The 56,712-nt window shown below is 66.5% G+C and carries 52 protein-coding genes, 1 tRNA gene and 2 riboswitches; of the genes, 32 read left to right on the forward strand and 21 right to left on the reverse strand.

Going from position 1 to position 56,712, the window contains the following annotated elements:
- Positions 1-559: DnaJ family domain-containing protein (locus RCJ92_RS04125; RefSeq protein ID WP_446753838.1), on the reverse strand; the 559-nt coding region annotated here is incomplete at its 3' end.
- A 90-nt stretch (positions 560-649) separates the two neighbouring features.
- Here RCJ92_RS04125 and RCJ92_RS04130 point away from each other — a divergent pair.
- The 9 genes from RCJ92_RS04130 to RCJ92_RS04170 all read left to right on the forward strand — a co-directional run bounded on the left by RCJ92_RS04130 (position 650) and on the right by RCJ92_RS04170 (position 10,776).
- Complete coding sequence (locus RCJ92_RS04130; RefSeq protein WP_175419414.1) at positions 650-1,645, forward strand: SDR family NAD(P)-dependent oxidoreductase; 996 nt, start codon at positions 650-652, stop codon at positions 1,643-1,645.
- Positions 1,646-1,877: 232 nt separating this feature from the next.
- Complete coding sequence (locus RCJ92_RS04135; RefSeq protein WP_054821492.1) at positions 1,878-2,162, forward strand: HU family DNA-binding protein; 285 nt, start codon at positions 1,878-1,880, stop codon at positions 2,160-2,162.
- 184 nt (positions 2,163-2,346) lie between these two features.
- Positions 2,347-2,952: a hypothetical protein gene (locus tag RCJ92_RS04140; protein WP_138926706.1), complete on the forward strand. Its 606-nt coding sequence runs from the start codon at positions 2,347-2,349 to the stop codon at positions 2,950-2,952.
- A gap of 65 nt (positions 2,953-3,017) precedes the next feature.
- Positions 3,018-3,653, forward strand: coding sequence for a copper resistance CopC family protein (locus tag RCJ92_RS04145; RefSeq protein WP_175419413.1), 636 nt, complete (start codon positions 3,018-3,020; stop codon positions 3,651-3,653).
- Positions 3,654-3,877: 224 nt separating this feature from the next.
- Positions 3,878-4,468, forward strand: coding sequence for a copper chaperone PCu(A)C (locus tag RCJ92_RS04150; protein WP_138926704.1), 591 nt, complete (start codon positions 3,878-3,880; stop codon positions 4,466-4,468).
- Complete coding sequence (locus tag RCJ92_RS04155; protein WP_446753839.1) at positions 4,469-5,707, forward strand: Dyp-type peroxidase; 1,239 nt, start codon at positions 4,469-4,471, stop codon at positions 5,705-5,707.
- A 120-nt stretch (positions 5,708-5,827) separates the two neighbouring features.
- Positions 5,828-7,963, forward strand: a complete 2,136-nt coding sequence (locus RCJ92_RS04160; protein ID WP_446753840.1) for a cytochrome c oxidase assembly protein — start codon at positions 5,828-5,830, stop codon at positions 7,961-7,963.
- Positions 7,953-8,732: a hypothetical protein gene (locus tag RCJ92_RS04165; RefSeq protein WP_396277105.1), complete on the forward strand. Its 780-nt coding sequence runs from the start codon at positions 7,953-7,955 to the stop codon at positions 8,730-8,732. The genes RCJ92_RS04160 and RCJ92_RS04165 overlap by 11 nt, the downstream gene beginning before the upstream one ends.
- A 127-nt stretch (positions 8,733-8,859) precedes the next feature.
- On the forward strand, positions 8,860-10,776 hold the full coding sequence (locus tag RCJ92_RS04170; protein WP_446753841.1) for an NHL domain-containing thioredoxin family protein: 1,917 nt from the start codon (positions 8,860-8,862) through the stop codon (positions 10,774-10,776).
- A gap of 95 nt (positions 10,777-10,871) precedes the next feature.
- On the opposite strand, the gene RCJ92_RS04175 is transcribed toward RCJ92_RS04170, so the two are convergent.
- Entirely contained in the window at positions 10,872-11,411 is a 540-nt protein-coding gene (locus RCJ92_RS04175) for a YdeI/OmpD-associated family protein (protein ID WP_446753842.1), read from the reverse strand.
- A 193-nt stretch (positions 11,412-11,604) separates the two neighbouring features.
- Here RCJ92_RS04175 and RCJ92_RS04180 point away from each other — a divergent pair, with 193 nt between their 5' ends.
- Positions 11,605-12,891 (forward strand): MFS transporter, encoded by a 1,287-nt coding sequence (locus RCJ92_RS04180; protein WP_246049562.1) that lies wholly within the window; start codon positions 11,605-11,607, stop codon positions 12,889-12,891.
- A 24-nt stretch (positions 12,892-12,915) separates the two neighbouring features.
- Here the strand turns inward: RCJ92_RS04180 and RCJ92_RS04185 are convergent, their stop codons facing one another.
- The 7 genes from RCJ92_RS04185 to RCJ92_RS04215 form a co-directional block, all read right to left on the reverse strand.
- Positions 12,916-13,908, reverse strand: coding sequence for a hypothetical protein (locus RCJ92_RS04185; protein ID WP_446753843.1), 993 nt, complete (start codon positions 13,906-13,908; stop codon positions 12,916-12,918).
- Positions 13,909-14,046: 138 nt separating this feature from the next.
- The gene (locus tag RCJ92_RS04190) at positions 14,047-14,817 is read right to left on the reverse strand and encodes an amino acid ABC transporter ATP-binding protein (protein WP_138176701.1); all 771 of its coding nucleotides are present in this window, start codon (positions 14,815-14,817) and stop codon (positions 14,047-14,049) included.
- Entirely contained in the window at positions 14,807-15,469 is a 663-nt protein-coding gene (locus RCJ92_RS04195; protein WP_054820790.1) for an amino acid ABC transporter permease, read from the reverse strand. The genes RCJ92_RS04190 and RCJ92_RS04195 overlap by 11 nt, the downstream gene beginning before the upstream one ends.
- Positions 15,470-15,623: 154 nt before the next feature.
- Positions 15,624-16,424, reverse strand: a complete 801-nt coding sequence (locus RCJ92_RS04200) for an amino acid ABC transporter substrate-binding protein (protein ID WP_138176707.1) — start codon at positions 16,422-16,424, stop codon at positions 15,624-15,626.
- Between the two features lie 213 nt (positions 16,425-16,637).
- Entirely contained in the window at positions 16,638-17,567 is a 930-nt protein-coding gene (locus tag RCJ92_RS04205; protein WP_138926696.1) for an AEC family transporter, read from the reverse strand.
- Positions 17,568-17,718: 151 nt separating this feature from the next.
- A tRNA-Gly gene (locus RCJ92_RS04210) sits at positions 17,719-17,789 on the reverse strand.
- Between the two features lie 211 nt (positions 17,790-18,000).
- A complete protein-coding gene (locus RCJ92_RS04215; protein WP_171021217.1) occupies positions 18,001-18,486 on the reverse strand; it encodes an SseB family protein in 486 nt (161 codons plus the stop codon).
- A gap of 111 nt (positions 18,487-18,597) precedes the next feature.
- On the opposite strand from RCJ92_RS04215, the gene RCJ92_RS04220 reads away from it, so the two are divergent.
- A complete protein-coding gene (locus RCJ92_RS04220) occupies positions 18,598-20,304 on the forward strand; it encodes a fumarate hydratase (protein WP_446753844.1) in 1,707 nt (568 codons plus the stop codon).
- Positions 20,305-20,392: 88 nt separating this feature from the next.
- Here the strand turns inward: RCJ92_RS04220 and RCJ92_RS04225 are convergent, their stop codons facing one another.
- Positions 20,393-21,280: a M15 family metallopeptidase gene (locus RCJ92_RS04225; RefSeq protein WP_446753845.1), complete on the reverse strand. Its 888-nt coding sequence runs from the start codon at positions 21,278-21,280 to the stop codon at positions 20,393-20,395.
- 165 nt (positions 21,281-21,445) lie between these two features.
- Between RCJ92_RS04225 and dcd the strand changes: the two genes are divergently transcribed.
- Positions 21,446-22,027, forward strand: coding sequence for a dCTP deaminase (gene dcd, locus RCJ92_RS04230; protein WP_138176723.1), 582 nt, complete (start codon positions 21,446-21,448; stop codon positions 22,025-22,027).
- Positions 22,028-22,063: 36 nt separating this feature from the next.
- Here the strand turns inward: dcd and RCJ92_RS04235 are convergent, their stop codons facing one another.
- Entirely contained in the window at positions 22,064-23,392 is a 1,329-nt protein-coding gene (locus RCJ92_RS04235) for an MFS transporter (protein WP_446753846.1), read from the reverse strand.
- A gap of 212 nt (positions 23,393-23,604) precedes the next feature.
- On the opposite strand from RCJ92_RS04235, the gene RCJ92_RS04240 reads away from it, so the two are divergent.
- The 6 genes from RCJ92_RS04240 to mnhG are packed head-to-tail and all read left to right on the forward strand — an operon-like array spanning position 23,605 to position 29,917.
- Positions 23,605-26,577, forward strand: coding sequence for a Na+/H+ antiporter subunit A (locus RCJ92_RS04240; protein WP_446753847.1), 2,973 nt, complete (start codon positions 23,605-23,607; stop codon positions 26,575-26,577).
- A complete protein-coding gene (locus RCJ92_RS04245; RefSeq protein ID WP_054821137.1) occupies positions 26,574-27,023 on the forward strand; it encodes a Na(+)/H(+) antiporter subunit C in 450 nt (149 codons plus the stop codon). Before RCJ92_RS04240 ends, RCJ92_RS04245 begins: the two co-directional genes overlap by 4 nt.
- Positions 27,024-28,631 carry a Na+/H+ antiporter subunit D gene (locus tag RCJ92_RS04250; protein ID WP_138176732.1) on the forward strand — a complete coding sequence of 536 codons (1,608 nt, stop codon included), beginning with the start codon at positions 27,024-27,026 and terminating at the stop codon, positions 28,629-28,631.
- 13 nt (positions 28,632-28,644) lie between these two features.
- Positions 28,645-29,295: a Na+/H+ antiporter subunit E gene (locus RCJ92_RS04255; protein ID WP_138176736.1), complete on the forward strand. Its 651-nt coding sequence runs from the start codon at positions 28,645-28,647 to the stop codon at positions 29,293-29,295.
- The gene (locus RCJ92_RS04260; RefSeq protein ID WP_138176739.1) at positions 29,292-29,558 is read left to right on the forward strand and encodes a monovalent cation/H+ antiporter complex subunit F; all 267 of its coding nucleotides are present in this window, start codon (positions 29,292-29,294) and stop codon (positions 29,556-29,558) included. The genes RCJ92_RS04255 and RCJ92_RS04260 overlap by 4 nt, the downstream gene beginning before the upstream one ends.
- Positions 29,558-29,917 carry a monovalent cation/H(+) antiporter subunit G gene (mnhG, locus tag RCJ92_RS04265; RefSeq protein WP_446753848.1) on the forward strand — a complete coding sequence of 120 codons (360 nt, stop codon included), beginning with the start codon at positions 29,558-29,560 and terminating at the stop codon, positions 29,915-29,917. The genes RCJ92_RS04260 and mnhG overlap by 1 nt, the downstream gene beginning before the upstream one ends.
- Before the next feature lie 90 nt (positions 29,918-30,007).
- Here the strand turns inward: mnhG and RCJ92_RS04270 are convergent, their stop codons facing one another.
- Positions 30,008-30,250 carry a DUF4235 domain-containing protein gene (locus RCJ92_RS04270; RefSeq protein ID WP_349291713.1) on the reverse strand — a complete coding sequence of 81 codons (243 nt, stop codon included), beginning with the start codon at positions 30,248-30,250 and terminating at the stop codon, positions 30,008-30,010.
- Positions 30,251-30,377: 127 nt separating this feature from the next.
- Positions 30,378-30,533, forward strand: a riboswitch (TPP riboswitch).
- A gap of 66 nt (positions 30,534-30,599) precedes the next feature.
- On the opposite strand from RCJ92_RS04270, the gene RCJ92_RS04275 reads away from it, so the two are divergent.
- The 3 genes from RCJ92_RS04275 (at position 30,600) to RCJ92_RS04285 (ending at position 34,504) form a co-directional block, all read left to right on the forward strand.
- The gene (locus RCJ92_RS04275; RefSeq protein ID WP_138926690.1) at positions 30,600-31,220 is read left to right on the forward strand and encodes an ECF transporter S component; all 621 of its coding nucleotides are present in this window, start codon (positions 30,600-30,602) and stop codon (positions 31,218-31,220) included.
- 106 nt (positions 31,221-31,326) lie between these two features.
- A riboswitch (TPP riboswitch) is annotated at positions 31,327-31,481 on the forward strand.
- A gap of 63 nt (positions 31,482-31,544) precedes the next feature.
- Entirely contained in the window at positions 31,545-32,168 is a 624-nt protein-coding gene (locus tag RCJ92_RS04280; protein WP_446753849.1) for an ECF transporter S component, read from the forward strand.
- Positions 32,165-34,504: an ATP-binding cassette domain-containing protein gene (locus RCJ92_RS04285; RefSeq protein ID WP_446753850.1), complete on the forward strand. Its 2,340-nt coding sequence runs from the start codon at positions 32,165-32,167 to the stop codon at positions 34,502-34,504. The genes RCJ92_RS04280 and RCJ92_RS04285 overlap by 4 nt, the downstream gene beginning before the upstream one ends.
- A gap of 58 nt (positions 34,505-34,562) precedes the next feature.
- Here RCJ92_RS04285 and RCJ92_RS04290 read toward each other — a convergent pair whose 3' ends face one another.
- Positions 34,563-35,438, reverse strand: a complete 876-nt coding sequence (locus RCJ92_RS04290) for an aminodeoxychorismate lyase (protein ID WP_343831988.1) — start codon at positions 35,436-35,438, stop codon at positions 34,563-34,565.
- 160 nt (positions 35,439-35,598) lie between these two features.
- Here RCJ92_RS04290 and cls point away from each other — a divergent pair, with 160 nt between their 5' ends.
- Entirely contained in the window at positions 35,599-37,092 is a 1,494-nt protein-coding gene (gene cls / locus RCJ92_RS04295) for a cardiolipin synthase (RefSeq protein WP_138177564.1), read from the forward strand.
- 14 nt (positions 37,093-37,106) lie between these two features.
- Here the strand turns inward: cls and RCJ92_RS04300 are convergent, their stop codons facing one another.
- The 4 genes from RCJ92_RS04300 to RCJ92_RS04315 all read right to left on the reverse strand — a co-directional run bounded on the left by RCJ92_RS04300 (position 37,107) and on the right by RCJ92_RS04315 (position 40,844).
- Positions 37,107-39,140 (reverse strand): chorismate-binding protein, encoded by a 2,034-nt coding sequence (locus RCJ92_RS04300; protein WP_446753851.1) that lies wholly within the window; start codon positions 39,138-39,140, stop codon positions 37,107-37,109.
- Positions 39,127-39,636: a low molecular weight protein-tyrosine-phosphatase gene (locus RCJ92_RS04305; RefSeq protein WP_138176758.1), complete on the reverse strand. Its 510-nt coding sequence runs from the start codon at positions 39,634-39,636 to the stop codon at positions 39,127-39,129. Before RCJ92_RS04305 ends, RCJ92_RS04300 begins: the two co-directional genes overlap by 14 nt.
- Positions 39,637-39,715: 79 nt before the next feature.
- On the reverse strand, positions 39,716-40,333 hold the full coding sequence (locus RCJ92_RS04310; protein ID WP_054821587.1) for a LysE family transporter: 618 nt from the start codon (positions 40,331-40,333) through the stop codon (positions 39,716-39,718).
- 25 nt (positions 40,334-40,358) lie between these two features.
- Positions 40,359-40,844 carry a MarR family winged helix-turn-helix transcriptional regulator gene (locus RCJ92_RS04315; RefSeq protein WP_138176764.1) on the reverse strand — a complete coding sequence of 162 codons (486 nt, stop codon included), beginning with the start codon at positions 40,842-40,844 and terminating at the stop codon, positions 40,359-40,361.
- 111 nt (positions 40,845-40,955) lie between these two features.
- Here RCJ92_RS04315 and RCJ92_RS04320 point away from each other — a divergent pair, with 111 nt between their 5' ends.
- The gene (locus RCJ92_RS04320; RefSeq protein WP_446753852.1) at positions 40,956-43,076 is read left to right on the forward strand and encodes an MMPL family transporter; all 2,121 of its coding nucleotides are present in this window, start codon (positions 40,956-40,958) and stop codon (positions 43,074-43,076) included.
- A 337-nt stretch (positions 43,077-43,413) separates the two neighbouring features.
- A complete protein-coding gene (locus RCJ92_RS04325) occupies positions 43,414-44,877 on the forward strand; it encodes a DEAD/DEAH box helicase (RefSeq protein WP_138926683.1) in 1,464 nt (487 codons plus the stop codon).
- Positions 44,878-45,029: 152 nt separating this feature from the next.
- On the opposite strand, the gene RCJ92_RS04330 is transcribed toward RCJ92_RS04325, so the two are convergent.
- The gene (locus RCJ92_RS04330; protein WP_446753853.1) at positions 45,030-45,251 is read right to left on the reverse strand and encodes a hypothetical protein; all 222 of its coding nucleotides are present in this window, start codon (positions 45,249-45,251) and stop codon (positions 45,030-45,032) included.
- Positions 45,252-45,612: 361 nt separating this feature from the next.
- Between RCJ92_RS04330 and dnaK the strand changes: the two genes are divergently transcribed.
- The 4 genes from dnaK to RCJ92_RS04350 all read left to right on the forward strand — a co-directional run bounded on the left by dnaK (position 45,613) and on the right by RCJ92_RS04350 (position 49,663).
- Positions 45,613-47,463, forward strand: coding sequence for a molecular chaperone DnaK (gene dnaK, locus RCJ92_RS04335; RefSeq protein WP_138176776.1), 1,851 nt, complete (start codon positions 45,613-45,615; stop codon positions 47,461-47,463).
- A 13-nt stretch (positions 47,464-47,476) separates the two neighbouring features.
- Positions 47,477-48,052: a nucleotide exchange factor GrpE gene (locus RCJ92_RS04340; protein ID WP_138176779.1), complete on the forward strand. Its 576-nt coding sequence runs from the start codon at positions 47,477-47,479 to the stop codon at positions 48,050-48,052.
- Positions 48,053-48,140: 88 nt separating this feature from the next.
- Complete coding sequence (locus RCJ92_RS04345; protein WP_446753854.1) at positions 48,141-49,136, forward strand: DnaJ C-terminal domain-containing protein; 996 nt, start codon at positions 48,141-48,143, stop codon at positions 49,134-49,136.
- A gap of 98 nt (positions 49,137-49,234) precedes the next feature.
- Complete coding sequence (locus RCJ92_RS04350) at positions 49,235-49,663, forward strand: heat shock protein transcriptional repressor HspR (protein WP_446753855.1); 429 nt, start codon at positions 49,235-49,237, stop codon at positions 49,661-49,663.
- Here RCJ92_RS04350 and RCJ92_RS04355 read toward each other — a convergent pair.
- Complete coding sequence (locus RCJ92_RS04355; RefSeq protein ID WP_446753856.1) at positions 49,660-50,265, reverse strand: GNAT family N-acetyltransferase; 606 nt, start codon at positions 50,263-50,265, stop codon at positions 49,660-49,662. The genes RCJ92_RS04350 and RCJ92_RS04355 overlap by 4 nt on opposite strands.
- A 91-nt stretch (positions 50,266-50,356) precedes the next feature.
- The gene (trmB, locus tag RCJ92_RS04360) at positions 50,357-51,211 is read right to left on the reverse strand and encodes a tRNA (guanosine(46)-N7)-methyltransferase TrmB (RefSeq protein ID WP_138926677.1); all 855 of its coding nucleotides are present in this window, start codon (positions 51,209-51,211) and stop codon (positions 50,357-50,359) included.
- A gap of 137 nt (positions 51,212-51,348) precedes the next feature.
- On the opposite strand from trmB, the gene RCJ92_RS04365 reads away from it, so the two are divergent.
- Entirely contained in the window at positions 51,349-51,756 is a 408-nt protein-coding gene (locus tag RCJ92_RS04365; RefSeq protein ID WP_421014115.1) for a YccF domain-containing protein, read from the forward strand.
- Positions 51,757-51,984: 228 nt separating this feature from the next.
- Positions 51,985-54,570: an ATP-dependent chaperone ClpB gene (gene clpB, locus RCJ92_RS04370; protein WP_138176794.1), complete on the forward strand. Its 2,586-nt coding sequence runs from the start codon at positions 51,985-51,987 to the stop codon at positions 54,568-54,570.
- Positions 54,571-54,660: 90 nt separating this feature from the next.
- On the opposite strand, the gene RCJ92_RS04375 is transcribed toward clpB, so the two are convergent.
- Positions 54,661-55,245 (reverse strand): septum formation family protein, encoded by a 585-nt coding sequence (locus RCJ92_RS04375; RefSeq protein ID WP_138176797.1) that lies wholly within the window; start codon positions 55,243-55,245, stop codon positions 54,661-54,663.
- 211 nt (positions 55,246-55,456) lie between these two features.
- Between RCJ92_RS04375 and RCJ92_RS04380 the strand changes: the two genes are divergently transcribed.
- Both RCJ92_RS04380 and RCJ92_RS04385 read left to right on the forward strand, forming a co-directional pair.
- Entirely contained in the window at positions 55,457-55,684 is a 228-nt protein-coding gene (locus RCJ92_RS04380) for a DUF3073 family protein (RefSeq protein WP_054821086.1), read from the forward strand.
- Between the two features lie 164 nt (positions 55,685-55,848).
- Positions 55,849-56,712 (forward strand): Sir2 family NAD-dependent protein deacetylase (locus tag RCJ92_RS04385; RefSeq protein ID WP_446753857.1); only part of this gene is annotated, 864 nt, incomplete at its 3' end.

A 56,712-nucleotide genomic window follows, 5' to 3' on the forward strand; every position in this document is an offset into this window, starting at 1 on the left:
GCTGTGGCTTGCGGGCGGCACGACGATCCCGCCACCGGGCCACTTCTTCCTCCACGTCGCGCAACGCCGTAATCACCGGCGGACCACCCTGCAGCTGACGGCGGGCCTCAATAACGCGGCGGTTGAAATCCTTCAGATGCTCCCGCACTCCGGCCTCGCCGGGCAGCTGGTCCAGTACCTGCTCCAGGTGCTGATCCTCAACCCGCAACGTCAGGGCCGGAGGACCCAGCCCGCTGATCTGTTCGCGCTTCATCAGGCCCTTGAGCCACCAGTCCGGGTCGCTGTCGCCGGTGACATGGTCAATCCTTTGACCTGCCAGCGCCAGGTTGTCGAATTCCCCGCGAGACATGGCTTCCTCGATCGCCGAATTGGCCACCTGCCACGCCTCATCCTCGGCGTGATACTGCAGGGGAGTGCGGGGCTTGGCCTGCGGGTCGCTGCGTCCTGCCCGCCGGGCATATTCGTCCTCGGGCAACGCCTCCTCGCTGGAGCGCTGCATCTGATAGCGGGCGGCATTTAGCGACGCGTCTTCGCCGGGGCGTTTGGACTCGTTGCTCATGAATCCATCGTGTCACCGTGCCGGTCGCTGCGGCAATAGTCGCCGTCCGCCTCCCAGTGTCGTGCCATGGCCCGTAGTAGCCTGAAAGCCATGACCAGAAAGTATCGACACGGAGCGGTAGGCCTGCTGGGGCACGGGGAACCAGCGGATACCGTCCATGCCAACCGGGAACGCTGGAACGGCTGGGGGCAGGGCAAGACTGCCCTGGTAACCGGCGGCAACGCCGGGCTTGGCTTCTTCACCGCACTGGGTCTGGCGGCCAGCGGGGCACAGGTCATCATCGCCAGCCGCTCGATGCAGCGCAGTCGCTTGGCCCGGGAGCTGATTGAACAGCTCGTCCCGGGCAGCCGGATACGGCAGCATGAACTGGACACCAGCAGCTACGCCTCCGTTGACCGGCTTGGCCGCGACCTGGCCTCGGAGGAACTTGACATCATCGTCGCCAACGCCGGCCTGATCCACACCCCACGGCAACGCCAGGTGGGCGTCGACGGGCACGAACTGACCCTGGCCACCAACTTCCTGGGCCATGCCCGGCTCATCGGCTCCCTGGCGGAGCAGTTCCGCCAGCGGCAGCTGCGACTAATTGGCCTGGGATCCATGTCCACCCGGATGTTGCCGGCCGACCCGCAGAACCTGGAACTGCACCACAGGTACAGCGCCTACCGCGCCTATACCCAGTCCAAGGCGGCCCTGCAGTGCTTCACCATGGCCCTGGACCACCGCCTGAAGCAACTGTCCTGGCCGGCCCGGTCGTTGGCCGTGCACCCGGGATACTCCATATCCGGTCTGAGCATCGCGGTGCCGGGGATCAACGAACCGACCCCGGCCCGGCGCTGGCGCGATCAGCTGCAGTCGGGCTTTGCCCAGGGCAAGCACCAGGGGGCGGTGCCGATCATCGAGGCAGCCCTGAACCCGGGGATCGCCGCCACCGAACGCGGGGCGTATTTTGGCCCGGCACTGCTCTCCAAGGGGCGGGTGCGCATGGTCAAACCGTCCCGGTTGACCCGCAGCAAGAAACTCCTGGATCCGGTGTGGGAGCTTTATCGGCGAGCCAATGACGGGGCCGATCCCTTCGGCCTCTAGCAACAGATGGCCCAGTCTTCACTCAGAGCCGGATCGGCGCACCTCAAAATGTGGTGAACTAGTCAAGCCGAGCGTGAAATTCCGCCAATCTCCAAAAAAATCCGCAGATTTCCGGTGATTTCGGGCGTTTCGCCCATAATCATTTGATAGGTTCTGTTTCTAGAAGACCGCGCGACCGCGTGGCGTCCAAGGCTCGTTGGGCCAAGGAAGACTAGTCCAGGAGGACCATACATTGGCTATGAACCGTAGCGAACTTGTTGCTGCTGTTGCAGCAAAGACCGATAACTCCCAGGTTGCCGTCAACGGTGTGCTGGATGCCGTGTTCGACGTCTTCGTCGAGCAGATCTCCAAGGGCGAGAAGGTATCGATCCCGGGCTGGCTGGCCGTTGAGCGCACCGACCGCGCCGCCCGGACCGGCCGCAACCCGCAGACCGGCGAAGCCATCCAGATCCCGGCCGGCCACTCGGTGAAGCTGACCGCTGGTTCGAAGCTGAAGGCCGCCGTAGCCAAGAAGTAGTCTTCTTTCAGACTTTCAACGGTGTCCGGGCTCACCCGGGCGAACTGTTGCCAGAGGCCGGAATCCATCATGGATTCCGGCCTCTGCTGCATGGTGCAGGGGCCGATTCGATCCCTGCTTCTACCTGACGTAGAATTACCCACAATGGGCACGTCCAGCTCGAACCGGTAGGGGTAGCACAGTCATGAGCACAGCAGCACCACGCGTCATGCGCGGATGGCTTGCTGCCGCTGTGTGCACCTGGATGGCGTTTGCCGCCCACGCCCACGCCGTCCCCACCGTCGCATCCCTGGTGGTCATGGTCCTGATCACCTGCGTCTCCGCGGTGGTGGCCATGGCGATGCTGGGGCGCAAGAACAGCCTGTTGAGTTTGAGCCTGCTCGTCTTCGGAAGCCAGGGACTCTACCACCTGGCACTGTCGGTCATGACGCACCACGGCTCCAGCCTGGTTGCCGCCACCGGCACCGGCGTGCACGCCAACCACGTCATGTCGCTGGGCGTGAACCCGCAAGCTGTCCAGGCCGAGTCGCTGGACATGCTCGCCGCCCACATGGGCGCCGCCGTGCTGACCATCTTCACCCTGCGCCAGGGCGAACGACTGGCCCGGGCCGTGCTGGAGATATTGAGCCTTTCCTTCGTGCGCCGACTGCTGCTGCTGTTGCGCACCGCCCCGGCTCCCTGGCCCCGCGTCACCACGAACACTCGTGAAGTGCCGGTGCTCTCCGGCCGGCACGACCACCGGCTGCCGCTGCTGCGCGGACCGCCTTCCGCCGTATTGACCTTCGCCTGAACCCCGAACTCAATACCTGCCTTGTCCCAGGGGAACACCTGCGGACAGGGATGGAAGGAAAACCCATGAAAACCCTGGCCATCTCCCGCCAGACGACCTACGCCGCACGCCTCTTCGCGGCCCTGCTGATCGCCGTGCTGGCGATCTTCACCGCCGGCACCGCGGCCAACGCCCACGATCAGCTGACCGGCTCCACCCCGAAGAACGAATCGACGATCAGTGAATCGCCAGAACAGATCAAGCTTAACTTCTCCGGCGAACTGCAGCACGTGGAGGGCGCAGACATGACCGTGGTGGTCATCTCGAACGCCGAGGGCCAAAAGTTCGACAACGAATTGCAGGTCAAGGGCCGGGATGTCATCGCCACCCCGAACCAGCCGCTGCCCAACGGTGAATACACCGTGACCTACCGCGTGGTTTCCTCCGACGGTCACCCCATCGACGGAACCGTGGGCTTCACCCTCGAAGGCCAGGCGGCCGGCAGCGACGCGACCGAAACCGCAGCGGCCCCGAGCACCGAGGCCAGCGACGAACCCGGCGCCCAGGATGCTGCCACCCAGTCACCGGAGGAACCGGCCACCGCGCCGCAGGAGGCCGCCGCCGGTATCAGCCCGATCGTGTGGATCATCGTCGGCGTAGCGATTTTCGGTGTCGCCGTGGCGGTGCTGGTGAACTTCGCCCGCCGCAACAACATGAAGTAGCCCCTCCACCAAATTTCCGGCGCGGAATCGCGCCACCTCCCGAACCTACCGCCACGCCGCCGCAGCCCAGCAGTTGCCGCGCGCCGCTGCCGCGCACCCCAACGCATTTCTCCGGGTTGACGCGCCCATCCGGCGCGCCCTCCCGGTCCACCTGCGAGGCGCGCCCAGCCCTACCCTGCGCACCCCTGGTGAGCACGCGCGGCGGGCAAGAAAGCGAACAAATCATGATGTCAGAGAAGATCTCGACCAAGTCCCTTGCCGCCCTCGGCCTGGGGGCGGCCCTGCTGCTCACCGGCTGCGCCCCAGCCGACGGCACCACACAGGAGCCAACGGCCCAGAACAGCCACCACGAACAGCACGCCAGCCGGCAGGCCGACGCATTGACCGTCACCGACCCGTGGGCGAAGGCCGCCGAAAAGGGAATGAGCGCCGCGTTCGGCACCCTGCGCAATGACTCCGACCAGCCGGTGGAGCTGGAGGCAGTGGTGGACCAGGAACACGGCAACACCCTGCAGATCCATGAAATGGCCGGCCAGGGCACCGATGCCGTCATGCAGCAGATCGAGGGGGCGCTGCAGATTCCTGCCGGACAGAGCGTGGAACTGGCCCCGGGCGGCAACCACATCATGTTCATGGACCTGAAGCAGCCGTTGGTGCCCGCCGAGGTGGCCACCCTGCGCCTGGAATTCGCCGACGGCTCCAGCAAGGACGTGCAGTTCCCCATCCGCAACTACGACGGCGCGAACGAAAGCTACCACTCGCAGCACTCCCAGGACACCGAGGGCACCCACGAGGAGCACGGGGGAGGGCACTAAATGAGCGGAGTTCCGGCATCGACCCGCCGTGCTGAACCTTCGCGGCGCACCTTGCTGACCGGCTCCGCCGTGGCGGCGCTGGGCGGGCTGGTCAGTGGGTTCGGGGTTGGCCAGCTCACCGCCGAGCAGGCCGCCGCCAGCCCGGCGGGGCCCGAACCGGCACTGGCCCGATACCTTTCCCCGTACGGGCGCCACCAGCCCGGGATCCTGGAAAATCCGCAGGCCCACGCCGTGTTCCTGGGTATCGACATGGTGCTGGAGGGGTTGGAGCCCGCCGCGAAGCGCGAACGGCTGCGCTCGATTCTGCGGATGATCACCGATGACGCGGTTCGGCTCATGGCCGGCCAGGGGGTGCTGGCCGACACTGAACCGGAGATGGCGCAGCTGCCGGCGAACCTGAGCCTGACCGTGGGCCTGAGCCGTGCCGCGATTGGGCTGATCGGCCCCGACCTAGCCCCCGCCAGCCTGGGACCGCTGCCCAAGTTCAAGATCGACCGGCTGCGTGAAGAGTACGGCCAGTCGGACCTGGTGATCCAGCTGTGCGCGGAGGACCCCACGGTGCTGGCGCACGCGGTGCGTTCGGTGCGCAAGAACCTGCGCTCGATCACCCGGGTGAAATACGAGCAGCACGGGTTCACCCATGCCGCCAGCTCCCAACCGGCCGGTTCACCGTTCCGCAACCTGTTTGGGCAGGTGGACGGGATCGCGAACCCGAAGGATGACACCCGCCGGCTGGCGGTGTTCGGCCATGAGCCGTCCGACGCCTGGTTCCCGGATGCCACCACCCTGGTGCTGCGCCGGATCCAGATGGATCTGGACACCTGGGATGAGGTGGACCGCCCCGCCCGGGACTTCGCGCTCGGGCGCCGGCAGAGCGACGGCGCCCCGCTGTCCGGGCAGCACCCGCAGGACCCGGTGGACCTGCAGGCGGTCACCGAACTGGGGCTGCCGGCGATCGCCGGGCACGCCCATGTGGCCCGGGCGATGCCCGCCAGCGGGGATGAGGTGCTGTGGCGCCGCGGCTACAGCTACCAGGAGGGCGGGAGTGCCGGCCTGCTGTTCGCCAGCTACCAGGTGGATGTGGCCCGCAGCTTCATCCCGGTCCAAACCCGGCTGGCCGAACTGGACGCCCTGAACGAATGGACCACCCCCATCGGCTCGGCCGTGTACGGGGTGCTGCCGGGCATCAGCCAGGGCATGTACCTGGGCCAGCAGCTGTTCCAGGCCGCAGGGCACTAGCGCCGTCCGAAGGGGCCCGGGCGTGGGGCCCGGCCCCTTCGGAAGCGCACATGTGAGATGCGCCAACCAGCCGCCGGAAGCTTAACGGCGGTTGGCACGCAATGAGATGATGGAGAGGCTATGGCGACACAATCACGCGAACCCCGGCAGGCTGAGCTGGGCATGCCTGTCCCGAAACTGACCCGTTTCATCATCCCCGGTGTGCTGGGCATGGTGGTGGCTTTCCTGCTGGCCGTGCTGGTCGGCGGCATCACCGCCCCCCGGCTGCTGGCTGATCCGGGCGGGTTCGTGCCCTGGGCGCTGCCGATCAGCCGGATCATCCACCACACCGCGATGTCCGTGGCCATCGCCGCACTGATCTTCGCCTCCTGCATCATCCCGCGCAGCACCAAGTCGCGCCGGCCCACCGCGGAGAACCCGGTGACCGACGCCGGCACGGAGCACCCCTCCTTCACCCGCGCCATGAACCTGGCCGCAGGGGCCGGGGTGGTGTGGACGCTGGCCGCCGGCAGCGTGCTGATCCTGACCTTCTGGGACCTGGCCGGGGTGCCGATCAACTTTGAACCGAACTACACCGCCGCGATCCTGGACTACATCCTGCAGATCGCCACCGGGCGGGCCTGGGCGTGGATGATCGTGATCTCCGCGATCGTCACCTCCCTGGCCCTGGCCGTGCGTTCCCAGGTGGGGGTGGGTCTGGTGGCCGGGTTTTCCCTGCTGGGCATCGTGCCGCTGGCCTTCATCGGCCACGCCGCCGGCGGGGATGACCACTACGCCGCGGTCAACGGCATCGGGCTGCACCTGCTGGCCGTGGTGCTGTGGTTCGGCGGGCTGGTGGTGCTTGGGCTGCTGACCCCCACCCTGACCGGCCCGGCCCCGGGACGCTACCAGGACCGGCCGCTGCTGCTGGGCGTGGTGCTGCGCCGCTATTCGACCCTGGCCGCCGGCGCGATCGTGCTGTTGGCCGGTTCCGGGCTGGTCTCCGCCCTGATCCGCATCACCGACTGGGACCAGTGGCTGAGCCCCTACGGCACCCTGGTGATCACCAAGATCGTGCTGACCCTCATCCTGGGGGCGCTGGGCCTGGCGCACCGCAACTGGATCATTCCCCGGCTGCTGGCCGGGAAGGTCAGTGCCGTGGCCACGGCCTGGCGGGTAATCGCCGTGGAGGTGGCGCTGATGGGCGCCACCATGTCGGTGGCCACCGTGCTCTCCCGCACCGCACCGCCCACCCCGGATGACCCGCCGACCGAGCCTACCCCGGCCCGGCTGCTGACCGGCTATGAGCTGCCCGAACCGCTGCAGACCTCCAGCTGGTTCACCGTGTGGCGCCCGGACTGGCTGTGGGTGGCGGCGTGCGTGTTCCTGCTGGTGTTCTACCTGTGGGCGTTCATCACCCTGCGCCGGCGCGGGGACAAGCCGAGCGTGCTGCGCCTGATCAGCTGGATTGTGGGCCTGGTGGCCCTGTTCTATGTCACCAGCGGCGCCCTGACCGTCTACGGCAAAATCCAGTTCTCGGTGCACATGGTCGATCACATGTCATTGACCATGATCGTGCCGATCTTCCTGGTGCTCGGCGCCCCGGTCACCCTGGCGCTGAAGGTGCTGCCCACCCGCACCGACGGGACCCGCGGGGCCCGCGAATGGATCCTGTGGCTGGTGCATTCACCGTATTCGAAGGTCATCACCCACCCGATCTTCGCCGCCGTGAACTTCGCCGGGTCCATCGTGATCTTCTACTTCACCCCGATCCTGGAACCGGCCATGCGCTACCACGCCGGGCATGAGCTGATGAACGTGCACTTCCTGCTCACCGGCTACCTGTTCGTGCTCAGCCACATTGAGGCCGACCCGATCCCGTTCCGCTTCAACTACCCGTTCCGCCTGCTGCTGCTGCTGGCCACCGTGGCCTTCCACGCGTTCTTCGCCGTGGCGCTGATGAGCACCGACACGCTGCTGGCCGCCGACTGGTTCGGCAACATGGGCCGCACCTGGGGCGGCAGCGCCCTGGAGGACCAGGTGGTCGGTGCCGGGGCGATGTGGGCGATCGGCGAGGTGCCGACCTTGGTGATCGCCATCGCCGTGATGATCACCTGGGCGCGCAGCGATGACCGGGAGAAGAAGCGCGTGGACCGCCAGGCGGACCGTGACGGGGACGCGGACCTGGCCGCCTACAACGAAATGTTCGCCCGGCTGAAGCAGATGGACAGGAAAATGGAGCAGCAAGTTGAGCACAGGGAGCACCGTGGCAGCTAAACGATTCAGGGCCGGCGCTGGACTGCTGGTGGCCGGGCTGCTGCTGGCGGGCTGCTCGGCAGAACCACAGGCCGAGCAGATGCCGCAGGATGATATCCATGTCTCCGCCACCGCCAACCCGAAGCCCAGCGGCAAGCCGCTGCCCAGCCCCGAACCGGGCAGCAGCGAGCAAACCGGGCAGGTCTCCACCGTGGAGCTGGCCACCCAGGTCGGTGCCGTCTTCGCCGCCCAACTGGGTTTTGACCAGTCCCAGCGGATCGGCCAGGAGCAGCTGAAGGAACTGGCCACCCCGCCCACCGACACCCTGAAGGATGTGGTGGTGCTGCCCTCCCAGTGCGAGCAGCCGCTGGAGGCGCTGAACTGGTCCCCGGCGCAGCTGGGCACCGAGGTGGCGCGCACCGACTTCACCAACCAGGCCGGGAACATCGCCGGCTCGGTGGAGGTGGCCAAGGTCGCGGACCGGGCCCCGGTGGAGGAGCACTTCAAGACCGTGCTGACCATGCGCACCGACTGCTCCAGCGTGAAGCTGAACCGCAGCGAGTACACCGAGACGCTGAAGTTCAGCAACCCGCAGGTCGGCGAGGTGGAGTCCCAGCTGGCCTACACCCGGCGCGGCAACGCGGACACCGCCCAGGACACCCTGGTGCTGGTGCAGACCAAGGGCCAGTACGTGGCCATGGTCTCCTTCATCTCCGGCCAATCGCTGGCCGATGAACAGTTCGGCCAGGTCGCCAAGCAGATCATGGACAGCGTGCTGGGCCAGCTGTAACACCGCCGGCCCGGCCCCGGCTTCGCACAGCGTCATGCGCACTGCCGCCGGGGCGGGCCACGACTACCATGGACGTATCCCGGTCGGCCATCGGCCACCGGTGTCCCCAACCTAAGGAGCCCTTGGCATGAGCCCTGATACTTCTTCCGTCCGCACCGCCTACAAGGTCCGCGGCTCCGAACTGGTGGGCCGCAACTGGTTGAACACCGGCGGGCGGCAGCTGGACCTGGAGGCCCTGCGCGGCAAGATTGTCCTGCTTGATTTCTGGACCTTCTGCTGCATCAACTGCCTGCACGTGCTCGACGAGCTGCGCCCGCTGGAGGAAGAGTACCGGGACGTGCTGGTGACCGTGGGCGTGCATTCGCCAAAGTTTGAACACGAGGCGGACCCGGACGCGCTGGCCGCCGCCGTGGAACGCTACGAGATTGAGCACCCGGTGCTCGATGACCCGGAACTGCAGACCTGGCAGGCCTACGCGGCCCGCGCCTGGCCCACCCTAGTGGTGCTGGATCCCGAGGGCTACATCGTCGCCCACCTCTCCGGGGAGGGGCACGCGGCCGGGCTGCGCTCCCTGGTCGCCGAACTGGTTGCCGAGCACGAGGCGAAGGGCACCTTGCACCGTGGGGACGGGCCGTACGTGGCCCCGCCGGCCCGCGAGGGGGACCTGCGCTTCCCGGGCAAGGTCATGCCGCTGCCCAACGGGAACTTCCTGGTCGGCGACTCCGGCCACCACCGCCTGGTGGAGCTGGGGCCGGACCTGTCCAGCGTGGTGCGCACCATCGGCTCCGGGGTGCGCGGCTACGCGGACGGGGACGCGGACAACGCCCAGTTCAACGAACTGCAGGGGTTGGGCCTGCTGCCGGCCGAACTGGCCGAGGAGGTCGGCTACGACGTGGTCGTGGCGGACACCGTGAACCACCGGCTGCGCTCGGTCAACCTGGGCACCGGCAAGGTCGGCACCCTGGCCGGCAACGGCGTGCAGCGCCTGCTGGATGCCGAAACGGCCCGGAGCACCGAACAGCCCACCGAACTGGGCACGGATGCATTGAACATTTCCCTCTCCTCGCCCTGGGACGTGGTCTACCACCCGGCGGGCAAGGTAATCGTGGCGATGGCCGGCACCCACCAGATCTTCTCCTTCGACCCGCGCACCAGCGCGGTCAGCGTCTTTGCCGGCACCGGCCTGGAGGGGCTGGCCGACGGTGCGGCCCATGAGTCCTGGTTCGCCCAGTCCTCCGGGCTGAGCATCGACGCGCAGGGCACCGTGTGGGTGGCGGACTCCGAAACCAGTGCGCTGCGCAGCATCACCACCGATGAGCGTGGCCAGGCCCTTCAGGTTTCCACCGCCATCGGCACCGGCCTGTTCGACTTCGGGTTCCGTGACGGGCCGGCCGAACAAGCCCGCCTGCAGCACCCGCTGGGCGTGGCGAACCTGCCCGATGGTTCGGTGGCGGTGGCCGACTCCTACAACGGGGCGGTGCGCCGCTACGATCCGGTGACCCAAACCGTCTCCACCCTGGCCAAGGGGCTGAAGGAACCGGCGGACGTGCTGCTGGATGACTCGGTGGACGGGGACCCGGTGCTGCTGATCGTGGAAACCAACGCTCACCAGCTGGTGCGCATCCCGGTCCCGGCAGAGGCCCTGTCCGTGGACAAGGGCGCCAGCCAGACCCAGCGTCCGCGTACCAAGGTGCGTTCCGGGCAGCACCGGATCACCGTGCGCTTCGCCGCCCCGAGCGGGCAGAAGCTCGATGACCGTTGGGGGGACCCGACCCAGCTGAAGATCTCCGCCAGCCCGGAGGAGCTGCTGTTGGAGGGGGCCGGCACCTCGGTGGGCCTGGAACGCACCCTGAGCCTGAACCCGGACGTGCCCGAGGGGGTCCTGCACATCACCGCCCGCGCCGCCGCCTGTGACGGGGAGCCGGGTGGGGAAATTCCGGACCACGCCGCCTGCCACCTGTACCAGCAGGATTGGGGCATCCCGGTGCTGCTGGATGCCGAAGGGGACCAGCAGCTGGAGCTGGACCTGCGCGGGGTGAACTAACCCGCGTACGGGAAGGGCCGTACGAAGAGCAAGGCAGCGGGCCGCCCGCCGGAGAGGATCCGGTGGGCGGCCCGCTGCTTTGCTTCGATGGCCGACTACGCCTCGATGAGCTTGCCGCTCTTGGCGACCTCCGGGTCGGTGCAGGAGGACAGGTCGAAGCAGCAGGGGCGGCGCTTGCCGTCCCGCAGCTTGGAGATGCTCACTTCCACGCGGCGCTGGCGGGTTGACGGGTTCTTGGTGGCCCCCACCCAGCGCACCCATTCCCAGCGGGCCATCGGGGTCAGGCTCTCCCAGGTCCCCTCCAGGTCCTGGGCCTCCTCCAGCGCCTCGGCCAGGTCCTGCGGCACGCTGGTCTCGGGCCACTGCTCGGCCAGGGTGGCCCGCAGCGTCAGCTGCTCGCTCGGGCCGCTGGCCAATGCCGCGGTGGCGTCCTGGTCCAGCGCCAGCCAGTGCCCGCGCCGGCCATCGGGTTCCAACACCACCGTGGGGGTGCTGTCCGCGGACTGCAGGCGCACGGCAACCTGGCCGCGGCTGGGCAGCAGCCCGCTGGAGTCGGCATCAAATTCAAGGATCAGCCGCTCGCCAATCAGGCGCGTGGTGCCGCTGAGTTCCAGGGTTTCTTCTGCGCTGGCCATTGCCATGTTCCTTCCGGTGTGTGCGTGGGTTAATTCTAGGCACTGAAGCCCCCGGGGTGTGAAGCCCAGGCGCAGCGGGAAGGAGGCGGGGTGAAAGTTTCATGACCGCACCGTTTCGGGTCCCGGCAACGTGGCTAGACTACAAAGGGTGAGGAGGAACGCCGGCACCCGACTGGGCCGGCTATGAGAACACGTGGCTACGAAGATGTTCCGGGCACTGTCGATCCGCAACTACCGGCTGTGGGTGATTGGCGCGCTGGTATCGAACATTGGCACGTGGATGCAGCGGGTCGCACAGGACTGGCTGGTGCTCACCGAGCTGACGGACAACGACGGCACGGCCACCGGCATCGTCACCGGCCTGCAGTTCCTGCCGGTGCTGCTGCTGGCCCCCTACGCCGGACTGATCGCCGACCGCTACGAAAAACGCAAGGTGCTGCTGTGCACCCAAAGCTTCATGGGATTGTGCGCCCTGGTGCTGGGCACCCTGGTGCTGCTCGATGTGGCCCAGCTGTGGCACGTGTACGTGCTGGCGACCGCGCTGGGCGTCGGCTCCGCATTTGACGCCCCGGCCCGCCAGGCGTTCGTCTCGGAGATCGTGCCAGGTACCCACCTGACCAACGCGGTGGCGCTGAACAGTGCGAACTTCAACCTGGCCCGGCTGGCCGGCCCCGGTGTGGCCGGCCTGGTAATCGCCGCGTTCGGCACCGGCCCGGCGTTTTTGATCAACGGGTTCTCATTCATTGCGGTGCTGTTCTCGCTGACGAACCTGGACCGCAGCCAAATCCACGCGGCGAAGCGGGTGGTGCGGGCCAAGGGCCAGGTGAAGGAGGGGTTCGCCTATGTGCGTGGACGCCGGGACCTGCTGCTGATCTTTGGGTTGGCGTTCGTGGTGGGCACCTTTGGGCTGAACTTCCAACTGACCAACGCCATGATGGCGGCCCAGGTGTTCGGGGTCGGGGCGGGGGAGTACGGCATGCTGGGAACCATTATGGCCGTGGGCACCTTCGCCGGAGCCCTGCTGGCGGCCCGGCGCTCCCGGCCGCGGTGGCGCTACATCATCCTGGGCGCCACGTTCTTCGGGGCCAGCGCACTGTTGTCCGCGCTGATGCCGACCTACACGCTCTTTGCGCTCTCCCTGGTCCCCATCGGCTTGTTTGCACTCACGTTCCTGAACAGCTGCAACACGATGGTGCAGACCTCGGTTCCAGGCCAATACCGGGCCCGGGTCCTGGCGCTGTACCTGATGGTGGTCCAGGGCGGCACCCCGATTGGGGCTCCGTTGGTCGGTTGGCTGGCCACCCTGTTCGGGCCGCGCATGGCGGTCGGGCTGGGCGCGGGCGCCTCCCTGGTCTCCGGGATCATTGCCCTGATCCTGTGGCAGAAGTTCCGTGCCGATGCGATCCCGCTGCGCCGGCAGGTGCAGCTGCTGCGGCTGCGCCACCAGGAAGAACCCACGGGACGTGAGGGCGAGGGCTAGAGCCGGCAGCCTGGCTGCGACCGGCTAGTGGGCCGGCTGTTCCACGGCGGCCACCGGGCGCACATTGACCTCGGTGGTGCTGGTGTCCAGGTTCGCGTTGAACCCGAACGCGTCCTTGACCACCTTCGGCTTCAGTTCACCGGTGCGCAGATCCTGTTCGGTCAGCTGCAGCTCGGTCTTTACCGTCAGCGGTCCCAGCACCCAGGCCCCGTCATAGTAGGAAACCTTCGGCTTGGGGTAGTCGGTGATCTGCCATTTGATGGTCTTGGCATCCACCCGAGCGGTCGTGTGATACGCGAACGGGCAGTTCGTGGGCATCAGCACCTTCTGGGTGGCGCACCCATCCAGGTACTTCTTCAGCTGCTTGCTGATGTTCTGGGTGAAATGGCTGGTCGGCTCGGTGCGCAGGGCGATCTCCACCGGCTTCTGCACCGGGGAGGTGATCAGCTTGCCGCGGGTGTCGGCCTTGAAGTTCTTGGTTTCAAACCCGGCGTCCAGCACGGCGGGGAAGAACACCGGAAGCTCGGTGCGGCCCTTTTGCAGCGGGATCTTCTGGTCGTTGACCTCGATCTCGTTGACGGTGTTCGCCTTGATCTGCACGGTCGGCAGGGTGACTTCCTCGAACTTCCAGGTGTCGAAGAACATCCAGGACTTCCCGTCATGGTGCAGCGCATAGGTCGATTCGCTGGGCACCCCGTGGGCCTTGTAGTGGGCGGTGACCGTCACCCTGCCGGGCACATCCTGATCCTGCTGGGCCGCATCCGCCTCGAATTCGGTGATGCCGGACTGGGTGCGGGAAAGCACCTCGCCATCCAGGGCCACCGCGTCCCCCTGGGGCACCTTGGCCCCCAGCAGACCCAGCGCCTCGGCGCCCTTGCCTTCCTCCAACAGCTGATGCAGGTGCTTGACCTGTGCTGCCGGGGAACAGATCGTTCGATTGCAAACTATGATCGCCGCGGCGAACAGGAGCACAAGGGCAAGTACTACGAGGGCCCAGCGCAGAGCGACTCGGGTCACAGGATTAGGTGCGTTCATCTCCCCATAAGGGTATCGGCTGCGCTGGTGAGTTCTTAAATTACCGCGCCGTACGGCGTTGCCCTCCAGGGTACCGCCAGCACCTGTCGCCGCCAGTTGTTCCGGTTCGCGCACCAGCGCTTAGAAGGGGTTCAGCAGCCGGTGCACGAACGCCTTGGTGCGTTCCTGGGACGGCTCACGCAGCACCTGCGCGGCGGGGCCGCGTTCGATGACGTGCCCCTCGTCCATGAACACCACCGTGTCGGCCACGTCCCGGGCGAAGGCGAGTTCATGGGTGACCAGCACCATGGACCAGCCCTCGGCTGCCAGCTCCTTGATGACCGTGAGCACGTCCCCGACCAGTTCCGGATCCAGGGCGCTGGTCGGCTCATCGAAGAGCAGCAGGTCCGGCTGCAGCATCAAGGCGCGCACGATCCCCACCCGCTGTTGCTGGCCGCCGGAAAGCGATGAGGGATAGGCGCTGGCCTTGGCGGCCAGCCCCACCCGCTGCAGCAGCGCGTTGGCCTGCTCCAGCACCTCGGCCTTGGGCCGGCGCTGCACCTCCAGCGGCCCCACGGTGACATTCTGCAGCACCGTCAGGTGCGGGAAGAGGTGGTGGCCCTGGAACACCATCGCCGAACGGTCCCGCAGCACCGAGGCCTGCTTCTTGCGCAGCTGCGGGGTAAAGGTGACCTGAGGGCCGCCCGCGAAGGCGACGGTCCCCGAATCGGCGGCCTCCAGCCCGTTCAGGCAGCGCAGCGCCGTGGTCTTTCCGGAGCCCGATGGGCCAATCAGTGCCAGCACTTCACCCTCGTGCACCGTGAAGTCGATGCCGCGCAGCACCTGGTTGTCGCCGAAGGCCTTGTGCAACCCGGTAACCGTGAGCAGCGGGGCTGCGGTGTTAGGCAACATATTTTTCAAGCCTTCCTTCCAGGCGGGTTTGCAGGGTGGAGAGAACCAGGCAGATCACCCAGTACAGGGCGGCCGCGGTCAGGTACAGGGTCATGAATTCAAGGCTGCTCGCGGCGATTTCCTGGGCCCGGCGGAACATTTCGGTGACCAGGATCAGCGAGGCCAGCGAGGAGTCCTTGACCAGGGAGATGAATGTGTTGGACAGCGGCGGGACCGCCACCCGGGTCGCCTGGGGCAGGATCAGCCGGTAAAGAGTGCGGGTGCGGGACATGCCGATCGTGTAGCCGGCTTCCCACTGCCCGGAGGGGACCGAGAGGATCGCGGCGCGGATGATCTCCGCGGCATAGCCGGCCACGTTCAGCGTGAACGCGATGATCGCGCTGGGCCACGGGTCAATGGTGATTCCCACCGAGGGCATGCCGAAGAAGATCACGAACAGCTGCACCAGCAGCGGGGTGCCGCGGATCACCGATATGTAGATCCGGGCAATCGCAGAGACGAAGCGGTTCGCGCTGATGCGCATTAACGCGATCACCAGCGCCAGAATCAGTCCCAGTGCGAAGCTGGCCAGCGACAGGGGAATGGTTCCGGTCAGTGCCCCCTTGGCCAGGGGCCACAGTGAATCCAAAACCAGTTGCCATGTCTGGTCCATCGGTCCTCTTTCTCCTTGCGGTTTAAGCCAACTTGCCCCGAGGAAATCTCCTTGGGGCAAGTGTACGCATAGGCCGAACCCCACGGTGGGGGATGCCTCGCCATTCGTTCAGTGCACGGGCCGTGTGCGGGCCGGGCCCGCACACGGCAAAAGGCTACTTGGTGACGTCGCTGCCGAAGTACTTGTCGGACAGTTCAGCCAGGGTTCCGTCCTGGCGCAGCTCATCGAGCGCCTTGTTGATCGCCTCATGCAGCTCGGTGTCGTCCTTGCGCATCGCCACGGCAACCTCGGACTTGTCATCGGATTCAGCTGCGATCTTGATCGCGTCATCCGGCTGGTTCTTCTGCGAATCCAGGTAGGTGAGCTTGTCGTTGATCGTGGCGTCCACCCGGCCCTGCTTCAGCAGGGTGACGGCCTGCGCCCAGCCCTCCACGGCCTGTACGTTCGCGCCGGCGTCCTTGGCGGTCTCATACCAGTTGCTGGTCAGTGACTGGGCGGTGCTCTTGCCCTTGAGGGATTCGAAGGAGGTGATCTCGGTGTTGTCCGACTTGGTCACGATGACCCCGTTGGAGACGGTGTAGGGGGTGGACAGCAAGTACTTCTCTTCGCGCTGCTCGTTCACGCTCACCTGATTGGCGATGACGTCAAAGCGCTTTGCATCCAGGCCCGCGAAGATGCCATCCCACTGGGTTTCCTCGAATTCGACCTCGACCCCCAGCTTCTCGCCGACGGCCTCGATCACCTCGACGTCGTAGCCGGTCAGCTCGTTGCCCTCATGGTAGGAGAAGGGGCGGTAGGTGCCTTCGGTGCCCACGGTCAGGGTCCCGGATTCCTGCACCTGCTGGTAGGTGGAGCCGCTGGCCTCAGCGCCGCCCGAATCGTTCGAGGAGCCGCAGGCGCTGAGCGACAAGGCCAGAACGGTTGCGGTGGACAGTGCGGTGAAAATCCGTTTCATGAGAACCCCTCGGTTTGGTTGCGGCGGGTGATGGCCTGAACGTCACAACGTCCCGGTCGTATCCGAGTATTCCCTGCCCCGCCGTCCGGCGGGGAGTTTCCGGGGAGGGGGTGTCACAAAAATTCACACTCTTGACACAGCCCACACCGCGCAGGGCCGACCGGCGGCATAGGGCGGGCGCAGCGTGAGATGGCCGCCGTGATGAGGCAGGGGCTACACGCCCAGCAGCAGCGCCAGCAGCATCATGATCGGGATGGCGCAGATGGTGGTGATCAGCACGGTGTCCTTGGCGATCACCACGCCCCGTTCATAGCGCGAGGCGGTGACGAAGATGTTCTGCGCGGTGGGCAGCCCGGCCATGATGACCGCCGCCACAATCATTTCCGTGGGCAGGCGGAACACGAAGGCCGCCAGCAGCCAGGCGATCAGCGGATGGATGACCAGTTTGGCCAGCGAACCAATCAGCACGTCCGCCCGTCGCCCGGTGCCCGGGTCCAGGGGCTTGGAACCGACCAGCGAGATTCCGAAGGCCAGCAGCATCGCCGGGATCGAGGCCCCGGAAATCAGTTCAATGGGCGCCAGCACCAGTTCGGGCAGCTGCACGCCGGTCAGTGCGACCACCAGGCCCGCCAGGGAGCCGATGATCATGGGGTTCTTCGCGGTGGCCGAGGCCAACGCCCAGAAGGTGGTGCGGTGCTTGATGGTGGTTGCATCCAGCATGGCCAGGTTCACCGGCTGGTACAACGCCAGCTGGAAGAGGATCACCGGGGCGGCGTGGGCCATGTCGCCCAGCACGTACAGGGCGATCGGCAGGCCCAGGTTCGCTGAGTTCACGGTGGAGGCGCTCATGGCCGCGACGATGCGTTCGGCGGCCGGGCGCTGCAGCCACTTGAAGGTGGCCAGGTGATAGATCCCGGCGGTGAGGAACGCCGAAATGGTGGCGATCCACAGCAGTGGTCCGAGCACCTGGGTTGGTTCGGAATCGGCGATGGCCAGAAACAGCAGGGCGGGGCTGGCCACGAAGAAGGTCAATCGGTTCAGCACCCACCGGCCTTGGTCGCCCAGCACCCCGGTGCGTCCGACCGCGTAGCCGACCAGGATGACCACCCAGATGATGGAGAAGCCGGACAGCACTCCGGTCATGACGGCCTCCTGGATCATTGTGCTGCTCGGATGGGGCACCGGCTGGGACGGCGGCTGGGAGTCGATCCCGCGCCAGCGGGGCCCGGCTCCCTGATGGGTGCCCAGACGCCAAACGCCGGGACCCTGCTGGGTCCCGGCGTTTGGTCTTGCGAGCGGGCGACGGGAATCGAACCCGCGTATCGAGCTTGGGAAGCTAGCGCTCTACCATTGAGCTACGCCCGCAAAGCTCCGAGCGGCCTATTGGCGGCCCGGGCGTATCCCAGCATAGCGCAATCAGCGCCCCGGTTTTCAAGCCAATGACGCCAAGATGACCTGTGGCATGCGCCAATGGCCACAGGTGCGGCGCTCGAACCGCGGAAATCCGCGGCCAACCGCTTGTCCGGGGTGTGACCATGATTACATCCCCGCGCGGGTGCCGGCGGCGCGCCGACGGCTAGTGGCTGCCTCGGCCCTTGCCCAGTTCCTGACGCAACACCGCCACACCCTCGGCCGGAATCTCAAAACTGAGATCGTCACCGGGATTGATGACAATCCCGGTGCCCTCCAGGGCGCGCACAATGGTGGCCCCCTGCACCTTCACACCGTAGGGTGCCTGGTCAATGTAGGTGCCCGGGATGCGCTCCAGTGAACTGAACACCGCGACCATCGGCGCCCCGGCGGGATTGGTCAGCAACATGGGCTGCGCGTTGGGGTTTTCGCCGGTGACTTCCTCGCGGGAAAGGAAATACACCTCGGCGGCCATGAAGGCGCCCACCACTGAGCCGGAGAGCTCGGGCTTGTTCAGGCCCGCGGCGATCATGTTCTCGAAGTGGGTTTTGGGCCGGGCCCGCTCCTGGTCCATCGGGGTTTCGATGATCATGTCCGGCAGCTGTTCGGGCTGCCCGGACTGGGAGGTTGCCTCTGGGTTTTCGTTGCTCATGCCCTCAAGCATGTCGCCCTTGGCTCACCCGCGCAAACACCAAATCCGCATTTTGCGGCCGAGAGCCTAAAATGGCTCTCGAGCAACCCACAAAAGATGCAAGGACTGAGCATGCCTGAATTCCGTTATGAAGATCTTCTGCCCATCGGCGAGGACAACACCCCCTACCGCAAGATTTCCTCGGACGGTGTCAATGTCGCCACCGGTCCAGATGGCAAGAAGTTCCTGCAGGTTTCCCCGCAGGCCCTGGAGTTGCTGGCCGAAACCGCCCTGCGCGACATCTCCCACTATCTGCGTCCGGCCCACCTGCAGCAGCTGCGCAACATCCTCGACGATGAGGAAGCCAGCCCGAACGACAAGTTCGTGGCCCTGGACCTGCTGAAGAACGCGAACATCGCCGCCGGCGGCATCCTGCCGATGTGCCAGGACACCGGCACCGCGATTGTGATGGGCAAGCGCGGACAGCGGGTGCTCTCCGAGGAGCAGGATGAAATTTCGCTTTCACGCGGCATCTACAACGCCTACACCAAGCTGAACCTGCGCTACTCGCAGCTGGCTCCGTTGACCACCTGGGAAGAAAAGCAGACCGGCAACAACCTGCCGGCGCAGATCGACCTGTACGCCAACACGAAGCCCGGGGCGGATACCGAATACAAGTTCCTGTTCATGGCCAAGGGCGGCGGCAGCGCCAACAAGTCCTTCCTCTACCAGGAGACCAAGGCGATCCTGAACGAGAACTCGATGCTGCGCTTCCTCGATGAGAAGCTGCGCTCCCTGGGCACCGCCGCCTGCCCGCCCTACCACCTGTCCATCGTCATCGGCGGCACCAGCGCCGAGATGGCCTTGAAGACCGCGAAGTACGGTTCGGCGAAGTACCTGGACGCGCTGCCCACCGAGGGCGCCATGACCGGGCGCGGATTCCGTGACACCGACCTGGAAGAGAAGGTGCTGGAACTGACCCGCAACTTCGGCATCGGCGCGCAGTTCGGCGGGAAGTACTTCTGCCACGACGTGCGCGTGGTGCGCCTGCCGCGCCACGGCGCCTCGATGCCGGTGGCCATCGCGGTCTCCTGCTCCGCCGACCGGCAGATGCTGGCGAAGATCACCGAAGAAGGCGTCTTCGTTGAACAGCTGGAAACCGACCCGGCCCGCTTCATGCCCGACGAGTCCCACCCGGCCGTGGCCGAACACGGGGAGGCCACCGACGGGGTGACCGGCACCGGCGGCAGCTCCGTGGTGAAGGTCGACCTGAACAAGCCGATGGATGAGATCCTGGCCGGGCTGAGCAAGTTCCCGGTCAAGACCCGGCTCTCGCTGACCGGTCCGCTGGTCGTGGCCCGCGATATCGCCCACGCCAAGATCAAGGAACGGCTGGACGCCGGCGAGCAGATGCCGCAGTACCTCAAGGACCACCCGGTCTACTACGCCGGCCCGGCCAAGACCCCGGACGGCATGGCGTCCGGGTCCTTCGGACCGACCACCGCAGGGCGCATGGACTCCTATGTGGAGCAGTTCCAGGCGGCTGGCGGCTCGAAGGTGATGCTGGCCAAGGGCAACCGCTCCAAGCAGGTCACCGACGCGTGCAACAGCCACGGCGGTTTCTACCTGGGTTCCATCGGCGGTCCGGCTGCCCGCCTGGCCCAGGACTGCATCAAGAACGTCGAGGTCCTGGAATACGAGGAGCTGGGCATGGAGGCAGTGTGGAAGATCGAGGTGGAGGATTTCCCGGCATTCATCGTCGTGGATGACAAGGGCAACGACTTCTTCGAAGCCACCTCCAAGCCGACCTTCACCGGCATCCCCGTGCGCGCGAACTAGCCGACGTTGCACCGCCTACCGGTACCAACAACGAAGGCCGCCCCAGTGGGGCGGCCTTCGCGCAGTTCTGGGGGAGGGCCGGCAGGAGCTACTGGCCCAGCCCGAATGCCCAATCCCTGAAGGGCGGCAGGAACCGCAGCACCATCAGGTCCTCGGGCTCCCGCAGGGAGGTCGGCGTGGGGCTCGGTTCACTGGCCTCTTGCGATGCCGCATCATCTTCCTTGTCGCTCGGGGCGGGGGAGGATGGGACCGACTCCTGTGCGGCCTGGTCGCCCTGCTCGCCCTGCTCGGTGTTCTCCACCAGCAGCTGGAAGTACTCTTCGAACGTGTCCATGTCCAGCTTCTTCATTGCCTGGGCATGCTCGGTGCCGATGTAGCGCAGGTGCCACGGCTCGTAACGGTAGCCGGTGGTTTTCTCCTCGCCTTCCGGGTACCGGACAATCAGCCCGTAGTCCACGGCGTGCTCGGCAATCCACTTGCCGGCCGGACTCTGGCCAAAGCAGGCGTGCAGTTCGCATTTGCTGCCGCTGTAGCCAACATCCGCGGCCAGACCCAGCTGGTGTTCACTGGTCCCCGGGCGGGCCGAAATCCGTTCGGCATACTCGGTGCCGAACTTCGCCTGGTACTGGTTGAACAGCACCTGCTGGCGTTCATAGGAACGGAAGGCGCTGATGACCTTCAGCGGGTGCCCGGCCTTGCGGGCATCGGCCACCAGATCCTCCACCGCGTCGGCCGCCTCATCGCGCAACTGATCACCGGAACCGGCGACGTTGCGCAGCCCCTTGGGGTGGTAGTCCTCCTCGGGCAGCTTGATGCTGGGGTTGATCAAGGCCAACAAGCTGCTGCTGTCGGACAGCTCCTCGGCACTGACCTCGGGCACCTCATCGGCGGGGGCGGCGTTCGCGGCGGAAAGGCCGCCTACCGCCAACAGCAGTGAGACCAGCGCGGCACTGGCTGCCCGGGTAACGGAGCGCATTGTTGGTAAGACACCATCCTTTGGGTTTTGGCACGACAACACTTCAAGGATAGTGCCTGAAGGTGGCCCACAGCCATGTGGGATTGCGCCGATTCAATCGCCCCATTTGCGCCACATTCGGCCGCGGGTTACCGTCGGGGGCGCCAGCAGGATAAATTTATAGGCGTGTTGTATTCAGATGGTGACATTCGTCGGTCAATAGACAGCGGGCAGATCGCCCTGGAACCGTACTCCGAGGAAATGGTGCAACCGGCCTCGGTGGATGTGCGGCTGGACCGTTTCTTCCGGTTGTTCGACAACCACAAGTACGCCCACATCGATCCGGCCACCGACCAGCCGGAACTGACCCGGCTGGTGGAAGTCGACCCGGATGAGCCGTTCGTGCTGCACCCGGGGGAATTTGTGTTGGGCGCGACGTACGAGAAGGTCACCCTGGGCAACGGCATCGCCGCCCGCCTGGAGGGCAAGAGTTCACTGGGCCGCCTGGGGCTGCTCACCCACTCCACTGCCGGGTTCATCGACCCCGGCTTCTCCGGCCACGTCACCCTGGAACTGTCCAATATGGCCACCCTGCCGATCAAGCTGTGGCCCGGGTCGAAGATCGGCCAGCTGTGCTTCTTCCAGCTCACCTCGCCGGCCGAACACCCCTACGGTTCTGGCCCCTACGGCAACCGCTATCAGGGGCAGCGCGGGCCAACGGCCTCACGCAGCCACCTGAATTTCCATCGCAGCCTCCTGGAAAACTAATTCTGCCCGCGCCGGGCCCGTGCGCCCGGAGGCGGGCTAGTCTTCCAATCGGGTGCGCGGGGTCTTGATCGGCAGCAGCAACAGCAACCCGATCAGCAGCACCAGCAGGATGCCCAGGATCCCGTAGCGCTGCGCCGCACCGGGCTCAACCAGGGGAGTGGCCAGCGCGATCGAGGTGGTGAACAGGGCCGGGGCCAGGAAACTGACCACCCGACCGGTGGTGGCGTAGAGCCCGAACATTTCCCCCTCGCGGCCCGCCGGGGCCATGCGCGCCAGCAGTGAGCGGGACGCGGACTGCGCGGGACCAACAAACAGGCACAACAGCAGCCCGAACAACCAGAAGCCGCTGGCCTCGGGGGAGAAGAACACGCCCAGCCCAGCCACCAGCAGTCCGACCAGCGAACCCAGGATGACCCGTTTGGGGCCAATCACGTCATCCAGCCACCCGCCGGCCAGCGCACCGAGGGCCGCCACCACGTTCCCGGCAATCGCGAAGATGATCACCTCGTTCAGGGCGAACCCGAAGGTCCCGGCGGCAATCACCCCGCCAAAGGTGAAGATGGCGGCCAGCCCGTCACGGAAGATCGCCGAGGAGCCCAGGAAGAAGACGGCGTTGCGGTCCTCCCGCCACAGCTGGGCGATCCGCCCGAAGAGCACCTTGTAGGAGCTGGCCAGGGGGATGCGCGCGGACTGGCTGGCGGGGGACTCGGGAATGCGGAAGAAGACCGGCAGCGCGAAGACCAGGAACCACAGGGCACTGAAGATCGCCACCCAGCGCAGATTCCACGAATCCTCGGTGTTCGCCCCGGGCCATTCGAACAACGGGTCCACGAAGCCGAACAGGACCAGGGCCAAGGCCAGGATCCCGCCCACGTAGCCCATGCCCCAGCCGAAACCGGAAACCTTGCCGATCGTGGCCGGGCTGGAGATCTGGGTGAGCACCGCGTTGTAGTTCACCGAGGCGAACTCGGAGAACACCGAGGCCGCGGCGATCAGCGAGGCTCCCAACCACAGGTACTTCGGGTCCGGGGCAACAAACACGCAGGCGGCGGTCAGCGCCACCACGACAAGCGAGTTCACCGTCAGCCACAACTTGCGCCGCCCGGCCGCGTCCGAACGCATCCCGGTTACCGGCACCAGCAGGACGATGGCCACCCCGGCCACGGTCAGCGCCTGGCCCAGCACCACCGAGGCGTGATCGGTGGATCCGAACAGCTCACTGGTGAGGTAGACGGTGAAGACAAAGGTGGTCATCACGGCGTTGATGGCGGCCTGGCCCCAGTCCCAGCTGGCCCAGGCCAGAGTCGCAGTATTAAGCCACGAGTTTTTTGGTCGCGCAAGATCCCGCGCCACGTTGCTTTCCATGCTCGCATCGTATCCGGTTAATGGTGATCAGAACATGAATTCGAGGCAACGGGGAAAATCTGGGTCCAAGCGTTCACTCCCGAATTTTCTGTGGTCAGGAGCGAGCAAGGTGATCTACCGGACGGTAGAAAGCGCCTTTGCACTGATAAAATGAACAGACCGGCCGTGTAAATCGTCGGACTCTGCCCCATACAAGTCGACAGAGGAGACGTGTGTTAATTATTCTCATTGCGCTTTTCGCAACTGCTGCGCTCTGCCCTTTGATTTTTCGGATTTTCCGACGCAATGGGTTCTATATTGTCGCCGTAGTTCCCGCAATGGGATTCATCTGGCTGCTCACCCGGTTCCCGCAGGTGCTGGCCTCCGATCCCAGCCTGGCCAACGGGCTGCCGAACGCCCCGCCCTCAATCCAGATCCCCTGGATCCCCGGGTTCCTGGTAAACCTGGACTTCCGCCTGGACACGCTGACCGCGGTGCTGTTGCTGCTGATCCTCGGGGTCGGCGCCCTGGTGCTGGTCTACTGTGCCCGCTACTTCAAGAACGACGACATGGGCGTGGGCCCGTTCGCGGCCAAGCTGGTCGCCTTCGCCGGGGCCATGACCGGGCTGGTCACCGCCGATGACGTGATCATCATGTTCATCTTCTGGGAAATCACCTCAGTGCTTTCCTACCTGCTGATCGGCTTCAGCCAGGCGCTGATCACCGCACGCCGCTCGGCCATGAATGCCCTGATCGTCACCACCTTCGGCGGGCTGGCCATGCTCGGCGGTCTGCTGATCCTGGGGACCTCCACCGGCAGCTACCGGCTTTCAGACATTGTGGCGGCGGCCCCGCAGCTGAGCGCCATGGGCGGACACATTGACGTGGCCGTGGCCCTGGTGCTGCTTGGCGCGCTGTCCAAGTCGGCGCTGGTGCCCTTCCACTTCTGGCTGCCCGGCGCGATGGCCGCCCCCACCCCGGTCTCCGCCTACCTGCACGCTGCGGCCATGGTCAAGGCCGGTGTCTACCTGGTGGCCCGCCTGGCCCCGGGCTTTTCCGAGACGATGTTCTGGGGGCCGCTGGCCGTGGGCATCGGCATCCTGACCATGATCATCGGCGGCTACCGGGCGCTGAAGCAATACGACTTGAAACTGATCCTGGCCTTCGGCACCGTCTCCCAGCTGGGGTTCATCATTTCCATCTTCGGGCTGGGCAACGCCGATGCCGCCTTTGCCGCCCTGGCCCTGACCCTGGCGCACGGGCTGTTCAAGGCCACCTTGTTCCTGGCCGTGGGCATCGTGGACCACAACACCGGAACCCGTGACATCCGCAAGCTTTCCGGGCTGGGACGCAGCATGCCGGTGTTGGCCACCGTGGCCACCCTGGCCGCCGCGTCCATGGCCGGGATCCCGCCGTTGTACGGGTTCGTGGCCAAGGAATCGGTGTTCGACGCGCTGCTGCACCAGGGCGGGCCGCTGGCCTGGCTCCCGGTGGCCGGCATTGTGCTCGGCACGGGCCTGACCGTGGCCTACTCGCTGCGCTTCGTGCTTGGCGCCTTTGGACGCAAGCGCGGCATGCAGCCCACCGCCTGCAAGCGCCCCTCGCTGATCTTCCTGGCCCCGCTGCTGGTGCTCACCGCCGGAACCGTGGTGCTGGGCGTGCTGCCCGGCCTGGTGGAGCCGCTGGTGAAGCACGCCGCCGGGCTCTACCCGCAGCCGATCGAGGTGCACCTGGCCCTGTGGGCCGGCTTCACCCCGGCCCTGGGTCTCAGCGTCCTGGCCGTGCTCGGCGGTGTGCTGCTGTTCGTGGGACGGGCGCGGGCGGATTATTCGGCCCGCCTGCACCGCCGGCTGCCGGCCGCGGAGGAAGCCTACCGCGGCATCGTGAACCTGACCGACGAATTGGCGATCTGGGTGACCGGGCGGACCCAGCGTGGTTCGCTCTCCTTCTACCTGGGCGTGATCCTGGCCGTGGCGATGGTGGTTCCGCTGAGCATCGCCCTGACCGTGCCCACCCCCTGGCCCGATCAGTGGGTGATTGCCGACCATCCCGCCCAGATCGTCATCGGCGCCATCATGATCGTCGGGGCGATCGCGGCGATCCGCGCCTCGAAGCGTTTCATGGCGGTGCTGATGGTCTCGGTGACCGGTTTTGGCATGGTCGCCATCTTCGCGCTGCAGGGCGCACCGGACCTGGCGCTGACCCAGCTGCTGGTGGAGACCATTGTGCTGGTCGCGTTCGTGCTGGCCCTGCGCGCCCTGCCCAAGCGGCTGTGGGTGGGCATCTCCCGGATCAAGCTGGGACGGGCCGTCCTGGCCACCGCCCTGGCGCTGATGACCGTATATGTTGCCATCGGAATGATGGCGGCGCGCCAGGAGGCGCCGATCTCGCTGGCCTTCCCGGACCTGGCCTACCACGAGGGCTATGGCTCAAACATTGTCAACGTGACCCTGGTGGACCTGCGCGTGTGGGATACCTTCGGGGAAATCACCGTGCTGGCCGCCGCGGCCACCGGGGTGGCCTCACTGATCTTCGTGGCGGTGCCCTCCCGTCGCCGGCTGCGTGCCCGCGAGGTGGAAAGCGGTTCCATCGACCACGGTTCGGAGGCCATGTCCACCGGCGAATTCGGCCAGGCCCGCCTGGATCTGGCCCGCAAGTTCGCCACCTCGGACAATGAGGACTGGCTGATCGCCGGGCACACGCTGGTCGCCGAACGCCGCTCCATCGTCTTTGAAGTGGTCACCCGCCTGATCTTCCATTCGATCCTGCTGTTGAGCGTGTTCACCTTGATCACCGGGCACAACAACCCCGGCGGCGGTTTCGCCGGCGGGCTGCTGGCCGGGCTGGCGCTGACCATCCGCTACCTGGCCGGCGGGCGGGTGGAGCTGGCCGAATCGATGCGCGTCTCCCCGAACATCCTGATCGGTGGCGGGCTGGCCGTGGCGGCCTGCTCCGGCATCATTCCGCTGTTGGCGGGGGACCCGGTGTTCAGCACCTACGTCTGGCAGTTCAGCCTTCCGCTGTTTGGCGAACACAAGTTCGTGACCTCAACCTTCTTCGACATTGGAGTGTATCTGGTGGTGCTCGGCCTGGTGCAGGACGTGCTGCGATCCCTGGGCAGCGAAATCGACCAGCTCTCCGAGGGCCGCTCCCCGGTGGCCCGCCATGATGTGGTGGCCAGCTACCAGACGGGGGTGGGCCGGTGAGTGTGAACATCACCTTCCTGGTCATCACCGGCGTGCTGTTGGCGGTGGGCTACTACCTGGTGCTGGAACGCACCCTGACCCGGGTGCTGCTGGGCATCGTGGTGCTGGGCAACGCGGTGAACCTGCTGATCCTCACCGCCGGCGGGAGGATGGGCAAGGCCCCGCTGTTTCAGCCGGACCTGCCGGCCGATGAGTACTCGGATCCGCTGCCGCAGGCGCTGATCCTGACCGCCATTGTCATCACCTTCGCAGTGACCGCGTTCCTGCTCGCGTTGATCTACCGGTCCTGGTCGCTGACCAACGCCGATACCGTGCGGGACGATGAAGAAGATATCCGCGTCTCCCAGGCCAGTGCCTACGACGAAGAAGAGGACGCTCCCGTGGAGGAAGACACCACCGAATTCGTCGATGAGGAAGGCCGACCGATCCGCGAGGGGGAGGAATAGATGCAACAGCTCATGTCCCTGGCCCCGCTGGCGGTCATCCTGCCGATCTTGGGCGCCGGCGCGACCTTCCTGGCCCGGCGCAAGGTGCGCTGGCAGCGGATCATCACCATCGGGGTGTTGTGCACCACGCTGTTGCTGGAGGTCGGGATGCTGGCGGCCACCTGGAACGGGCAGACCTACGCGATCACCATCGCCGGGTGGGACACCCCCACCGGCATAGCCCTGGTGGTGGACGGATTCAGCGCGTTCATGCTGCTGGTCTCCACCGTGGTGTCCCTGGCGGTGCTGCTGTTCGCCACCAGTCAGGGGATGGCCGACGGGGATGAGCACGGTCCGGTCTCGATTTTCCACCCGGCCTACCTGATCCTGCTGGCCGGGGTGTCCAACGCGTTCATGGCAGCGGACTTGTTCAACCTCTACGTGGGCTTCGAAATCTTCCTCACCGCCAGCTATGTGCTGCTCACCCTGGGCGGCACCGCCGAACGGATCCGCTCGGGCATCACCTATGTGGTGGTCTCCGTGGTCTCCTCGGTGCTGTTCCTGACCGCGATCGCGTTGATCTATGCGGCTACCGGCACGGTGAACATGGGGGACCTGGCGCTGAAGCTGGCCGACCTGGATTCGGGGACAAAGCTGATCCTGCACAGCTTCCTGCTGATCGCCTTTGGCATCAAGGCCGCCGTGTTCCCGCTCTCGCTGTGGCTGCCGGACTCCTACCCGACCGCCCCGGCCCCGGTGACCGCCGTGTTCGCCGGACTCTTGACCAAGGTGGGCGTGTACGCGATCGTGCGCACCGAGACGCTGCTGTTTCCGGGCGGGGAAGTGAACTCGGTGCTGCTGGTGGTCTCGGCGCTGACCATGGTGATCGGCATCTTCGGTGCGCTGGCCCAGTCGGACTTCAAGCGCATGCTCTCCTTCACGCTGACCAGCCACATCGGCTACCTGATCTTCGGGATCGCGGTCGGCACCGAAACCGCGATCGCCGCCACGATCTACTACGTGGGCCACCACATCATCGTGCAGACCTCCCTGTTCATGGTCGCCGGGCTGATTGAACGGCGAGCCGGCACCGCGAACATCACCGAACTGGGATCCCTGGCCCGCCTTTCCCCGGCATTGGCGGTGCTGTTCTTCATCCCGGCCATCAATCTGGGCGGCATCCCGCCATTCTCAGGGTTCCTGGGCAAGTTCGGGCTGCTGCACGCCGCGACCGAACAGGGCGGGGCACTGAACTGGGCGGTGATCGCCGCCGGGCTGCTGACCAGCCTGCTGACCCTGCTGGCCATCATCCGCGTCTGGGCCCGCGCCTTCTGGCGCCGGGCGGCCGAGGCGGAGGACCCGCAGGCGTCCTTGGTGGACCAGTCCAAGGAGATGACCGAACTGATCCAGTCCTCGGGCAATCAGGGGCCGATCCTGGGGGCCAGGCTCGCCCGGCAGATGGAGGCGAAGTTCCTGCCCTGGGGGATGCGCTACTCCACCGGGGCCCTGGTCGCCGCCGGGGTGGCGTTGACCGTGTTCGCCGGACCGCTCTTTGCCTTCTGTCAGAGGGTGGCCGCCGAGCTGCTGAGCCGGGCCCCCTACATCACCGCGGTTCTGCCGCCAGGCTAAAGGGGAAGGACACATGCCAAAACGTATTGACGAGCCACGCGACCAGCGCATCGCCGACGCGCTGGATGAGGCCTCGGGCCAGCGCAACCGCGCCACACTGCGCCAGGAGTGGCCGCTGCTGCTGTTCATGACCCTGGTCTGGGGCGCGCTGTGGCAGGACTTCACCCCCGGAACCCTAATCGTGGGGGCGCTGCTGTCCCTGCTGCTGGTCGCCCTGTTCCCGCTGCCCCCGGTGCGCCTGTCGGGGCGCATCAACCCGTGGTACTGCTTCCTGCTGCTCGGCTGGTTCATCATGCAGGTGGTGGCGGCCAGCCTGGAGGTTTCCTACCTGGCGCTTTTCCGGCGCCAGAAGACCCGCAGCTCCATCATCGCGGTGCGCCTGCACACCGACTCGGACCTGATCGTCACCACGGTCGGGCACGTGCTGACCCTGATCCCCGGATCGTTCGTGGTGGAGGTGGACCGGCGCAGCTCCACCCTGTACCTGCATTACCTCAACGCCTCCAACGCCATCAAGGTCGCCCGCTCCCGGGCGAAGATCCATGAAATCGAACGGCGGGTGATCATGGCCATCGGCAGCCACGACGAGTACGAGTACGTCAAGCAGGTGCGCAAGGACATCGCCCAGCGCGCCCGCCAGAAGGCCAAGGAGGCAAAGCGTTGAGCTACATCATCGTGGGAATCAGCGGAGTGCTGCTCTCGGTGGGTGCGGTGGCCTGCCTGATCCGGGTCGCCCGCGGACCCTCCATCCTGGACCGGGTGCTGGCCCTGGATGTGATGCTGCTGATCATCTCCGCCGCCCTGTGCCTGGAAATGTACCTGAACCGGCACACCAACCACATCCTGTTCGTGGTGATCGCCTGCGCCATCGGCTTCATCAGCTCGGTCACCGTCTCCCGGTTCGTTTCCGACCAGAGGAATGCGTGATGGATCAGTTCCTGGACATTGTGGCCGCCGGCTGCATGATCGTCGGCTCGCTGATGTCATTGATCGCCGGCATAGGCCTGTTGACCTTCCCCGACCTGCTCACCCGGATGCATGCGGCCACCAAGCCGCAGGTGCTTGGCTTCCTGCTGCTGTTCATCGGGCTGGCCATCCACCTGCGCTCCTGGCAGGTGGTGCCGGTGCTCGCCCTGGCCTGGGGCGTGCAGCTGCTGACCGCACCGGTCTCCGCGCACATGATTGGCCGTTCCGGGTACCGCACCAAGCACGTGAAGCGCGAAACGCTGTACAGCGACGAACTGCGCACCGTGGTGGAGAACGCCAGCCGCCAGAACAAGGACTAGCGCCACTGCCGGCACCACGAACAAGGGCCTCGAAGCACCGCATCACGGTGCTCCGAGGCCCTGCCTGTCCACGGCGCAAACGCCGGGGAACTACTTGTTCAGCTTGGCCAGCGCCTTGCGGGTGCCGCGGTCGGTGAGGACCTGGATGATTGCGGCCACCACGGAGGAGAAGACGGCGAACGCCAGGGCCTGGCGCATCGAGGCTTCGGCTTCGGCTTCCTGGCCGTGGCGCGGGGCGTCATTGCCGGTGAATCCCTTCCACAAGCGGTCCACCAGCTTGCTGCCGACAAACCCGGCTCCCAGGGAAATGCCGGTGGCGAGCAGCTTCATCATTGGTTTCATTCTTCGCGCTCCTGTTCGCATGGGGACTTCTCTTTCTATCGAAAGCATATCCTGAGCTATGGTGGCATCGCAGACATGGCATCGGGTGATCCACGGATCGCCGGCGCAATCTGCTGACAAGAAACGACAGGGGAGCGTCATACCGTCCCCGAGGCTCACCGCGCAGCAAACGCCGGTGGCCGGGACCGGTGGAAGACGCTGAGAGTGCGATAGATCGCAGACCCTCGAACCTGCTCCGGCTAGTACCGGCGAAGGAAGTCGAGAATCTCAGATGTGCGGCAGGGACAGCTCCCTGCGCATCCGCATGTGCTCCCCTCCTGAACCAGGAGGATGGAAGAAAATGGCAACAACCAAGCGAACCGGCGGCACCTCATGGAAGGTCGCGGACATCGTGATCGCCTCGGTCATCGCCGTGGCCTCGGGCGTGGTGTTCTGGGCGTGGAGCGCCAGTTACGGTTTCGTGACGCTGGCCTTCGCCGCGTTCCCGCCGGCCAGCGCGCTGCTCTCGGGCATGTGGCTGTTCCCCGCGGTCCTCGGGGCGCTGATCATTCGCAAGCCCGGTGCGGCACTGTACTGCGAACTGCTGGCCGCCATCATCGAGGCCCTGCTGGGCACCCACTGGGGACTGACGGTGCTGGTCTCCGGGCTGCTGCAGGGGCTGGGCGCCGAGCTGGTGTTCGCGCTCTTGCGTTACCGGGTGTGGAACCTGTCCGCCGCCATGCTGGCCGGTTTCTGCTCCGGCTTCCTCAGCGCCCTCAACGGTGCCTACATCACCGCCCACTTCGTGCACTATACCCCCGGGATGAAGCTGTTTCATGTGGCGGCGATGAGCGTCTCCGGGTTGCTGATCGCCGGGATCTGCTCGTTCTTCCTCACCCGCATGCTGGCCAACACCGGTGCCTTGGCCTCCCTGCCCAGCCGCCGGGCCCACCGGGAACCGGTGCTCACCCGCTCCCGCTAGGCGGCGCCTGGCCGCGGGAGCAAGAGCAATATGACGTCCGCCTCAAACCGGTCGCCGGTGCGGGTTCTGCCCGACCGGCATCCTGGGGTATGGTGGCAACGCAGACATAAACCGACAGGGGAGCGTCATACCAGCCCGCTGCCGTGCCGCCAGGCGCGTCACGGCAGGCGTAAGGGTAAAAGACGCTGAGAGTGCGATAGATCGCAGACCCTCGAACCTGCCCCGGCTAGTACCGGCGAAGGAAGTCGAGAATCTCAGGTATGCCCCCGGGGACGCGCCCCGGTTCGCATACATGCTCCCCTCCTGATTCAGGAGGATATTCAAGTGACAACAACACCGTTGCGGGCCAGCAGCTCGTGGAAGGTCGCCGACATCGTCGTCGCCTCGGTGATCGCCGTGGCTTCGGGCGTGGTGTTCTGGGGCTGGAACGCCGGTTACGGCTTCATTTCCCTGGCCTTTGTGGCCTTCCCGCCGGCTAGCGCCTTCGTGGCCGGGATGTGGCTCTTCCCGGCAGTGCTCGGGGCCCTGATCATCCGCAAGCCCGGCGCCGCCCTGTACTGTGAACTGCTGGCCGCGGTGATCTCCGCGCTGCTGGGCTCGCAGTGGGGCATCACCGTGCTGGTTTCCGGCATTGTCCAGGGGCTGGGCGCCGAGGTGGTGTTCGCGCTCTTCCGCTACCGGGTGTGGAGCCTTGGGGTGGCGATGCTGGCGGGGTTGGGCGCCGGACTGTTCGGTGCGCTAAGCGAGGCCTACCTGATGGCCTACTACGCGGAATACACCGCGAGCATGAAGCTTTTCCACGTGGCGGCGATGAGCCTCTCCGGCCTGGTGATTGCCGGCATCCTGTCCTACTTCGCCACCCGCGCGCTGGCGGCCACCGGGGCGCTTTCCGCGCTGCCCAGCCGCAGGGCGAACCGCGAACCGGTCTTTGGGCGGGCGAAGCAATGACCGCCGGCATCACGAACCACGCCGCGCTGCCCCAGCTGGAATCCGGTGCCCTGTCCGTGAGCGCGCGCGGGTTCGGCTGGAAGCACGCCGACCGGCAGCAACCGGCCCTGCACGCCCTGGATCTGGAGATTCCGGCCGGGCAGCGGGTGCTGCTGCTGGGACCCAGCGGCGCGGGCAAATCCACGCTGCTGCACGCCATGGCCGGGGTCCTGGATGTTACCGAGCTGGCCGGGTGCACCGGGCAGCTGCTGGTGGGGGAGCAGGACGCGTTCGGGCCGCGCCAGGGTGTGGGCCTGATGCAGCAGGACCCGGAAACCCAGATCGTGCAGGCCCGGGTGGAAGACGACGTGGCCTTCGGGGCGGAAAACCTCGGGGTGGACCCGCAGGAGATTTCCCGGCGCATTCCCCTGGCACTGGAGGCGGTCGGGTTGGGCCAGCTGGCGCCGGAACACCCCACCCAGCAGCTGTCCGGGGGACAGAAGCAGCGCCTGGCCCTGGCCGGGATCCTGGCCATGCGCCCGGGGCTGATGCTGCTGGATGAACCCACCGCCAACATTGACCCGGAGGGCGCGTTGGGGGTACGCGACGCGGTGCTCAACGCCGCCGAGCGCACGGCAGCGACCCTGATCGTGGTCGAGCACCGGGTGGAGACCTGGGTGGAACACGTGGACCGGGTGCTGGTGCTGGAGCCCGGCGGCGGGATCAGCCATGACGTGGCCCCGCAGGCGCTGCTGAGCGACCAGCCGCTGCGCCGGGAGCTGGCCGAGGCCGGGATCTGGGTGCCCGGCTACGTCCCGCACACCCGTACCCCACGCACCAGTCCGGGCGGTGGCCTGTTGCGGGCCAACGCGCTGCAGGCCAGGCGTTCAAAGAAGGCCCCGTTGACCGCGGCGGTGGACCTGGAACTGCCCGCCGGCGGCGCACTGGTGATCCGCGGCGCGAACGGGGTGGGCAAGTCGACCCTGGCGCTGACCCTGGGCGGGCTGCTGGAGCCGGCCAGCGGCCGGCTGCACGCCACTGAACTGTTGGCCGGTGAGGCGGGGGACAAGCCATTCCTCTGGCGGGCCGGGCAGTTGGTGGCCCGCATCGGCACGGTCTTCCAGGAGCCCGAACACCAGTTTGTCACCCAGAGCGTTGCCGACGAACTGGCCTACGGGCCGCGCCGGGCGAAGGGGGAACGGGATGGGCAGGACGGCACCGGGCTTGATGAACAGCAGATCGCCGAACGCACCGCCGCGCTGCTGACCCGGCTGCGGTTGGACCACCTGGCCGAGGCGAACCCGTACACGCTTTCCGGCGGGGAGAAGCGCCGGCTCTCGGTGGCCACGGTGTTGGCCGCCAGCCCGGATGTGCTGATCCTGGATGAGCCGACCTTCGGGCAGGACGCGAACACCTGGCGGGAGGTGGCCGAGCTGCTCATCGAGGTGATCGAGCAGGGCACCGCCGTGATCGCGGTGACCCATGACGGGCACTTCGCCCGGGCGTTGGGCGCCCGGGAACTTGAGCTGCAGGCCCCCGCCCCGCGGGCCGAGGCCCCCGGGCCGGACCCGCTGCTGGGATCCGCGGTGGGCGACAGCTGGCTGGCCCGGCGCAACCCGCTGGCGAAGCTGGCGGCGATCGTGGCCACCACCATCCCGCTGGTGGCCACCATTGACTGGGTCTCGGGCCTGGTGGTGATCACCGCGACCCTGCTGATGCTGCCGCTGGCGCGGCTGAGCATCCCACGTTTCCTGCTGCGCGCCTGGCCGCTGCTGCTGGCCGGGCTGACCGCCGCCTGGGGGATCAGCCTGGTCGGGGAGGATTCCGGGGCGCTGCTGCTGGACCTGGGGGTCTTCACCATCACCGAGGGCTCCCTGGCCGGCGGCATCGCCACCGGCATGCGCGCCATGGCGATGGCCGTGCCGATGGTGCTGCTGCTGAGCACCACCAACCCCTCCGACCTGGGCTCGGCCCTGTCCCAGCAGCTGCGCGTGCCGCACCGCTTCGTGCTCGGGGCGCTGGCCGGAATGCGGCTGCTGGGCCTGCTGGTGGAGGAGTTCACCACCTTGACCCTGGCCCGCCGGGCACGCGGGGTGGGGAACTTCGGGTCCCCGGCCCAGCGCCTGCGCGCGAACCTGGGGCAGGTGCTGGCCCTGCTGGTGCAGGCGATCCGCCGGGCCGGGCGACTGGCCATCACCATGGAAGCCAAGGGCTTCGGCGCCGGGCGGCGCAGCTGGTTGCGCACCCCGGACTTCGGGGGGCGTGACGTGCTGGTGATCGGTGCCGGGCTCGGGGTGGGGGCGCTGGCGGTGGCCGCCGCCGTGCTGGCCGGGACCTGGAGCCTGGTCTGGGGATAGCGCACCAAAAACGGGGGGAGCAGTCCATGGACTGCTCCCCCCGTTTTTGCGTGCTCGGTTAGGCCAGGTGATCGGCCAGTTCGCTCAGCTCCGCGTGCAGTTCGGCGTCGAAGCGCAGCGGCTTGGCGTCCAGCGAATTCACCGGGGTGAGCAGGCGCACCGAGGAAACCAGCCACAGTACGTCGGCCTGGTAGAGGTCCTCGGGACGCAGCGGACCATACCCCAACTCCCAGCCGGCCTCCGCGGCGGCAGCGAAGATCGCCGCCTGGGTGGTGCCCGGCAGGATCCCGGTTTCCAGCAGCGGGGTGAGCAGGCGCTTGGTCTGCCCATCTCGCTGGGCCATCAGCACGGTGGATGTCGGGCCCTCCAGCACCGCACCGTCGGAGGAGGTGAAGATGACATCATGGGCACCGTGGGCCCGCGCATAGCGCAGGGCCGCCATGTTCACCGCGTAGGACAGCGTCTTGGCTCCCATCAGCAGCCAGGGCGCGCGTTCGGCGATCTTCGAATCATAGCCGCGATCCAGCAGCAGCACGTCCACACCCGAATCCCGCTGGGCCTGGCCCAGCGTCGGGGCCGGGGTGACGGTCACCCAGCACAGGGCCGGGTCGCTGTCCGCGTCCCCGCGGGCGGCCACCAGCTTCACCACGGCCTCATCGGCCCCGCCGGTGGCATCAAAGTCCGCGATGGCGGTGTCAATGGCCGCACGCCACTGGATCTCGTCGGGGATCTCCAGGTCGCACAGCTGGGCCGAGGACTGCAGGCGGGCCAGGTGCGCGTCGATCTTGCGCACGCTCTGGTGCTTGTAGAGCATCGATTCGAAGATACCGTCACCACGGGAAACACCCTGGGCGGTCACGGGCAGTTGCGGCGCGTTAATGTCCGCCAGTCGACCGGCCGGATAGGACGGATCGAGGAAAACCAATGAACTCATAGGTACTAGATTATCGAATCCCGCCGGTGCTTCGGATAACTCGCCGCAACCGACACCGCCTTGAACCGGGGAATTGGGTAGTCTAGCGATAGGCAAAACGCACGATGACCGCGGGAAAGACGCCCCGGTGGAAAGCACGAGGGCAGGAGTTGGCCGCATGATGCTAGGTGAGAACTTCCTGCGGGAGCTGGGCCCGACGGTCTGGGCGCTGGCGGTGACCTTCGACATCGTGGTGCGTATCGTGATGATCGGAGTGGTTCCGGGCAACCGCCGGCCCACCACCGCCATGGCTTGGCTGCTGGCGATCTTCTTCATCCCGGTCGTGGGGCTGATCCTCTACCTGCTCTTTGCCAACCCGCGCCTCTCCCGCCGGCGCTTGGAGAAGCAGCGCCGCGCCAATGAGGCAATCCTGCAGGCCACCTCCCACATGGATTCGCCGGTCGAATTCCACAGTGATGAGGAATGGATTGAGTCCGCCGCGGTGCTCAACCGCACCCTGGGGGCGCTGCCGCTGGAGGGCGGGAACGAGGTGGAGGTGATCTCCGATTACCGTGCCTCGCTGGAGGCGATGCGCCAGGAGATCGACAAGGCCACGACATTCGTGCACATCCAGTTCTACATCATGGGCGATGACCCGGACTTCGTCGGCCCGGTCCTGGATTCCCTGGAGGCCGCGGTCAAGCGCGGGGTGGTGGTGCGCCTGCTGTTTGACCACCTGGGCACCGCCCGGGTGGCCGGGTACGGGCAGCTGAAGCGGCGGCTGAAGGATTCGGGCATCGAATGGAAGCGGATGCTGCCGGTGGCCCCGTTCCGGCGCCGCTGGCGCCGCCCGGATCTGCGCAATCACCGCAAGATCCTGGTGGTGGACGGGGAAGTGGCCTTCACCGGCAGCCAAAACCTGATCGAGCCGGGCTACAAGCGGCTCAGCTCGCACAAGGTGGGGCGTGAATGGGTGGAGCTGATGATCCAGGTGCGCGGCCCGCTGGTGCGTTCCCTGGACGTGGTCTTCGCCACCGACTGGTGGCAGGAGGCCGACACCGATGACGTGCTGCAGGACCTGACCGACGCCCGCTACCCGCTGCCAGCCAGCGATGTGCCGGGGGAGACCGTGGGCCAGGTGGTGCCCAGCGGGCCGGGGTATGAGGATGAGAACAACCTGCGCCTGTTCAACACGCTGATCTATTCGGCCTCCGAACGCCTGAAGATCACCAGCCCCTATTTTGTGCCCGATGATTCAATGCTCTACGCCATCACCACCGCGGCGCAGCGCGGCATTGAGGTGGATTTGTTCGTATGCGAGTCCGGGGACCAGTTCCTGGTGCACCACGCCCAGCAGTCCTATTACCAGGTGCTGCTGGAGGCCGGGGTGCGCATCTACCTGTACCCGGCCCCGATGGTGCTGCACGCCAAGTGCTTCACCGTCGATGACGAGGTCGCGGTCGTGGGATCCTCGAATATGGACATGCGATCCTTCAGCCTGAACATGGAGATCTCGGTCATGCTGCTCGGCGCGCAAACGGTGGATCAGGTCAACCAGGTGCAGGCCCACTACCGCAGCATCTCCAAGGAACTGACCCTGGAGGAGTGGGAGAAGCGTCCGCGGCTGCAGCGCTGGGTGGACAACGCCGCCCGGCTGACCGCCACCCTGCAGTAGGAGCGGCACCGCCCTTAGTACGGGAAGCGCGCCCCCAGGGCGCTGAGCACGCCCACCGACTTGGTGCGCACCTCATCCCATTCCTCCTGCGGATCCGAGTCCGCGGTAATCGCCCCGCCCAATCCCAGACTCAGCTGCCAGGACCCGTCCCCAAGCCGGTCGCAGACCAGGGTGCGGATCACCACCGCCAGGTCGGCGCCGCCATCTGCGCCCAGGTAGCCCACCGCCCCGGAGTACAGTCCCCGCGCCCGGTTTTCCTCCAGCCGGTCCAGGATGTGCATGGTCGACAGTTTTGGTGCCCCGGTCATGGACCCGGGCGGGAAGGCCTCGCGCAGCGCCGCGGCGGCCAGCGCCGGTTCTCGCAGCTGCGCGTCGATGGTGGAGACCATCTGGTGCACCGTGGCGTAGCTTTCGATGGCGCACAAGCGGGTGACCGACAACGTCCCGGGCACCGCATGGTGGGACAGGTCGTTGCGCAGCAGGTCCACGATCATGATGTTCTCCGCCCGGTCCTTGGGATGGGAGGCCAAATCTTCACGCAGCGCCGCATCGCTGGAGGGATCCTGACCGCGCGGACGGGTGCCCTTGATCGGTTCGGCGCGCAGCTTGCCGGTGCCCGAGATGCTCACGAAGCGTTCCGGGGAGATGCTGGCCACCTCCAGGGAGCCCAGGCGCAGGTAGTGCGCAAACGGGGCCGGGGAGGATTCACGCAACCGGCTATACGCCTCGAAGGCGGAGAAATGCTCCACGGTGGCGCGCAGTTCGGTGGTCAGGCACACCTCATAGCTGTTGCCCTGCCAGATTTCGTGCTGCGCCCGGCGCACCTTGTCCCGGTACTGCTCGGGGGTGTCGCGGCAGCTGAACACCGGCACCGGCAGCGGCCCGGGCTCCCGCACCTTGAGCTGCAGCCGCTGCAGACGGGCCAGGGTCGGCTCCAGCAGGTGGCCTGGGGCGCGCACGGTCAGCCGGGCGCGCAGGTGATCAACAATCAGCACGGTGTCCGGTTCAAAGAACTGCGCGTCCGGGCGCAGCGAACCATCGGGCAGCCGGGCCGCCACATCCGCCGCACCCACTTCGCGCTTGAGCTCATAGCCCAGGTAGCCCACCCATTGCGGGTCCGGGGCCGGCGGCTCTGCCGCGGGGGCAGGCTCCGCCCCCGGCTCGGTCTCCGAGGGCCAGATCCCGCCCAGGGCGGCAAAGAACTCGGGGCCCAGCCGGAGCATCGCGTTGCCCGAACGCAGCTCGGTGCCCTGCGCGGTGGCCGAAAGCAGCGCTGCCTCCGGTTCCTGGGCCAGGGCCAGCACCGTATAGCGGTTGCGGCCCAACGGGTCCTGCAGCCGGTGGCTGGTGGATTCCAGCAGTGCCGCCTGCCGGCAGTGCTCGGCCAGCGACTCAAAGACGGCGGCCACATCCCCGGGCACCGGCAGCTCACGCTCATGGCGCACCGCGGCCCGCAGCCAGGTGGCGGGCAGCTTGACCCGTACCCGGGCGGGCAGGAACCGCGCCAGCCGGCGCAGCTGGTGCAGGGCAGCATCCTCGTCGGGGGCATCGGAGCGCAGGTGCACGTTGGCGGTGGCTGCCGGGTTTGCGGCGCTGAGGTAGTCCTGCTCCTGATCGGCCCACCGCGCCCAGTGCCGGGCGAAGACCTCCCCGTCGCGGCGCAGCGCGCGTTCCCGGCGTACCGTGGCCCCGGCCTGCAGCCAGATGCCCAGGTCAATCTCCGATACCGCTTCGGCGCACAGGGCCCCCACCCCTTCGACGAGCACAATCTCGCTGGGGGTGAAGTGGATGTGTTCGGCCGCCGGGGCGTTGGCCTGCCAGTCCCAGCGCGGCCAGCTCACCGGCTGGCCCGCTCGGATCCGGCGCAGCAGCACGGCATAGCGCGTGCAGGTTTCCTGCAGCGAATCCCAGCCGTAGTATAGGTCCTCCAGGTGCAGGATGGAAACCCGTTCGGGTCCCCAGGCCGCGGCCAGGGCCGCAGCCAGTGAGCTCTTGCCCGCCCCGGAGCGCCCGTCCAGGGCGATAATCAGTGGTTTAACGGTTTCCACGGGAGGCGGTGTTGCTCCGAACGTAGTCGACCAGCGCCGGCAGGCTGGCGGCAATCATCTTCCAGGTTTCACGAAAGTCCGCGGCGTCCCCGTACCAGGGGTCATAGATGCCCTGCGCGTCGTGGGGCTGTGCGGCGGACTGCGGGTCAAAGGAACGCAGCATCCGCAGCTGCGGACGCCGCTCCTGGGAGATGTTCGACAAATCCGGGACCAGCGCCTCAAAATGGTCGGTGTCCAGCGCCAGGATCAGGTCCACCGACCCCAGTTCCTCGGCCGTGAGCTGGCTGGCCACATGTCCCTCACCGCTCAGGCCGTGGGAACGCAGCGTCGCTTCGGCGCGCTGGTCAATGGGGTTGCCGATCTCCCCGTCGGTCACGGCGCGGGAGAACACCTCGACGTCGCCGATTCCCGCGTCCTCCAGGGCGTTCTTGAGCATGAATTCGGCCATGGGCGAGCGGCAGATGTTGCCCGTGCACACCGTCATTATCCGGAACATGAGACAAGTCTAGGGTGAATTGGCCGACACATTCGAGGGTGACGCCCCGATGCGCGCGCAACGAATCGACAACAATTCACTAGCGCGCCAGCACCAGCAGCACCGCAACGAAGATGAACAGCGTGCCAAAGACAATGTTCTGGATTCGCGCGCCGCGCACGGTGGCCGTAAATCGTTGGAAGGTGCGGGCCATGGCGGCGAAGAACAGGAACATCACCAGCACATCCACCAGGACAATGGTGGCCATGAACACCAGGTACTGGGGCAGCTGGGGCGCATCGGGCCGGATGAACTGCGGGGTCAGCGCCAGGAAAAACACGATCGCCTTGGGATTGAGCAGATTCACCAGCAGGCCTTGACGCACCATGTACAGCCGCCCGGCGGGCGCTGCGTCCTGCAGCTGTTCCGGTTGCGGACGGGCCAGCAGCATGCGCACCCCGAGGTAGACCAGGTAGCCGGCACCGGCATAGCGGATGACCTCAAAGAGCACCGGAGAACGGCTGACCAGCAGCCCTACCCCGGCCGCCACGATGGCCACGTGGATCAGCAGGGCCAGCTGTTGGCCGATGATGCCCCACAGCGAGCGGCGCCAGCCCACCCGAATCGAGTTGCTCATGGTGTTGATGGCCCCGGCGCCCGGGGTGAAGCTGATGACCACCGCGGCACCCAGTAGGGAGAACCAGAGGGGAAGAGTCACCGAAACAGCGTAATCGCCGGAGCGACTAGGCGCGTTTTCGTGTGGGGATTTGTGACGCGGTAGCCTCGCGCACCTCGTCCACCCCGGCGGTGGCCTCGCGCAGGAATTGGGTGATCAGTTCGACCTGCTCGCTGGGATATCCCTGGATGACCTGGTGCAGCTTGCGGGCCAGCGGGGCGAACATTTCCTGCCCGCTGGATTGAGCGAGCTCGGTCATGGCGATGCGGATCACCCGCCGGTCGGCATCGGTGCGCCGGCGCTCAATGTAGCCCAGCCGCTCCAGCCGGTCGAGCATGGCGGTCGTGGCCGGTGCGCTCAGCTGTAGCTCCCGGGACAGATCCCGGGGTGAGGGCAGCGACCCGGCGCGCTGGTAGCGCATGATCACGCCCAGCGCGTTCATGTCGGTGCGGTGCGAGCTGTGGGCGCTGGCGGTGGACTCCACGTAGCGGTCCGAGGCCTGGGCGAACTGCTGCAGCTGCAGGACGAGTTCATAGGAAGGGGTGGGGTCCATAGGCACATTCTATAACCAATGATATAGTTCGATGATGGAATTAGTTTGACCCCTACGGCACACGCTCCGCGCACCGGGCGCGGCGCGGCCTCGACCCGAAGGAAACCGGCCATGGCATCCTCGAGAACCGGCGCACCATCTGCAAACGGCAAACCCAAAAACGGACTGCGCGCCCTGCTGGCCGCGGTGCTGGTCATCATCTGGTTGGCCGTCGCCGGCATCGGCGGACCGACCTTTGGCAAGCTGTCCGACGTGCAAAGCAACGACCAGGCCGCATTCCTGCCGGCCAACGCGGAGGCCACCCGGGCCCTGGAATGGCAGGAGAAGTTCCGCACCAGTGACGCCATCCCCGCCGTGGTGGTCGTGGCCAACCAGGACGGGCTGGACGCCAAGGACGGCACGGCCCTGGCCGAAGAGCTGAAGTCCTTTGAATACCTCGACGGGGAGGTGACCGGGCCGTTCCTGGCCGAGGATGGCAAGGCGGTGGAACTGCTGGTGCCGATCTCCAGTGAGGTCAAGGCCGACGACGGGGTGGAGAGCCTGCGGGCGCTGCTCAACGGGCACCTGCCCCAGGGCGCCGAGGGCTACGTCACCGGCCCGGCCGGGTTCAATGCCGACCTGATCGAGGCGTTCGGCGGGATCGACGGCGTGCTGCTGGGCGTGGCGCTCAGCGCGGTGCTGGTGATCCTGCTGCTGGTCTATCGTTCCGTGCTGCTGCCCTTCACCGTGCTGCTGACCGCCATGGTCGCCCTGTGCGCGGCGATTGTGGTGGTCTACTACATGGCCGACGCCGGCTGGATTCGGCTGGATGGTCAGTCCCAGGGCATCCTCTCCATCCTGGTGATCGGCGCGGCCACCGACTACTCGCTGCTGCTGGTGGCGCGGCACAAGGAAGCGCTGAGCCAGGGCCAGTCGCGCTGGCAGGCGGTGGCCACCGCCTGGCGCGGCTGCCTGGAACCGATCATCGCCTCCGGCGGTACAGTGACCGTGGGCCTGCTGTGCCTGCTGTTCTCCGACCTGAACTCCAACAAGGCGCTGGGGCCGATCGCCGCCAGCGGCATCATCTTCTCCATCATTGCCGCCCTCAGCTTCCTGCCCGCGGCCCTGGGCCTGCTGGGCCGGGCCGCCTACTGGCCCTTCGCCCCCAAGCCGGCCGGCCACGCCCAGCACGCCAAGACCAGCGGCGGACTATGGGCGCGCATCGCCTCCTTCGTTGACCGGCACAGCCGCATTGTGTGGATCGTGACCAGCGTGGTGCTGCTGGCCGGCGCGTTGGGCATGACCCAGCTCCAGGCCAGCGGGGTGCCGCAAAGTGACCTGGTCACCTCCCAGTCCGAGGCCCGCGACGGCCAGGAGGTGCTCGGCCGGCACTTCCCGGGCGGCAGCGGCTCCCCGGCGGTGGCCATCGTGGACGAAGCCGATGCCGAGGCCATCCTGAAGGATGTGAGCGCCCTGGACGGCGTGGATTCGGCCTACCTGCAGGCCGAGGACGGCGGCCCGGCCATGGCCGAGCGCGGCGCCGAGCCGCAGGTGGTTGAGGGCCGCTCCCTGATCTCCATCACCCTGGCCGACGCGGCGGACTCCGATCAGGCCAAGGACACCGTGCAGCTGGTGCGCGACACCGTGCACCAGCAGGACCCGGACGGGCTGGTTGGCGGCACCACCGCCACCCAGATGGACACGAACGCGACCGCCACCGCGGACCTGTTCAAGATCATCCCGCTGATCCTGGCCGCGATCCTGGTGATCCTGATGCTGCTGCTGCGCTCGATCATCGCCCCGGTGCTGCTGATCCTCACCACGGTGCTCTCCTACGGCACGGCCATGGGCGTCAGCGCCCTGGTGTTCAACCACGTGTTCAACTTCTCCGGGGCCGACCCGGCGGTGCCGCTGTTCGGCTTTGTGTTCCTGGTGGCCCTGGGCGTGGACTACAACATCTTCCTGATGACCCGGGTGCGTGAAGAGGCCCTGCACCACGGCACCCTGGAGGGCGTGCGCCGCGGACTGACCGTGACCGGCGGGGTGATCACCTCCGCCGGAGTGGTGCTGGCCGCCACCTTCGCAGCACTGGGGGTCATCCCGATCATGTTCCTGGCCCAGCTGGGCTTCATCGTGGCCTTCGGCGTGCTGCTGGACACCCTGGTGGTGCGTTCCCTGCTCGTCCCGGCGCTGGTCCACGAGTTCGGGCGCGTCATCTGGTGGCCCAGCCGGCTGCGCCACGGGGCGAAGTAGGCGCCCGGCTTCCGGAGCCGACGTGGTACACATCTCGGTCCTGGAAGCCGGCGGTATGCCGTAGACCACGGTCTGGGCGAGGCGGCGCTGGTAGGATTGAACGTTGTGCGCCCCTGGCGGCCGGCCCCGGAAATCGTCCGGGTTGCCCCGCGCGGCGCATGCGTCGATTGATTAGATTTCCCACTGGTCCCGGGGCGAATCCGCCCGCGCGGCCACGCGTCGTGAACCCGGCCCTCCGCCGGCTTTGCACCTCGCGGCTGCGGACTTTCTCCTGCTTTCGGCGATCCCGTGCGCCGCACAGGCGGCGCATCAGCGAGTTCTAGAGAAAGTTCGTCTCATGACAGCATCCTTCAGCGCCCTTGGTGTGCCCCAGAACCTGGTTTCGGTCCTGCAGCAGCAGGGCATCGACTCCCCGTTCCCGATCCAGGAAGCCACCCTGCCCTCCACCCTGGCCGGTGGGGACGTGCTGGGCCGCGGGCAGACCGGTTCGGGCAAGACCCTGGCCTTCTCCCTGCCGGTGGTGGCCCGCCTGGCCGCCCAGCCGCGCCGCCGCCGCGCGCGTTTCCCGCGCGCCCTGATCATGGCCCCCACCCGCGAGCTGGCCACCCAGATTTCCAAGACCATCGACCCGCTGGCCGCCGCCGCCGGGCTGCGCACCACCGTCATCTACGGCGGGGTCGCCCAGTCGCGCCAGGAAAAGGCCATGAATGAGGGCGTGGACATTGTCATCGCCTGCCCCGGACGCCTGGATGACCTGATGGGGCAGAAGATCGTGGACCTGTCCGAGGTCGAGGTCTCGGTGCTCGACGAGGCCGACCACATGGCCGACATGGGTTTCCTGCCGGTGGTGCGCCGCATCCTGGACCGCACCCCGCAGGGCATCCAGCACCTGCTGTTCTCCGCCACCCTGGACAACGGGGTGGACAAGGTGGTCAAGCGCTACCTGCACAACCCCACCGTGCATTCGGTCGATGCGCCGAAGGCCGCCGTGAACACCATGGAGCACCGCGTCTTCGTGGTGGATCCGGAGGAAAAGAAGGAGATGGTGCGTACCCTGGCCAGCGGTGTGGGCCGGCGCATCATGTTCATGCGCACCAAGCACCACGCCAAGAAGATGGCGCTGTGGCTTTCCAAGGCCGGCATCCCGGCCGTGGACCTGCACGGCAACCTGAGCCAGAACGCCCGTGACCGCAACCTGGCCGCGTTCTCCGACGGCTCGGCCAAGGTGCTGGTGGCCACCGACGTCGCCGCCCGCGGCGTGCACGTGGACGGGGTGGAGCTGGTGGTGCACATTGACCCGCCGGCAGAGCACAAGGCCTACCTGCACCGCTCGGGACGCACCGCCCGTGCCGGCTCCGACGGCACCGTGGTCACCATCGCCACCACCGACCAGCAGGGGGATGTGGCCCAGCTGCTCAAGCAGGCCGGACTGAAGGTTCCCTTTGAGAAGGTGGACCGCAATTCGCCGGCCGTGGCCGAGGTTGTTGGGGAAGTGGCCGAACTGGTGGCCTACGAGGCGCCGGTGAAGCAGCAGCCCAAGCGCCAGGGCCCCAAGACGGCGCAGGGCGCCCGCGGCGGCAACCGCCGCGGCAAGACCGAGTCCTCCCGCGCCTCGGGCACCCGCCGCTCCGGCGCCGGACGCCCCGAAGCCGGTGCGAACCGTGAGAAGTCCGCACCCAAGGACGGTGGGCGCAGCCGCAACACCCGCGGGGCCAGCGAATCCCGCCCGGCCGCCGGGGCGAACCGCAGTCGCTCGCGTCGTCCCCGCCGCGCCACCAGCCCGGCCACTAATTCCCGGTAGTTCACCGGCCGCACGCGCCAGGTCCAGATGGGTCCGGCGCAGCGCACAACGGAAGATCCACGGCTGGGACCACAGCCGACAAAGCCCGGCAACGCCATCGCGTTGCCGGGCTTTGCCATCCCCGCAGGAGCCGGATTGGGCCGCCGGGCGGCTCAGGGCTGCTTGCGCCCCCAACGCAGGTAGCCCAGCGGGCCGGCGAAGTTGATAAAGGTTGCGGCCACCCACAGCTTCTTCGAGCCGTTGATCCGGTGCTGACCGCGCGCGGCCAGGTCGCGCAGCGCGATTCCCTGGATCAGCAGCTGTAGGGCGGCCAGGGCAACCAGCACCGCACGCCGGGCGGGGGAGAGATCCTTCCAGCGGTTCTTCGATTTCATCGGTGGCTTCCCTTCTTGGTTTTCGTGCTCAATTGCATTGTCCAATGCCCTGTTCTCCATTGTCCCGTGCAGTGCTGGTTCCCACGACCCGGCGGTAGATGGGCAGGCGGCAGGCCGCAGGCTGGGCGGGGAAACGAGCCGGGGACGGGCCTGGCAAAAGAATTTTCCAAAAAATCTTTCGCCACGGGGAATGATTGTGGCTCCGGGCCCGTTGAACATGACAGAACGCAAAGTTGAGTCACCATCACTCAAGTTTGATTTGACAGCGAAACGCTCGAGAGTAAACTTGAGTGCGGAACGCTCAACCGGGGTAAAACGCCCCAGCGTTAGTCAGTTTTAACCAAGGCAAAGGAGAGCCATTATGTCGCGTGCCGTAGGTATCGACCTCGGAACCACCAACTCGGTCGTTTCCGTTTTGGAAGGCGGCGAGCCGACCGTTATCGCCAACGCTGAAGGCAACCGCACCACCCCCTCGATCGTCGCCTTCTCCAAGAGCGGCGAAGTCCTGGTCGGTGACATCGCCAAGCGCCAGGCCGTGAACAACATCGATCGCACCATCGCCTCGGTCAAGCGCCACATGGGCACCGACTGGACCATCGAGATCGATGACAAGAAGTACACCCCGCAGGAAATCTCGGCCCGTACGCTGATGAAGCTGAAGAACGACGCCGAGTCCTACCTGGGTGAAAAGGTGACCGACGCGGTCATCACCGTTCCGGCCTACTTCAACGACGCCGAGCGCCAGGCCACCAAGGAAGCCGGCGAAATCGCTGGCCTGAACGTGCTGCGCATCGTCAACGAGCCGACCGCCGCGGCCCTGGCCTACGGCCTGGACAAGGGCAAGGAAGATGAACTGATCCTGGTCTTCGACCTGGGTGGCGGTACCTTCGACGTCTCGCTGCTGGAAGTTGGCAAGGACGAGGACGACTTCTCGACCATTCAGGTTCGCGCCACCGCCGGTGACAACCGCCTGGGCGGCGACGACTGGGACCAGCGCATCGTTGACTGGCTGCTGGCCCAGGCCAAGAGCAAGGGTGCTGACCTGTCCAAGGACAAGATCGCCCTGCAGCGCCTGAAGGAAGCCGCTGAGCAGGCCAAGAAGGAGCTGTCCTCGGCCACCAGCACCAACATCTCGCTGCAGTACCTGTCGGTGACCGCCGACGGTCCGGTGCACCTGGATGAGCACCTCTCGCGCGCCAAGTTCCAGGAACTGACCGCGGACCTGCTGGAACGGACCAAGAAGCCGTTCCAGGACGTCATCCGCGAAGCCGGCGTGAAGGTGTCGGACATTGCCCACGTGATCCTGGTGGGTGGTTCGACCCGTATGCCAGCGGTGGCCGAACTGGTCAAGGAAATGGCCGGCAAGGAAGCCAACAAGGGTGTGAACCCGGATGAGGTCGTGGCCGTGGGCGCCGCCCTGCAGGCCGGCGTGCTCAAGGGCGAACGCAAGGACGTGCTGCTGATCGACGTGACTCCGCTGTCGCTGGGCATCGAGACCAAGGGTGGCGTGATGACCAAGCTTATCGAACGCAACACCGCGATCCCGACCAAGCGCTCGGAAACCTTCACCACCGCCGAGGACAACCAGCCTTCGGTGTCCATCCAGGTGTTCCAGGGCGAACGCGAGTTCACCCGCGACAACCAGGCACTGGGTACCTTCGAGCTGACCGGCATCGCCCCGGCTCCGCGCGGCATCCCGCAGGTTGAGGTCACCTTCGACATCGACGCCAACGGCATCGTGCACGTTTCGGCGAAGGACAAGGGCACCGGCACCGAGCAGTCGATGACCATCACCGGCGGCACCTCGCTGTCCAAGGATGACATCGAGCGCATGGTGCGCGAAGCCGAGGAGCACGCAGCCGAGGACAAGAAGCGTCGTGAAGCTGCCGAGACCCGCAACGCCGCCGAGCAGGCCGCCTACTCGGTGGACAAGCTGATCAAGGACAATGAGGACAAGCTGCCCGAAGAGGTCAAGACCGAAGTCCAGGCAGATGTGGATGCACTGAAGGCCGCCCTGGAGAAGCAGGACAACGACGAAGAGGTCAAGACCGCGTTTGAGAAGCTGCAGGCTTCGCAGACCAAGCTGGGCGAGGCCATCTACGCCAACACCCAGGCCGAGTCCGCAGCCGCAGGCGAGGGCGAAGCTCCCAACGCCGAGGAAGACATCGTCGACGCCGAGGTCATTGACGAAGACGAAGACGACAAGAAGTAGGGAGTAAGGGAACATGTCCGAGGCACAGGACCAGAACGCCAACTCCGGCCAGCAGCCGGAGAACCAGCAGGAGGCTGCCGAGGCGCAGCCGAACGCCGACGCTTTGGGTCAGGCCGAGGCGATCCTGAACGAGGCAGGCGTATCGGCTGAACAGTCGGAGCAGGACGAAGTGGGCGAGGTTGTCACCGAGCTGCGCAACGACCTGCTGCGGCTGCAGGCCGAGTACGTGAACTACCGCAAGCGCGTGGAGCGCGACCGTGAAGCCGTGCGCGACCAAGCGGTGCAGTCGGTGCTGGCAACCCTGTTGCCGGTGCTCGACGACGTGGACGCCGCACGCAAGCACGGGGACTTGACCGATGGGCCGTTCGCGGCCATCGCGAACAAGCTCGATGCGGTACTGCAGTCTCACGGACTGGAGCGTATCGACCAGGCGGGTGTGGAGTTCGATCCGAACGTCCACGAGGCGCTGCTGCGTCAGCCGGTTGAGGGGATCGACGCCGACCATGTGGGACAGATCCTGCGTATTGGATACAAGAAGGGGGAGCGCATCCTGCGCGCCGCCCAGGTGATGGTATCCACCGGCGAGTAGTCGCCGACAAATAACACATCGACACTGCCCACTGCCGAGAATCGACAGTGGGCAGTGTCGAACCGGCTGACGAAAGGTTGGAGGCCTGATGGCAAGTCAGGATTGGATCGAAAAGGACTTTTACGCGATCCTCGGCGTCTCGAAGGATGCCGACGACGCGGAAATCAAGAAGGCCTACCGCAAGCTGGCACGCAAGTACCACCCGGATACGAACCCCGGGGACGCGGCGGCCGAACAGAAATTCAAGGACATCTCCGAGGCGAACTCGGTACTGTCCGACCCGGAACAGCGCCAGCAGTACGATGCCATCCGCGCCATGGGGTCCGGTGCACGCTTCACCTCCGGCGCCGGCGCCGGGGCCCAGGGGGCAGGTTTCGAGGACATCTTCTCCAACCTCTTCGGGGGCGGCGGCGGGGCACGCGGCGGTGGACAGGTTCCCCCGGAGTTCGCGGACCTCTTTGGCGGTGGCGGCGGTTTCGGTGGCGGCGGTTTCGGCGGCGGCGGATTTGGCGGCGGCTTCGGCCGGCAGGCACCGCCGCGCAAGGGCGCGGACCGCAACGCCAGCACCACCATCTCCTTCGCCGGCTCGATCAACGGCACGACCATCGGGCTGCGTGAACCCAGCGGCGAAGTGATCGACGTGCGCATTCCCGCCGGCATCCGCGACGGGCAGTCCGTGCGCGTGCGCGGCAAGGGGCAGCCCGGCCCGGCGGGCAACGGGGACCTGCTGGTGAAGGTCAAGGTCAGTGAACACCCGTTCTTCAAGCGCGACGGGAACAACATCCGCATCCACGTTCCGGTCAGCTTCGATGAAGCTGCCCTGGGGGCCAAGATCCAGGTGCCGACGCTGAACGGCGAAGAAGTCACCGTCAAGGTGCCCGCCGGTTCCAGCTCGGGACGAACGCTGCGCCTGAAGGGCCGGGGAGTGAAAACTTCCAAGGCCTCCGGTGACCTGATGATCGTCCTGGACGTGATGGTGCCGCAGAACCTGAGCGATGAAGCCAAGAAGGCCATCGAGCAGTTCGCCGCGGCCACGGCCGGGGATGACCCGCGGGCCGATCTGGCGGCCCGGGCACGGCTATAGCAAGGGGCCGGCAACCCATCCGCTGACGGGTTGCCGGCCGCACGTACATGTTCGGGCACCGAGTGGGGCTGCCCGAACCGAAAAGGTGGTAGGTGAAAGTGACCGGGGATTACATACGACCGGTATTTGTCATTTCGGTTGCCGCGCAGCTGGCTGACATGCATCCACAGACCCTGCGCCAGTACGACCGCATGGGCCTGGTCTCTCCCAGCAGGCAGGCCGGCAAGCAGCGGCGCTACTCGCAGCGCGATGTGCAGCTGCTGCGCCAGGTCCAGCAGCTGAGCAAGGAAGGCGTTTCGCTCGAAGGCATCCGGCGCATTCTGCAGCTTGAGGCCAAGGTGGACCAGCTGCGCCGGCAGGTTGGATCCCTGCAGGAGGAGGTCTATGAGTTGCGCAGCAACCAGAGCCGCGTGTTTGCCGCAGGCACCATGGCCGGGGACATTGTCACGCTCAGCCGCGGCACCCGCCCGCAGCGCCGCGAACCACAGGTCACACTGTGCACTACCCGGCGCGCGATCGGTCCCTAACCGATCAGCCCGTGCCTGCGCAGGCGGGCCAGAAGGTTGGCGCGCACCGCCGGCCACTCGTGGGGCAGGATCGAGAAGACCACGGTGTCGCGCAGCGACTGGGTTGCCGGGTCAAACATGTGGCTGCGCAGCACACCGTCCTGCTTTGCGCCCAGCCGGGAGATGGCGGCCCGGCTGGCCTGATTGTGCCAATGCGTGCGGAATTCAACCGCGATGCACTTCAGATCCTCGAACGCCCGGCTCAGCAGCATGAACTTGGCCGCCGGGTTGATTCCCGTTCCCTGGGCCGAGGGTGCCAGGAACGTGGAACCGATTTCGACCCGTCGGTTCACCGCATCAATGTTCATCAACGTTGTGGCGCCCACGGCGCGTCCCGAACGGGCATCGATGATCGCGTACGGCGCCATCAGCCCCTGATCCTGGAGTTCCAGACGTCGTTCAATCTCAGAACCCACTGCGGTGGGGGCCGGGATCGAGGTAAACCACAACTCCTGCATGCCCTCTTCGGCGACGACCGCGGCCAGATCGTTCACGTGGGATGGAGCCAGCTGCTCCAAGCGGGTCTGGGCAAACTCCAGGGTGGGACACGACGACAAATCCATGGTTGAACCTTAGCGCCACAGCCCTCCGGCTGCCCCATCCGGGTGGGACGAGGGCGAAAATACTTCCGCCGCGCCGCCGGGCACCCAGCGCCTAGTTGCGCGTGTAGGCCAGGTCAAACACGCGGCGCCCGGCCTTCAACGCCTTGCTTTCAAAACTGGTCAGGATGCGACGCTCAAAGCGCGGGGCCCAGCCGCCCAGCTCATCGGTAAAGGCCGGCTCGGAGTCATGGCCTTCCAGCCCCTCACGACGCACCCTGGTCAGTTCGCTGTGCTCGCCGGCCAGATTGCCCGGATGCTGGTTGGTGAACTGAGGGTGTGCCTCCAGCAGCTCGCGCATCTGCTCCGCGTAGTTGGACCAGTCGGTGGCCAGTCGCAGGGTGCCGCCGGGCTTGAGCACGCGCGCGACCTTGTCCAGGAATTCGGTCTTGATCAGGCGGCGCTTGTGGTGGCGGGTCTTGTGCCAGGGATCGGAGAAGAAGATCCAGATTTCATCGGCGCTGGACGCAGGCAGCATGACATCGAGCACCTCGGGCGCGTTGGCCTGAATCGCGCGTACATTCTGCAGCCCAAAGGACTCGACCTTCAGCATCAGCTGGGCCAAGCCGGGGCGGTAGACCTCCACCGCCAGATAGTTGCGCTCCGCGTCGTCCTTGGCCGCGTTGGCGATGCATTCGCCCAACCCGGTGCCGATCTCCACGATCAGCGGAGCGGTGCGTTCGAAGGTTTGCTGCAGGTCCAGCTGCTGATCCTCGGCAACGGAGGTGTCGGTCTGCTTACGTTCCGGTTCGATCACGTAGCGGTCGGCATTGCGTTCCCAGGCTCGGGCGCGACGTCCCTGCAGGCGGTTGCCACGGCGCACGAAGGAAAACGGTTCCTTGCGGAACAGTTCCGGGTCGCGGGTGCCGGTTTCGGGGGAGGGAATCGAATCTGCGCTACGGTCGCTCATGATGCCTAATCCTATCGGAGCCGCCGGCCGCACCGGGAGCAGGAAGGCCGGGAGATTGCGCACGTTCGGCAAGAATCCGGGGCTGATCCGGGTTTTCCCCGATGTCCCAGCGGGCCGGGTTGGGGCAGAATAAAGCCATGAGTCTATTGCGTGCGGTACTGAATATCATTTGGCTGGTCTGCGGCGGGCTGTGGCTGGCGCTGGGCTACGTGCTGGCCGGCATCATTTGCTGCCTGCTGATCGTCACCATTCCCTTTGGCATCGCTTCCTTCCGGATTGCCGGGTATGCGTTGTGGCCCTTTGGGCGTACCGTCGTTGACCGCGGACCGGTCGGCGCGTTCTCGACCCTGGGCAATATCATCTGGGTGATTGTGGCCGGGATCTGGATCGCGATCGGCCATGTGCTGACGGCCATCCCGATGTTCATCTCGATCGTTGGAATCCCGCTGGGCATTGCCAACCTGAAGATGATCCCGATTTCGCTGATGCCGCTGGGCAAGGCGATCGTTCCCTCGGACTACTTCATCGGTTCCATCCGCCGCTGACCCGGCCCGAACCGCTGCCGCGAAACGCGAGTGCTTCTTGGTGAAGTGCTCGCCTTTTGCGTTTAAGGGGACGCCGAAGCCCGCGCGGGCGGCGCCGGCCGCCGAGGCGTGGAAGGGCCGGGAAAACAACGAAAATTTTCCGTAAAGTCCGGAATAGGATCTCCCCAAAGTAAGTTGAGTTAAGTAGACTCAAGTTTATGAGGTGTAGGTCTGAGAGGAAGGACTCGAATGGACACCAAACTCACCACCAAGAGCCAGGAGGCTCTCTCCGCGGCCGGGATGAATGCCTCGACCGCGGGCAACCCGCAGATTGAACCGGCGCACCTGCTCAAGGCGCTGCTTGACCAGCGTGACTCGGTGGCCGTGGCGCTGCTGAAGACCGCAGGTATCGACGTCGATGGGCTCTCGGTCAAGACCAGCTCGGTCATCAAGGCTCTGCCCGCCGGCTCGGGCTCCTCCGTGGCGCAGGCCCAGTTCTCGCGCCAGCTGTTGCAGACTGTCAACGCGGCCCAGGAACTGGCCGGTGAACTGGGGGACACCTATGTCTCCACCGAACACCTGCTCATCGGACTGGCCTCGGATGTCACCAAGGCCGGGGAAGCGATGCGCGAGGTTGGAGCGACGCGCGAACTGCTCAGCGCCACCCTGCCCTCCATCCGCGGGGACCGCAAGGTCGACAGCCCGGATCCGGAAGGCACGTTCCAGTCGCTGGAGAAGTTCGGCACCGACATGACTGCACTGGCCCGCTCCGGCAAGCTCGACCCGGTGATCGGGCGCGACAAGGAAATCCGGCGTGTGGTGCAGGTGCTTTCGCGGCGCACCAAGAACAACCCGGTGCTCATCGGTGACCCGGGCGTCGGCAAGACCGCCGTGGTGGAGGGCCTGGCCCAGCGCATGGTCGCCGGGGACGTACCCGAATCGCTGCGCGGCAAGACCCTGATTTCCCTGGACCTGGGTGCCATGGTGGCCGGTGCGAAGTACCGCGGTGAGTTTGAGGAGCGCCTGAAGGCCGTCCTAGAGGAGATCAAGGCCTCCGACGGGCAGATCGTGACCTTCATTGACGAGATCCACACCGTCGTGGGTGCCGGTGCCTCGGAAGGCGCAATGGACGCCGGAAACATGCTCAAGCCGATGCTCGCCCGCGGGGAACTGCGCCTGATCGGCGCCACCACACTGGATGAGTACCGCGAGAACATTGAGAAGGACCCGGCCCTGGAACGCCGCTTCGCCCAGGTGTACGTGGGCGAGCCGAGCGTTGATGACACCATCGCGATCCTGCGTGGGCTGAAGGAACGCTACGAGGCGCACCACAAGGTTGCCATCGCCGACAGTGCCTTGGTGGCCGCCGCCGCCCTGTCCAACCGCTACATCTCCGGACGCCAGCTGCCGGACAAGGCCATCGACCTGGTCGACGAGGCCGCCAGCCGGCTGCGCATGGAGATCGACTCGGCCCCCGAGGAGATCGACGAGCTGCGCCGTGAGGTGGACCGGCTGACCATGGAGGAGTTGGCCCTGTCCACGGAGACCGACCCGGCCTCGGTGGAGCGTCTGGAGGCGCTGCGCAAGGACATGGCGGACAAGAAGGAGCAGCTTGACGCGCTGAACTCCCGCTGGGAGGCGGAGAAGGCCGGGCTGAACCGGGTCGGTGACCTGAAGGCCCAGCTTGACGAGCTGCGCAGCCAGGCGGAGAAGTACCAGCGCGAAGGCGACCTGGAGAAGGCCTCGCGGCTGCTCTACGGGGAGATCCCGGCGCTGCAGCAGGAGCTGGACGCGGCCGCCGCGGCCGAGGCCAGCGACGCGGATCGGGAGCTGATGGTCGCCGAGGAGGTCACCGCCGATGACATCGCCGAGGTGATCTCGGCCTGGACCGGGATCCCGGCCGGGCGGATGCTGCAGGGTGAAAGCCAGAAGCTGCTGGACATGGAAAAGGTGATCGGCCAGCGGCTGATCGGCCAGACCCAGGCGGTGGCCGCCGTCTCCGATGCGGTACGCCGTTCCCGGGCCGGGATCGCGGACCCGGACCGGCCCACCGGTTCGTTCCTGTTCCTGGGCCCCACCGGCGTGGGCAAGACCGAGCTGGCCAAGGCGTTGGCGGACTTCCTGTTCGATGACGCCCGGGCCATGGTGCGCATCGACATGTCCGAGTACTCGGAGAAGCATGCGGTGGCCCGGCTGGTCGGTGCCCCTCCGGGCTACGTCGGCTACGAGGAGGGCGGCCAGCTCACCGAAGCGGTGCGCCGCCGGCCCTACTCGGTGATCCTGCTCGACGAGGTCGAGAAGGCGCACCCGGAAGTGTTCGACATCCTGCTGCAGGTGCTCGATGACGGGCGGTTGACCGACGGGCAGGGACGCACCGTGGACTTCCGCAACACGATCCTGATCCTGACCTCCAACCTGGGCAGCCAGTTCCTGGTCGACCAGGAGATGGATCTGGCCGCACGGCACGAGGCGGTCATGAACGTGGTCAATGCCTCGTTCAAGCCGGAGTTCCTGAACCGGCTGGATGACGTGATCATGTTCGACGCCCTCAGCGTCCAGCAGCTGGGCCACATTGTCGAGCTGCAGATCGCGAACCTGGCCGAACGGCTGGCAGAGCGCCGGCTCACCCTGGAGGTGGACTCCGCAGCCCGCGATTGGCTGGCCCTGACCGGGTACGACCCGGCCTACGGTGCCCGCCCGCTGCGCCGGCTGGTGCAGCGCGAGATCGGGGACAAGCTGGCCCGCGAACTGCTGGCCGGCACGATCCACGACGGGGACACCGTCAAGGTGGGCGTGGACGTGGAGGCCAACGGGCTGACCCTCAGCCCGGCCTAGGCCCGGCGGCAGCGACAGCCCGGTGAAACCAGCAGCGCGGCGCACCATCCCAGTGATGGTGCGCCGCGCTGGCGGGTGAACGGGGCCGGCCTAGCTGGCGGTGTCCGGCGGCAGCAGCGAGCTGCGCACGCTGCCCTCGCTCAGTGACAGGAAGCAGGAGATCAGCCGGTCGCCCTGGTTCCAGGTGCCCTGGCTGGGGCGGGAGAAATGGTAGGTCCAGCTTGAGTCCAGTGGGGAGGTCGGATCCAGCGGAACCGACTTGCACAGATCCTCGGCCTCGGTCAGCAGCTGCGAGGCCCCCGGGAACTCGCTGCCTTCCACCTCGAAGGTGCCGATCAGCTGGGCGTTGTGCGCCGACTCGCAGGTCACCACGGTCTGCGGTTCCAGCGGGGAGGTGAAGCCGCGCAGGCACTCGCCGACCTTCAGTTGCTCCGGGGGCATCGCCTCGGCGATGACCCCGTCCAGCCCCGGATCCGGGTTGCGGTCAACCTCGGCCTGCAGCGGAGCCTGGGTGGGGGAGATGAAACGCAACACCACGAAGACAGCCGCCGCGGCCAGGGCAAGGAAGGCGATCACCAGCAGGATCCACTGTCCCGTGCGCTTCTTTTCTGGCTCGGGTTCGGGCCGCAGGGGCGGCAGGGCCGCCTGGGGCTCGGGCAGGTTATCATCGATCACCGATGTGAACTCCTTCACATGGATTTGGCGTTGGGCCAAATGATCACGGCACTTGTCGTTAGTCTAACGGTTTGCGCACGTGTTGCGATGAGCGCTCGCCGGGGAATCATGTTAACCTTGAATTACGAAAGAACTGATCACATATTCGGGGGCCTCCACCGGCTAATTGGTGGACCACCTCCCGACTCTACTGAAAAGAGGGGGTCACGCCATGGGGCGCGGCCGTCAAAAGGCTAAAGCACAGCGTCAGGCGCGAGACATCAAGTACTACTCGCCCGCCACTGATCTGACCGCACTGGAGCGTGAACTGGGCGTGCGCCGTGAGCGCCATACCCAGGCACCTGAGCATGCCGAATCGTCCTATAGTGACGACTATTCGGACTATGACGATTTGGCCAAGAAATACTCTGACGACGAAGAGAGCGACGCCCGGCATTAGGCCCGGCGGTACCGGGAAGTGATGGCCCCGGTTTCACGACAGTCGTTGGAGGAGTCCGACTCTATCAGTACACATCACACGACAAGCCGCAACAACTAGGCTAAATTTAGCCCTAGCTCGTTGCGGCGTTTGTCGTGTCCGCAACCCCTAGCGGAAGGCCGATTTTGGAAGAAAACCACGCGCTGTCAATCAACATGGCCCACCGTTCGGCGATCCGTTCCATGCAGCGCATCGTGGAGCAGACCGCACCACCCAGCGACCCGGCCGAAGCGGCCGCCGGGGTGCAGCGGATGCTGGATCACGGCAATGTCATGGTGGTCACCGGGGCCGGAGTTTCCACCGATTCCGGCATCCCGGACTACCGCGGCCCCAACGGCTCCCTGCAGCGCCACCGGCCCATGACCTACCAGGAATTCCGCTACCGCCCCGACGCCCGGCAGCGCTACTGGGCGCGCAGCTACATTGGCTGGCGCCACATGTTCAAGGCCCAGCCCAACCAGATCCACCGCCGCCTGGTCCGCTGGGAACAGGAGGGCCGGATCAGCGGGATAGTCACCCAGAACGTGGATGGCCTGCACCAGGAGGCCGGGTCACACAACGTGGTGCCGGTGCACGGGGACCTGTCCGTGGTCATCTGCCTGGACTGCGGCTACCGGGAGGACCGCGAACACCTGGATGCCCGCCTGCAAAAGGCGAACCCGGGCTACGCGCAGAAGGTCGACCTGGACCCCTCGGCCGTGAACCCGGACGGGGACGTGCAGCTGCCCGAGTACCTGGTCAAGGAATTTGTGATGGTTCCCTGCCTGCGCTGCGGTTCCATGGCCTTGAAGCCGGACGTGGTGTACTTCGGTGAGAGCGTGCCCGCCGCCCGCAAGCAGGCCATCAACGACATGGAGCACCGTTCCAGCTCCCTGCTGGTGTTGGGCTCCTCGCTGGCGGTGATGAGCGGCTACCGAATCCTGCTGAACTTCGTGCAGCGCCAGCTGCCGGTGGCGCTGCTGACCAACGGGCACGTGCGCGGCGAGCAG

The sequence above is a fragment of the Glutamicibacter sp. BSL13 genome (assembly GCF_052928425.1).

Bases quoted from the DNA above. Each gene is read 5' to 3' on its own strand.
- mnhG (WP_446753848.1), top strand. From the start codon at position 29,558: ATGGATCAGTTCCTGGACATTGTGGCCGCCGGCTGCATGATCGTCGGC.
- RCJ92_RS04150 (WP_138926704.1), top strand. From the start codon at position 3,878: ATGATGTCAGAGAAGATCTCGACCAAGTCCCTTGCCGCCCTCGGCCTG.
- RCJ92_RS04225 (WP_446753845.1), bottom strand. From the start codon at position 21,280: ATGCGCTCCGTTACCCGGGCAGCCAGTGCCGCGCTGGTCTCACTGCTG.
- RCJ92_RS04215 (WP_171021217.1), bottom strand. From the start codon at position 18,486: ATGAGCAACGAAAACCCAGAGGCAACCTCCCAGTCCGGGCAGCCCGAA.
- RCJ92_RS04320 (WP_446753852.1), top strand. From the start codon at position 40,956: ATGGCATCCTCGAGAACCGGCGCACCATCTGCAAACGGCAAACCCAAA.
- RCJ92_RS04155 (WP_446753839.1), top strand. From the start codon at position 4,469: ATGAGCGGAGTTCCGGCATCGACCCGCCGTGCTGAACCTTCGCGGCGC.
- RCJ92_RS04140 (WP_138926706.1), top strand. From the start codon at position 2,347: ATGAGCACAGCAGCACCACGCGTCATGCGCGGATGGCTTGCTGCCGCT.
- RCJ92_RS04270 (WP_349291713.1), bottom strand. From the start codon at position 30,250: ATGATGAAGCTGCTCGCCACCGGCATTTCCCTGGGAGCCGGGTTTGTC.
- trmB (WP_138926677.1), bottom strand. From the start codon at position 51,211: ATGAGCGACCGTAGCGCAGATTCGATTCCCTCCCCCGAAACCGGCACC.
- RCJ92_RS04220 (WP_446753844.1), top strand. From the start codon at position 18,598: ATGCCTGAATTCCGTTATGAAGATCTTCTGCCCATCGGCGAGGACAAC.
- dnaK (WP_138176776.1), top strand. From the start codon at position 45,613: ATGTCGCGTGCCGTAGGTATCGACCTCGGAACCACCAACTCGGTCGTT.
- RCJ92_RS04145 (WP_175419413.1), top strand. From the start codon at position 3,018: ATGAAAACCCTGGCCATCTCCCGCCAGACGACCTACGCCGCACGCCTC.
- RCJ92_RS04355 (WP_446753856.1), bottom strand. From the start codon at position 50,265: ATGGATTTGTCGTCGTGTCCCACCCTGGAGTTTGCCCAGACCCGCTTG.
- RCJ92_RS04345 (WP_446753854.1), top strand. From the start codon at position 48,141: ATGGCAAGTCAGGATTGGATCGAAAAGGACTTTTACGCGATCCTCGGC.
- RCJ92_RS04290 (WP_343831988.1), bottom strand. From the start codon at position 35,438: ATGAGTTCATTGGTTTTCCTCGATCCGTCCTATCCGGCCGGTCGACTG.
- RCJ92_RS04380 (WP_054821086.1), top strand. From the start codon at position 55,457: ATGGGGCGCGGCCGTCAAAAGGCTAAAGCACAGCGTCAGGCGCGAGAC.
- RCJ92_RS04160 (WP_446753840.1), top strand. From the start codon at position 5,828: ATGGCGACACAATCACGCGAACCCCGGCAGGCTGAGCTGGGCATGCCT.
- RCJ92_RS04200 (WP_138176707.1), bottom strand. From the start codon at position 16,424: ATGAAACGGATTTTCACCGCACTGTCCACCGCAACCGTTCTGGCCTTG.
- RCJ92_RS04195 (WP_054820790.1), bottom strand. From the start codon at position 15,469: ATGGACCAGACATGGCAACTGGTTTTGGATTCACTGTGGCCCCTGGCC.
- RCJ92_RS04330 (WP_446753853.1), bottom strand. From the start codon at position 45,251: ATGAAATCGAAGAACCGCTGGAAGGATCTCTCCCCCGCCCGGCGTGCG.
- RCJ92_RS04205 (WP_138926696.1), bottom strand. From the start codon at position 17,567: ATGACCGGAGTGCTGTCCGGCTTCTCCATCATCTGGGTGGTCATCCTG.
- RCJ92_RS04190 (WP_138176701.1), bottom strand. From the start codon at position 14,817: ATGTTGCCTAACACCGCAGCCCCGCTGCTCACGGTTACCGGGTTGCAC.
- RCJ92_RS04250 (WP_138176732.1), top strand. From the start codon at position 27,024: ATGCAACAGCTCATGTCCCTGGCCCCGCTGGCGGTCATCCTGCCGATC.
- RCJ92_RS04255 (WP_138176736.1), top strand. From the start codon at position 28,645: ATGCCAAAACGTATTGACGAGCCACGCGACCAGCGCATCGCCGACGCG.
- RCJ92_RS04235 (WP_446753846.1), bottom strand. From the start codon at position 23,392: ATGGAAAGCAACGTGGCGCGGGATCTTGCGCGACCAAAAAACTCGTGG.
- cls (WP_138177564.1), top strand. From the start codon at position 35,599: ATGCTAGGTGAGAACTTCCTGCGGGAGCTGGGCCCGACGGTCTGGGCG.
- clpB (WP_138176794.1), top strand. From the start codon at position 51,985: ATGGACACCAAACTCACCACCAAGAGCCAGGAGGCTCTCTCCGCGGCC.
- RCJ92_RS04315 (WP_138176764.1), bottom strand. From the start codon at position 40,844: ATGGACCCCACCCCTTCCTATGAACTCGTCCTGCAGCTGCAGCAGTTC.
- RCJ92_RS04175 (WP_446753842.1), bottom strand. From the start codon at position 11,411: ATGGCCAGCGCAGAAGAAACCCTGGAACTCAGCGGCACCACGCGCCTG.
- RCJ92_RS04325 (WP_138926683.1), top strand. From the start codon at position 43,414: ATGACAGCATCCTTCAGCGCCCTTGGTGTGCCCCAGAACCTGGTTTCG.
- RCJ92_RS04170 (WP_446753841.1), top strand. From the start codon at position 8,860: ATGAGCCCTGATACTTCTTCCGTCCGCACCGCCTACAAGGTCCGCGGC.
- RCJ92_RS04285 (WP_446753850.1), top strand. From the start codon at position 32,165: ATGACCGCCGGCATCACGAACCACGCCGCGCTGCCCCAGCTGGAATCC.
- RCJ92_RS04365 (WP_421014115.1), top strand. From the start codon at position 51,349: ATGAGTCTATTGCGTGCGGTACTGAATATCATTTGGCTGGTCTGCGGC.
- RCJ92_RS04305 (WP_138176758.1), bottom strand. From the start codon at position 39,636: ATGTTCCGGATAATGACGGTGTGCACGGGCAACATCTGCCGCTCGCCC.
- RCJ92_RS04340 (WP_138176779.1), top strand. From the start codon at position 47,477: ATGTCCGAGGCACAGGACCAGAACGCCAACTCCGGCCAGCAGCCGGAG.
- RCJ92_RS04130 (WP_175419414.1), top strand. From the start codon at position 650: ATGACCAGAAAGTATCGACACGGAGCGGTAGGCCTGCTGGGGCACGGG.
- RCJ92_RS04275 (WP_138926690.1), top strand. From the start codon at position 30,600: ATGGCAACAACCAAGCGAACCGGCGGCACCTCATGGAAGGTCGCGGAC.